The organism is Ruegeria sp. L11, from assembly GCF_056531755.1.
Genome location: NZ_JBQFMI010000005.1, coordinates 57,672 through 110,887, shown reverse-complemented (window position 1 = coordinate 110,887; position 53,216 = coordinate 57,672). Strand labels below are relative to the sequence as shown.

67 protein-coding genes and 1 tRNA gene (1 of these 68 only partly in view) are annotated in these 53,216 nt (G+C 58.2%); 39 read left to right on the top strand and 29 right to left on the bottom strand.

Annotation, left to right across the window (positions count from 1 at the left end):
• Window positions 1–567, top strand: the 3' portion of a protein-coding gene (locus ACR0CE_RS11870) for an FMN-dependent NADH-azoreductase (protein ID WP_480832577.1). 15 nt of this gene lie to the left of the window's left edge; 567 of the gene's 582 nt are visible here — the last part of the coding sequence; its start codon lies off the left edge, out of view; it ends in the stop codon at window positions 565–567.
• A gap of 72 nt (window positions 568–639) precedes the next feature.
• A complete protein-coding gene (locus ACR0CE_RS11865; protein WP_480538732.1) occupies window positions 640–1,377 on the top strand; it encodes an aspartate/glutamate racemase family protein in 738 nt (245 codons plus the stop codon).
• On the opposite strand, the gene ACR0CE_RS11860 is transcribed toward ACR0CE_RS11865, so the two are convergent.
• Window positions 1,378–1,908, bottom strand: coding sequence for a prolyl-tRNA synthetase associated domain-containing protein (locus ACR0CE_RS11860; RefSeq protein ID WP_480832575.1), 531 nt, complete (start codon window positions 1,906–1,908; stop codon window positions 1,378–1,380).
• An 87-nt stretch (window positions 1,909–1,995) separates the two neighbouring features.
• Here ACR0CE_RS11860 and ACR0CE_RS11855 point away from each other — a divergent pair, with 87 nt between their 5' ends.
• The gene (locus ACR0CE_RS11855; RefSeq protein WP_480832574.1) at window positions 1,996–2,511 is read left to right on the top strand and encodes a hypothetical protein; all 516 of its coding nucleotides are present in this window, start codon (window positions 1,996–1,998) and stop codon (window positions 2,509–2,511) included.
• Window positions 2,512–2,514: 3 nt separating this feature from the next.
• Here the strand turns inward: ACR0CE_RS11855 and ACR0CE_RS11850 are convergent, their stop codons facing one another.
• Complete coding sequence (locus ACR0CE_RS11850) at window positions 2,515–3,402, bottom strand: sulfotransferase domain-containing protein (RefSeq protein ID WP_480507339.1); 888 nt, start codon at window positions 3,400–3,402, stop codon at window positions 2,515–2,517.
• A 258-nt stretch (window positions 3,403–3,660) separates the two neighbouring features.
• On the opposite strand from ACR0CE_RS11850, the gene ffh reads away from it, so the two are divergent.
• From ffh to trmD, 10 genes are all read left to right on the top strand, one after another.
• A complete protein-coding gene (gene ffh, locus ACR0CE_RS11845; RefSeq protein WP_480774172.1) occupies window positions 3,661–5,169 on the top strand; it encodes a signal recognition particle protein in 1,509 nt (502 codons plus the stop codon).
• A complete protein-coding gene (locus ACR0CE_RS11840; RefSeq protein WP_480546184.1) occupies window positions 5,169–5,723 on the top strand; it encodes a GNAT family N-acetyltransferase in 555 nt (184 codons plus the stop codon). Before ffh ends, ACR0CE_RS11840 begins: the two co-directional genes overlap by 1 nt.
• Window positions 5,720–6,262: a GNAT family N-acetyltransferase gene (locus ACR0CE_RS11835; RefSeq protein ID WP_480832571.1), complete on the top strand. Its 543-nt coding sequence runs from the start codon at window positions 5,720–5,722 to the stop codon at window positions 6,260–6,262. The genes ACR0CE_RS11840 and ACR0CE_RS11835 overlap by 4 nt, the downstream gene beginning before the upstream one ends.
• Window positions 6,259–6,555, top strand: a complete 297-nt coding sequence (locus ACR0CE_RS11830; RefSeq protein WP_209506121.1) for a chorismate mutase — start codon at window positions 6,259–6,261, stop codon at window positions 6,553–6,555. The genes ACR0CE_RS11835 and ACR0CE_RS11830 overlap by 4 nt, the downstream gene beginning before the upstream one ends.
• A gap of 122 nt (window positions 6,556–6,677) precedes the next feature.
• Window positions 6,678–7,067, top strand: coding sequence for a 30S ribosomal protein S16 (rpsP, locus tag ACR0CE_RS11825; protein WP_209506119.1), 390 nt, complete (start codon window positions 6,678–6,680; stop codon window positions 7,065–7,067).
• A 12-nt stretch (window positions 7,068–7,079) separates the two neighbouring features.
• Window positions 7,080–7,715 (top strand): 5,6-dimethylbenzimidazole synthase, encoded by a 636-nt coding sequence (gene bluB, locus ACR0CE_RS11820; protein WP_480832569.1) that lies wholly within the window; start codon window positions 7,080–7,082, stop codon window positions 7,713–7,715.
• Between the two features lie 6 nt (window positions 7,716–7,721).
• Window positions 7,722–7,871, top strand: coding sequence for a hypothetical protein (locus tag ACR0CE_RS11815; RefSeq protein WP_209506115.1), 150 nt, complete (start codon window positions 7,722–7,724; stop codon window positions 7,869–7,871).
• The gene (gene rimM / locus ACR0CE_RS11810; RefSeq protein ID WP_480832567.1) at window positions 7,864–8,367 is read left to right on the top strand and encodes a ribosome maturation factor RimM; all 504 of its coding nucleotides are present in this window, start codon (window positions 7,864–7,866) and stop codon (window positions 8,365–8,367) included. Before ACR0CE_RS11815 ends, rimM begins: the two co-directional genes overlap by 8 nt.
• Entirely contained in the window at window positions 8,367–9,182 is an 816-nt protein-coding gene (locus ACR0CE_RS11805; protein WP_480832565.1) for a hypothetical protein, read from the top strand. The genes rimM and ACR0CE_RS11805 overlap by 1 nt, the downstream gene beginning before the upstream one ends.
• A complete protein-coding gene (gene trmD / locus ACR0CE_RS11800) occupies window positions 9,179–9,988 on the top strand; it encodes a tRNA (guanosine(37)-N1)-methyltransferase TrmD (protein ID WP_480832563.1) in 810 nt (269 codons plus the stop codon). The genes ACR0CE_RS11805 and trmD overlap by 4 nt, the downstream gene beginning before the upstream one ends.
• A gap of 125 nt (window positions 9,989–10,113) precedes the next feature.
• Here the strand turns inward: trmD and ACR0CE_RS11795 are convergent, their stop codons facing one another.
• The gene (locus ACR0CE_RS11795) at window positions 10,114–10,914 is read right to left on the bottom strand and encodes a glycoside hydrolase family 25 protein (protein ID WP_480832561.1); all 801 of its coding nucleotides are present in this window, start codon (window positions 10,912–10,914) and stop codon (window positions 10,114–10,116) included.
• A gap of 379 nt (window positions 10,915–11,293) precedes the next feature.
• On the opposite strand from ACR0CE_RS11795, the gene rplS reads away from it, so the two are divergent.
• Complete coding sequence (gene rplS / locus ACR0CE_RS11790; protein WP_267366771.1) at window positions 11,294–11,677, top strand: 50S ribosomal protein L19; 384 nt, start codon at window positions 11,294–11,296, stop codon at window positions 11,675–11,677.
• Between the two features lie 11 nt (window positions 11,678–11,688).
• Window positions 11,689–11,910 (top strand): 50S ribosomal protein L31, encoded by a 222-nt coding sequence (gene rpmE / locus ACR0CE_RS11785; protein WP_267366773.1) that lies wholly within the window; start codon window positions 11,689–11,691, stop codon window positions 11,908–11,910.
• 54 nt (window positions 11,911–11,964) lie between these two features.
• Here the strand turns inward: rpmE and ACR0CE_RS11780 are convergent, their stop codons facing one another.
• Complete coding sequence (locus ACR0CE_RS11780) at window positions 11,965–13,575, bottom strand: MFS transporter (RefSeq protein WP_480832559.1); 1,611 nt, start codon at window positions 13,573–13,575, stop codon at window positions 11,965–11,967.
• Between the two features lie 486 nt (window positions 13,576–14,061).
• Here ACR0CE_RS11780 and ACR0CE_RS11775 point away from each other — a divergent pair, with 486 nt between their 5' ends.
• Complete coding sequence (locus ACR0CE_RS11775; RefSeq protein ID WP_267367261.1) at window positions 14,062–14,871, top strand: division plane positioning ATPase MipZ; 810 nt, start codon at window positions 14,062–14,064, stop codon at window positions 14,869–14,871.
• 73 nt (window positions 14,872–14,944) lie between these two features.
• Here ACR0CE_RS11775 and ACR0CE_RS11770 read toward each other — a convergent pair whose 3' ends face one another.
• The 3 genes from ACR0CE_RS11770 to ACR0CE_RS11760 all read right to left on the bottom strand — a co-directional run bounded on the left by ACR0CE_RS11770 (window position 14,945) and on the right by ACR0CE_RS11760 (window position 17,551).
• A complete protein-coding gene (locus tag ACR0CE_RS11770) occupies window positions 14,945–15,559 on the bottom strand; it encodes a PIN domain-containing protein (protein ID WP_480492738.1) in 615 nt (204 codons plus the stop codon).
• 228 nt (window positions 15,560–15,787) lie between these two features.
• Window positions 15,788–17,038: an adenylate/guanylate cyclase domain-containing protein gene (locus ACR0CE_RS11765; RefSeq protein ID WP_480832558.1), complete on the bottom strand. Its 1,251-nt coding sequence runs from the start codon at window positions 17,036–17,038 to the stop codon at window positions 15,788–15,790.
• Between the two features lie 60 nt (window positions 17,039–17,098).
• The gene (locus tag ACR0CE_RS11760) at window positions 17,099–17,551 is read right to left on the bottom strand and encodes a MarR family winged helix-turn-helix transcriptional regulator (protein WP_480487209.1); all 453 of its coding nucleotides are present in this window, start codon (window positions 17,549–17,551) and stop codon (window positions 17,099–17,101) included.
• 57 nt (window positions 17,552–17,608) lie between these two features.
• Between ACR0CE_RS11760 and hmgA the strand changes: the two genes are divergently transcribed.
• From hmgA to ACR0CE_RS11720, 8 genes are all read left to right on the top strand, one after another.
• Window positions 17,609–18,964, top strand: a complete 1,356-nt coding sequence (hmgA, locus tag ACR0CE_RS11755; protein WP_480832556.1) for a homogentisate 1,2-dioxygenase — start codon at window positions 17,609–17,611, stop codon at window positions 18,962–18,964.
• Between the two features lie 42 nt (window positions 18,965–19,006).
• Window positions 19,007–19,135 (top strand): hypothetical protein, encoded by a 129-nt coding sequence (locus ACR0CE_RS11750; RefSeq protein ID WP_480492720.1) that lies wholly within the window; start codon window positions 19,007–19,009, stop codon window positions 19,133–19,135.
• A 44-nt stretch (window positions 19,136–19,179) separates the two neighbouring features.
• Window positions 19,180–20,436, top strand: coding sequence for a fumarylacetoacetase (fahA, locus tag ACR0CE_RS11745; protein WP_480483799.1), 1,257 nt, complete (start codon window positions 19,180–19,182; stop codon window positions 20,434–20,436).
• Between the two features lie 87 nt (window positions 20,437–20,523).
• Window positions 20,524–21,474 carry an MBL fold metallo-hydrolase gene (locus ACR0CE_RS11740; RefSeq protein WP_480507312.1) on the top strand — a complete coding sequence of 317 codons (951 nt, stop codon included), beginning with the start codon at window positions 20,524–20,526 and terminating at the stop codon, window positions 21,472–21,474.
• 134 nt (window positions 21,475–21,608) lie between these two features.
• On the top strand, window positions 21,609–23,219 hold the full coding sequence (locus tag ACR0CE_RS11735) for an FAD-dependent oxidoreductase (protein ID WP_480832553.1): 1,611 nt from the start codon (window positions 21,609–21,611) through the stop codon (window positions 23,217–23,219).
• A gap of 5 nt (window positions 23,220–23,224) precedes the next feature.
• Window positions 23,225–23,422: a DUF2783 domain-containing protein gene (locus tag ACR0CE_RS11730; protein ID WP_209506076.1), complete on the top strand. Its 198-nt coding sequence runs from the start codon at window positions 23,225–23,227 to the stop codon at window positions 23,420–23,422.
• 11 nt (window positions 23,423–23,433) lie between these two features.
• A complete protein-coding gene (gene maiA, locus ACR0CE_RS11725) occupies window positions 23,434–24,072 on the top strand; it encodes a maleylacetoacetate isomerase (RefSeq protein WP_480832551.1) in 639 nt (212 codons plus the stop codon).
• A gap of 86 nt (window positions 24,073–24,158) precedes the next feature.
• On the top strand, window positions 24,159–24,494 hold the full coding sequence (locus ACR0CE_RS11720; RefSeq protein ID WP_480832549.1) for a DOPA 4,5-dioxygenase family protein: 336 nt from the start codon (window positions 24,159–24,161) through the stop codon (window positions 24,492–24,494).
• On the opposite strand, the gene ACR0CE_RS11715 is transcribed toward ACR0CE_RS11720, so the two are convergent.
• Window positions 24,491–26,119 carry an acyl-CoA synthetase gene (locus tag ACR0CE_RS11715; RefSeq protein ID WP_480832547.1) on the bottom strand — a complete coding sequence of 543 codons (1,629 nt, stop codon included), beginning with the start codon at window positions 26,117–26,119 and terminating at the stop codon, window positions 24,491–24,493. The genes ACR0CE_RS11720 and ACR0CE_RS11715 overlap by 4 nt on opposite strands.
• Window positions 26,120–26,340: 221 nt before the next feature.
• Between ACR0CE_RS11715 and ACR0CE_RS11710 the strand changes: the two genes are divergently transcribed.
• Window positions 26,341–27,732, top strand: a complete 1,392-nt coding sequence (locus ACR0CE_RS11710) for an aminotransferase family protein (RefSeq protein WP_209598819.1) — start codon at window positions 26,341–26,343, stop codon at window positions 27,730–27,732.
• Window positions 27,733–27,823: 91 nt separating this feature from the next.
• Here the strand turns inward: ACR0CE_RS11710 and ACR0CE_RS11705 are convergent, their stop codons facing one another.
• The 6 genes from ACR0CE_RS11705 to ACR0CE_RS11680 all read right to left on the bottom strand — a co-directional run bounded on the left by ACR0CE_RS11705 (window position 27,824) and on the right by ACR0CE_RS11680 (window position 31,958).
• A complete protein-coding gene (locus tag ACR0CE_RS11705; RefSeq protein ID WP_209598820.1) occupies window positions 27,824–28,414 on the bottom strand; it encodes a YeeE/YedE thiosulfate transporter family protein in 591 nt (196 codons plus the stop codon).
• Window positions 28,415–28,418: 4 nt separating this feature from the next.
• A complete protein-coding gene (locus ACR0CE_RS11700) occupies window positions 28,419–28,967 on the bottom strand; it encodes a YeeE/YedE thiosulfate transporter family protein (protein ID WP_209506064.1) in 549 nt (182 codons plus the stop codon).
• A 224-nt stretch (window positions 28,968–29,191) separates the two neighbouring features.
• Window positions 29,192–29,557, bottom strand: a complete 366-nt coding sequence (gene rplT, locus ACR0CE_RS11695) for a 50S ribosomal protein L20 (RefSeq protein WP_039523695.1) — start codon at window positions 29,555–29,557, stop codon at window positions 29,192–29,194.
• Between the two features lie 15 nt (window positions 29,558–29,572).
• Window positions 29,573–29,773 (bottom strand): 50S ribosomal protein L35, encoded by a 201-nt coding sequence (gene rpmI / locus ACR0CE_RS11690; protein ID WP_010443552.1) that lies wholly within the window; start codon window positions 29,771–29,773, stop codon window positions 29,573–29,575.
• A 183-nt stretch (window positions 29,774–29,956) separates the two neighbouring features.
• Entirely contained in the window at window positions 29,957–31,507 is a 1,551-nt protein-coding gene (locus ACR0CE_RS11685) for an alanine/glycine:cation symporter family protein (RefSeq protein WP_480487220.1), read from the bottom strand.
• 13 nt (window positions 31,508–31,520) lie between these two features.
• The gene (locus ACR0CE_RS11680) at window positions 31,521–31,958 is read right to left on the bottom strand and encodes a universal stress protein (RefSeq protein ID WP_209506060.1); all 438 of its coding nucleotides are present in this window, start codon (window positions 31,956–31,958) and stop codon (window positions 31,521–31,523) included.
• Window positions 31,959–32,106: 148 nt separating this feature from the next.
• Between ACR0CE_RS11680 and ACR0CE_RS11675 the strand changes: the two genes are divergently transcribed.
• The gene (locus ACR0CE_RS11675) at window positions 32,107–32,601 is read left to right on the top strand and encodes a winged helix-turn-helix transcriptional regulator (RefSeq protein WP_324169989.1); all 495 of its coding nucleotides are present in this window, start codon (window positions 32,107–32,109) and stop codon (window positions 32,599–32,601) included.
• 32 nt (window positions 32,602–32,633) lie between these two features.
• Here the strand turns inward: ACR0CE_RS11675 and pyk are convergent, their stop codons facing one another.
• The gene (gene pyk / locus ACR0CE_RS11670) at window positions 32,634–34,079 is read right to left on the bottom strand and encodes a pyruvate kinase (protein ID WP_480832544.1); all 1,446 of its coding nucleotides are present in this window, start codon (window positions 34,077–34,079) and stop codon (window positions 32,634–32,636) included.
• A gap of 142 nt (window positions 34,080–34,221) precedes the next feature.
• On the opposite strand from pyk, the gene ACR0CE_RS11665 reads away from it, so the two are divergent.
• The 3 genes from ACR0CE_RS11665 (at window position 34,222) to ACR0CE_RS11655 (ending at window position 35,688) form a co-directional block, all read left to right on the top strand.
• Complete coding sequence (locus ACR0CE_RS11665) at window positions 34,222–34,959, top strand: N-formylglutamate amidohydrolase (protein WP_480832542.1); 738 nt, start codon at window positions 34,222–34,224, stop codon at window positions 34,957–34,959.
• Between the two features lie 86 nt (window positions 34,960–35,045).
• A complete protein-coding gene (locus ACR0CE_RS11660; RefSeq protein WP_480483809.1) occupies window positions 35,046–35,285 on the top strand; it encodes a DUF6868 family protein in 240 nt (79 codons plus the stop codon).
• 88 nt (window positions 35,286–35,373) lie between these two features.
• Window positions 35,374–35,688, top strand: a complete 315-nt coding sequence (locus tag ACR0CE_RS11655; RefSeq protein ID WP_267365127.1) for a DUF1244 domain-containing protein — start codon at window positions 35,374–35,376, stop codon at window positions 35,686–35,688.
• A gap of 43 nt (window positions 35,689–35,731) precedes the next feature.
• Here ACR0CE_RS11655 and ACR0CE_RS11650 read toward each other — a convergent pair whose 3' ends face one another.
• The 3 genes from ACR0CE_RS11650 to dgcN all read right to left on the bottom strand — a co-directional run bounded on the left by ACR0CE_RS11650 (window position 35,732) and on the right by dgcN (window position 38,645).
• Window positions 35,732–36,592, bottom strand: coding sequence for a D-amino-acid transaminase (locus ACR0CE_RS11650; protein WP_480487222.1), 861 nt, complete (start codon window positions 36,590–36,592; stop codon window positions 35,732–35,734).
• Between the two features lie 10 nt (window positions 36,593–36,602).
• Entirely contained in the window at window positions 36,603–37,568 is a 966-nt protein-coding gene (gene dgcA, locus ACR0CE_RS11645) for an N-acetyl-D-Glu racemase DgcA (RefSeq protein ID WP_480487224.1), read from the bottom strand.
• A gap of 75 nt (window positions 37,569–37,643) precedes the next feature.
• Window positions 37,644–38,645 carry an N-acetyltransferase DgcN gene (gene dgcN, locus ACR0CE_RS11640; RefSeq protein ID WP_480832539.1) on the bottom strand — a complete coding sequence of 334 codons (1,002 nt, stop codon included), beginning with the start codon at window positions 38,643–38,645 and terminating at the stop codon, window positions 37,644–37,646.
• 295 nt (window positions 38,646–38,940) lie between these two features.
• Here dgcN and ACR0CE_RS11635 point away from each other — a divergent pair, with 295 nt between their 5' ends.
• Window positions 38,941–39,903: an L-malyl-CoA/beta-methylmalyl-CoA lyase gene (locus tag ACR0CE_RS11635; protein WP_480832537.1), complete on the top strand. Its 963-nt coding sequence runs from the start codon at window positions 38,941–38,943 to the stop codon at window positions 39,901–39,903.
• A 50-nt stretch (window positions 39,904–39,953) separates the two neighbouring features.
• Here ACR0CE_RS11635 and ACR0CE_RS11630 read toward each other — a convergent pair whose 3' ends face one another.
• Both ACR0CE_RS11630 and ACR0CE_RS11625 read right to left on the bottom strand, forming a co-directional pair.
• Entirely contained in the window at window positions 39,954–40,532 is a 579-nt protein-coding gene (locus ACR0CE_RS11630; protein WP_480774194.1) for a PA14 domain-containing protein, read from the bottom strand.
• Window positions 40,533–40,651: 119 nt separating this feature from the next.
• Complete coding sequence (locus ACR0CE_RS11625; RefSeq protein WP_480774195.1) at window positions 40,652–41,104, bottom strand: Lrp/AsnC family transcriptional regulator; 453 nt, start codon at window positions 41,102–41,104, stop codon at window positions 40,652–40,654.
• Between the two features lie 73 nt (window positions 41,105–41,177).
• Here ACR0CE_RS11625 and ACR0CE_RS11620 point away from each other — a divergent pair, with 73 nt between their 5' ends.
• Window positions 41,178–41,774: a LysE family translocator gene (locus ACR0CE_RS11620; protein WP_480487232.1), complete on the top strand. Its 597-nt coding sequence runs from the start codon at window positions 41,178–41,180 to the stop codon at window positions 41,772–41,774.
• A 185-nt stretch (window positions 41,775–41,959) separates the two neighbouring features.
• Complete coding sequence (locus tag ACR0CE_RS11615; RefSeq protein WP_480832535.1) at window positions 41,960–42,922, top strand: acetyl-CoA carboxylase carboxyltransferase subunit alpha; 963 nt, start codon at window positions 41,960–41,962, stop codon at window positions 42,920–42,922.
• Window positions 42,923–42,925: 3 nt separating this feature from the next.
• Here the strand turns inward: ACR0CE_RS11615 and ACR0CE_RS11610 are convergent, their stop codons facing one another.
• The 3 genes from ACR0CE_RS11610 to ACR0CE_RS11600 form a co-directional block, all read right to left on the bottom strand.
• Window positions 42,926–44,056, bottom strand: coding sequence for a lytic murein transglycosylase (locus ACR0CE_RS11610; protein WP_480832533.1), 1,131 nt, complete (start codon window positions 44,054–44,056; stop codon window positions 42,926–42,928).
• Between the two features lie 113 nt (window positions 44,057–44,169).
• Window positions 44,170–44,817, bottom strand: coding sequence for a GntR family transcriptional regulator (locus ACR0CE_RS11605; RefSeq protein ID WP_480473964.1), 648 nt, complete (start codon window positions 44,815–44,817; stop codon window positions 44,170–44,172).
• Window positions 44,818–44,847: 30 nt separating this feature from the next.
• Window positions 44,848–45,543, bottom strand: coding sequence for a M48 family metallopeptidase (locus ACR0CE_RS11600; protein WP_480483820.1), 696 nt, complete (start codon window positions 45,541–45,543; stop codon window positions 44,848–44,850).
• Window positions 45,544–45,643: 100 nt separating this feature from the next.
• On the opposite strand from ACR0CE_RS11600, the gene ACR0CE_RS11595 reads away from it, so the two are divergent.
• The 7 genes from ACR0CE_RS11595 to ACR0CE_RS11565 all read left to right on the top strand — a co-directional run bounded on the left by ACR0CE_RS11595 (window position 45,644) and on the right by ACR0CE_RS11565 (window position 49,509).
• A complete protein-coding gene (locus ACR0CE_RS11595; protein ID WP_267366159.1) occupies window positions 45,644–45,970 on the top strand; it encodes a TIGR02300 family protein in 327 nt (108 codons plus the stop codon).
• Between the two features lie 143 nt (window positions 45,971–46,113).
• Window positions 46,114–46,189: transfer RNA gene (locus tag ACR0CE_RS11590), tRNA-Ala, on the top strand.
• Between the two features lie 880 nt (window positions 46,190–47,069).
• On the top strand, window positions 47,070–47,315 hold the full coding sequence (locus tag ACR0CE_RS11585) for a hypothetical protein (protein ID WP_480832530.1): 246 nt from the start codon (window positions 47,070–47,072) through the stop codon (window positions 47,313–47,315).
• 95 nt (window positions 47,316–47,410) lie between these two features.
• Window positions 47,411–47,842 (top strand): c-type cytochrome, encoded by a 432-nt coding sequence (locus ACR0CE_RS11580; protein WP_480832529.1) that lies wholly within the window; start codon window positions 47,411–47,413, stop codon window positions 47,840–47,842.
• Window positions 47,843–47,852: 10 nt separating this feature from the next.
• Window positions 47,853–48,194 (top strand): copper resistance CopC family protein, encoded by a 342-nt coding sequence (locus ACR0CE_RS11575; protein WP_480832527.1) that lies wholly within the window; start codon window positions 47,853–47,855, stop codon window positions 48,192–48,194.
• 2 nt (window positions 48,195–48,196) lie between these two features.
• Complete coding sequence (locus tag ACR0CE_RS11570) at window positions 48,197–49,063, top strand: copper resistance D family protein (RefSeq protein ID WP_480832525.1); 867 nt, start codon at window positions 48,197–48,199, stop codon at window positions 49,061–49,063.
• Between the two features lie 11 nt (window positions 49,064–49,074).
• Window positions 49,075–49,509 (top strand): c-type cytochrome, encoded by a 435-nt coding sequence (locus tag ACR0CE_RS11565; protein WP_480483825.1) that lies wholly within the window; start codon window positions 49,075–49,077, stop codon window positions 49,507–49,509.
• A 337-nt stretch (window positions 49,510–49,846) separates the two neighbouring features.
• Here ACR0CE_RS11565 and ACR0CE_RS11560 read toward each other — a convergent pair whose 3' ends face one another.
• From ACR0CE_RS11560 to ACR0CE_RS11535, 6 genes are all read right to left on the bottom strand, one after another.
• Complete coding sequence (locus tag ACR0CE_RS11560) at window positions 49,847–50,506, bottom strand: DUF2461 domain-containing protein (protein WP_480832523.1); 660 nt, start codon at window positions 50,504–50,506, stop codon at window positions 49,847–49,849.
• Window positions 50,507–50,518: 12 nt separating this feature from the next.
• A complete protein-coding gene (locus ACR0CE_RS11555; protein WP_480487243.1) occupies window positions 50,519–50,863 on the bottom strand; it encodes a TfoX/Sxy family protein in 345 nt (114 codons plus the stop codon).
• Entirely contained in the window at window positions 50,863–51,084 is a 222-nt protein-coding gene (locus ACR0CE_RS11550; RefSeq protein ID WP_480487245.1) for an MAPEG family protein, read from the bottom strand. Before ACR0CE_RS11550 ends, ACR0CE_RS11555 begins: the two co-directional genes overlap by 1 nt.
• 24 nt (window positions 51,085–51,108) lie before the next feature.
• Entirely contained in the window at window positions 51,109–51,495 is a 387-nt protein-coding gene (locus ACR0CE_RS11545) for a VOC family protein (protein WP_480483829.1), read from the bottom strand.
• A 68-nt stretch (window positions 51,496–51,563) separates the two neighbouring features.
• A complete protein-coding gene (locus tag ACR0CE_RS11540; protein ID WP_480832520.1) occupies window positions 51,564–52,799 on the bottom strand; it encodes an RNA polymerase sigma factor in 1,236 nt (411 codons plus the stop codon).
• Window positions 52,800–52,802: 3 nt separating this feature from the next.
• Complete coding sequence (locus ACR0CE_RS11535) at window positions 52,803–53,174, bottom strand: YciI family protein (RefSeq protein WP_480483831.1); 372 nt, start codon at window positions 53,172–53,174, stop codon at window positions 52,803–52,805.
• Window positions 53,175–53,216 lie beyond the last annotated feature (42 nt).

The following is a 53,216-nucleotide window of genomic DNA, read 5'->3' as shown; positions in this document are numbered from 1 at the left end:
CTACATATCGACGCCTCTGCCCGCCGCGTGGCTTCGACCACCCGCGACCTGTCTGACAGCATCGTCCGGCAGTTGGGTGCGGACCGCATCATCCGCCGCGACCTGGCTACCCCCCTGCCCCTGCTGACCGAAGACTGGATCGCCGCCAACTTTACCCCGGCCGAGCAGCGCGACGACCTGCAGCGCGACCGGCTGGCCCTTTCGGACGCGCTGGTGACCGAATTGCAAGAGGCCGATACCATCGTTATCGGCCTGCCGATCTACAACTTCTCGGTCCCCGCTGCATTCAAGGCCTGGATCGACCTGGTCGCCCGCGCGGGCCTGACCTTTTCCTATTCGGAGAACGGCCCAAAAGGGTTGCTGGAGGGGAAACGCGCCATTCTGGCAATCGCGTCGGGCGGTACTGCCGTCGGATCCGAGATCGACTTTGCCACCAACTATGTGCGTCACGTTCTGGGCTTTATCGGCATCCATGATGTAGCGGTCATCGCTGCGGATCAGATGGCGGTGAACCCCGAAGCCGCGTTGGAAAACGCCAAAAAGGCGGTGACAGAACTGGCGGCCTGATCGCCTCTGGTCATTGAGCCCTGAAACGTCCAGTCTGCTGGTCAGATGGAACTGGCGGACTGGATGGCGCGCATGAAAAAGATCGGAATTCTGGGCGGTGTGGGTTGGGCCTCGACCGTGGACTATTACCGTGCCATTGCCGAGGGTGCCGGGCGTCACTTTGCGGCGCGCGGCCACGGCGCGCCCCTGCCGATCCCTGCCATGACCATCGAGTCCGTCACACAGGCCAAGACCCGCGCCTTGCGGGGTGTCGCCGGGGACGAAGCCAGCTGGGCGGCGTTTGATGCGGTGTTTCGCGACGCGCTGCTGACGCTGGAGCGCGCAGGATGCGATTTTGGCATCATAGCGTCCAACACCCCGCACGCGCGGCTGCACGCGATCAGACAGGGTGTTTCCATGCCCATCCTCAGCATTTTCGATGCAACGGCAGAGGCCACGGCCAGCACAGGCGTGTCAAACGCATTGGTGCTGGGAACAACCGTGACAATGCAGGCCACCAACTATGCGGATCGTCTGGCGGCCGAGGGCATCACCGCAAATGCGCGGCTGCCCGACCCCGAGATTTCCGAGATGCAGGCGATGATCGACAGTGATTTCTACGGTGGTGCCTCTGATGCGGCGCGCGCAAGGCTGCTGGCCTTTTGCAACAAACACGCCCGTCCCGGAACCGCCATCCTGCTGGCCTGTACCGAACTGCCGCTTGCCTTTCCAAAGCATCTGGATGACCCGGTATTCGAGGCCGACGGGCACCTGTTCATCAACCCGTCCGCCGCGCATGTCGCCGCCGCGCTGAAACTGGCGCTAGAGTGATCAGGGCAGCCACGTAACGGTGCAACCGATGCGATCGAAGAACGCCATCACGTCGGATTGATTCATCAGAACGGTACGGTCATTGACCAACGGGTGCATATAAATCATCTCGGCCCCTTGGGCGGCGGCGTCCATGAAGAACTGCACATCGTTCTGCACACCGTTGATCATCGCCAGCGGGCTGACCGCGCCGGGGCGAATACCTAGGTTCTGCAACAGCCGGTCTGCCGACCCAAAGGACAGGGCGCCGACACCCAGTTCTGCGCCCAGCGCCTTGAGGTCAATCTCGCGGCTTTGTTCCAGCGTCACCAGGTAGTTGCGCTTTTTCTTGTCGCGCAGATACAGGTTCTTGACCCGCAACGCGTTCTCGCCCGGCACCATGAACTGGCCTTCTACGGCCTTGGAGTCCTCGACCGTGCGCAAGGGAACATGGGTATGCAGGCGGTAGGGCAGCCCCCAATCATCCAGCTGCGCCAACAGCACGTCAGAACTGAGCGGCAATGTATCCTGAAATGTGGATGATGCGTCCATGAGGCCCTCCTGTTTGTAGCGCTCATCGCGCAACATGGCAGCGAATTCAAGCTGGGGCAGAGCAGAAAACGGTGCTAGCGTGTTGCCATGAAAGTCACACGAAACACTCCGACCCAACTGATCCTTGCCGACACGCCCTGGTTCATCGGAATCATGCTGGTCTTTTTCATACTGGCCTTTGTCGGCGCAGGGCTGGTCATGGTCAGTGACGGCGGCGAGAATATCTGGTTCGGGCTGTTCTTTGCACTAATCGGCGGCGGGCTAGGTGTCGGGGCGTTCTGCGTTTTCGTGCGGCGGGTTCAGGTCATTCTGGACCGCACAAAGAACAGCATTCTGATACGAAGGCAGTCTGTCTTTGGCTATGAGGCGGTTGAGCATCAGCTGTCCAGCCTGTCCCATGCCGAAGTTGAAAGCTCGACTTTCCGCAGCGACAGCAGCAGTTCGACGCTGTATCGCCCGGTTCTGGTGCTGGACAAGGGAATGAGCAAAGGGCGTCATCCGATTGTCGATGCGTACTCGAACGGGCGCGGCGCGCATAAACTGGTGGACGCGGTCAATGCATGGCTGCCCGCGCAGCAGGAAGACGCGAAGGAACAGGCCTGACGATTACAGAACTTGTCCATGCTCCAGCCAGGCTCGGTCAGCCGGTGTCACCATTTCGGACAGGCGCGCGTCGTACCGGGCCATGTCATCGGCGGTCAGCTTTCCCTCCCATTTATTGCTGGTCCCGGACGCGAAGAACTGCGCGTAATCCTGAAACGCGCTTTTGAAACCGGGCTGCTGCGAAGCGCGCCGGGCGTTTTCCTTCATTGAACCAAAGCTTGCGGCTTCAGCGATATCGTCGATCATTTCTGGTGCGATCTCGGTCCCCAAGATGTTTGCGATCCGCGCCGCCTGCCCCGGCAAATCACGGCTGAGTTCCGCGTAATGCAGGAAATGAATGTTTGGCAGATGCCGGAACGCGCAGAATGAACGGTAATGGTGGACGTATGAGGCCAGCGTCAGATCGTCAGTGCCCTTTGACGAGGCGGGCCGGTCCAGAAACATCGCGAAGGCTTCGGAAAGATCATCGGGAAACAGGTAGTCCAGCCAGTCGTCTTTCATGTTTTCCACATGGCGGCGCAGCGAGAAATGCACGTCAACCGGATGGCGATGCACCACCAGATAGGTCGCATCCGGGGAATAGGTGATCCCGTCCAATGGCGTGTGGGTCTTGATGCACCGTCTGTGCGTCTGTGCGGCAAGTATTCTGTCCTGCTCCTCACGATCTCTGAACCCGCAATCCAGCCAGGGAGAGACCGCGTTGTTGTACACGACTGGATCCGCGGTTTTGGTGATCAGCATTCGTACCAGCGTCTGCGTCCACGTGGTGCCGCATTTGGGAGGCGTGCAGACAAAGATGTCGTCGGGACGGATTACGAAGTCGGACCAGATATCGGTATTCGTGACTTCACCGACATAATCCTTGGTGCGCTGCGGCAATGGTTGACTCATGACCAAACTCCAAAACTGACCCCGACCTTTGGACGCTACACCAAGTGGCCAGATGCTCAAAGCGTTTGCCTTGACTCGCAGCGCCCAGAGGCGTAGATGACCGCCAAACATCCGGAAGCGTCTTGATCTTCCGGTCCCTTGAGTCGTTCAGGGATCGCCCCCCACCAGCGAGTTTCGCCCGTGGGGGCGTTTGTGCATTTAACCGACGCATCCTATCTAGGACGCGCCATCAGATAACCGGCTAAGGAGGCCGAAGGCATGTTTGAAAATCTATCCGAACGCCTTTCCGGCGTCTTTGACCGGCTGACCAAACAGGGTGCCCTGTCCGAGGAAGACGTCAAGACCGCCCTGCGCGAGGTCCGTGTTGCCCTGCTTGAGGCCGACGTCTCGCTGCCGGTGGCGCGTGAATTCGTCAAGAAGGTGCAGGACCAGGCAACCGGTCAGGCGGTGACCAAGTCGATCACCCCCGGTCAGCAGGTCGTCAAGATCGTACATGACGCGCTGGTCGATACCCTGCGTGGCGAGGAAGACCCCGGCAAGCTGAAGATCGACAACCCGCCTGCCCCGATCCTGATGGTTGGTTTGCAGGGTTCGGGTAAGACCACCACCACCGGTAAGCTTGCCAAACGCCTGAAAGAGAAAGAGGGCAAGAAGGTCCTGATGGCCTCGCTCGACGTTTATCGCCCGGCGGCGATGGACCAGCTGGCGGTTCTGGGCGCGCAGGTCGGTGTTGATACGCTGCCGATTGTACCGGGCCAGAAACCCGTCGACATCGCCAAGCGCGCCAAGCAGCAAGCCACATTGGGCGGCTATGACGTCTATATGCTGGATACCGCCGGTCGCCTGCATATCGACGAAGTGCTGATGGACGAGGTCGAGCAGGTCCGCAATGCGGTTGACCCGCGCGAGACCCTGCTGGTGGTTGACGGCCTGACCGGTCAGGTCGCCGTTGAAGTGGCCGAAGAATTCGACGCCAAGGTCGGCATCTCGGGCGTGGTCCTGACCCGGATGGACGGGGACGGGCGCGGTGGTGCGGCGCTGTCGATGCGCGCAGTGACTGGCAAGCCTATTCGCTTTGTCGGTCTGGGCGAGAAGATGGACGCGCTGGAGACCTTTGAGCCGGACCGGATCGCCGGACGTATTCTGGGCATGGGCGACATCGTTGCCCTGGTCGAAAAGGCCCAGGAAACGATGGAGATGGAACAGACCGAGCGCATGATGAAGCGCATGGTCAAAGGTCAGTTCAACATGAACGACCTGAAGATGCAGCTGGAACAGATGATCCAGATGGGTGGCATGCAGGGCATGATGGGCATGATGCCGGGCATGGGCAAAATGGCCAAGCAGATGGATCAGGCGGGTCTGGACGACAAGATCCTGCGCCAGCAGATCGCCTTGATCCAGTCCATGACCAAACGCGAACGCGCCAACCCACAGCTGCTGCAAGCCAGCCGCAAGAAACGGATTGCAGCCGGTTCGGGAATGGAGGTCAGCGACCTCAACAAGCTGCTCAAGATGCACCGGCAGATGTCGGACATGATGAAAAAGATGGGCAAGATGGGCAAAGGCAAGATGCTGAAACAGGCCATGAAGGGCATGTTCGGCAAAGGCGGCCCCAGCCCCGAAGACATGGCAACCGGCATGGACCCCAAGGCACTGGAACAGGCGGCCAAGGCGATGGGCGGCAAAATGCCCGGCGGACTGCCCGGCCTGGGCGGAGGCATGGGGCTGCCTCAGGGCCTGAGCGGGTTTGGCAAGAAGAAGTAATGAACGCCATCGCCCAACATATCCCCCGGCTTGAAACCGAGCGCCTGATCCTGCGCGCGCCGTCCGAGGCTGATCTGGACGCCGATACCGCGTTTTTCGCCAGCGATGCGGCGAAATTCGTCGGCGGGCCACTGCGCCGGGATGAGGTCTGGCGACTGATCGCTTCGCTGCTGGGCCACTGGTCCCTGCGCGGTTACGGGTTCTGGAGCGCCGAAGAAAAAGCCTCGGGCACTTATGTCGGGCGGATCGGGCTTTGGTGCCCCGAAGGCTGGCCCGAACCCGAAATCGGCTGGACCCTGATGAACCATGCCACCGGCAAGGGATATGCGACCGAGGCGGCACTGGCCGCGCGGTCTTATGCGTATGATGTTCTGGGGTGGGAGACGGCGATCTCGCTGATTGATCTGGACAATCATGCCAGCAAGGCCGTGGCGAAACGGCTGGGCGCGCAGTTCGAGTATCACTATGACCATCCCAAATTCGGCAAGTCCGAGATTTGGCGGCACCCCGCGCCTGCCGATCTGGTGAATGGCGGGATGGAGGCCTACGCATGACCGCGTTCACCATCCCCACCGTTGAAACCGAACGTCTGATCCTGCGTGCCCCGCATCTGGATGATCTGCCTGCGCTGACCGCATTCTTTGCAACCGAGCGCAGCCATATGGTAGGCGGCCCCCGGGACGCGCTGGAAAGCTGGGGCATGTTGGCCAGACGCCTTGGGCACTGGGCGTTGAAAGGATTTGGCCTTTGGCACCTGACCGAGAAATCCAGCGGTCGGTTCGCAGGCAACGTCGGCCTGATTGACGCCCCCGGCTGGGACGAGCCTGAACTGGGCTGGACCGTGATGGAAGATTTCGAAGGCAAAGGCTTTGCCTACGAGGCGGCGCTTGCCGCCCGGTCCTATGCGGCGCGGCATCAGGGCCTGAACGGGGTGATTTCGTATATCGCCCACAAAAACGACCGTTCGCGCGCTTTGGCCGAGCGGTTGGGTGCAACGCTGGAGCGTGACAATGCCGAACTGCTGGGCCAGTCCTGCCAGGTGTGGCGGCACCCCAAGATTGACGTTTCGACAGCCGAAAGGACCGGCCAATGAACAACCCCGTGACACGCGCGGCTGCATTGCTGAAAGAGCATCGCGAAAGCATCGACCGGCTGGATGCGATCCTTGTCTATACGCTGGGCGAGCGGTTCAAACACACACAGGCCGTTGGCAAGCTCAAGGCCGAACACAACCTTCCCCCGTCCGATCCCTCGCGTGAGGCCACGCAGATCGCACGGCTTGAAGACCTGGCGAAAGAGGCCGATCTGGACCCCGATTTCGCCAAGGCTTTTCTGAATTTCATCATTCAGGAAGTCATCCGACACCACAGGAAACACCAAGGGTGAACCAGAGGTTCAGCAAGTTAGAAGTGAACCAGAGGTTCAACAAACACCAGAATTAACCGGAAAAGACACCGGCCAATCAAATACACGCCTCCGGCGTGATGCCATTCAAAGGAGATACCACCATGGCAATGAAAATTCGTCTCGCCCGCGCAGGCTCGAAAAAACGTCCGTTTTACCGCATCGTGGCGGCTGACAGCCGGATGCCGCGCGACGGCCGTTTCATCGAGAAACTGGGCACCTACAACCCGCTGCTGCCGAAAGACAGCGAAGAGCGTGTGAAAATGGACATGGAACGCGTTCAGCACTGGCTGGATCAGGGCGCCCAGCCCACCGACCGTATCGCGCGTATGCTGGAAGCTGCCGGCACCCGTGACAAGGCCGAGCGCAACAACCCCAACAAGGGTACCCCGGGCAAGAAAGCTCAGGAACGCGCGGAAGAGAAAGCTGCAAAGGCTGCGGAAGCTGCCGAAGCGGCTGCTGCACCGGCTGAAGAAGCGGCTGCAGAAGAATAAGCAGGCCGAAGCGTGCGGGATCAGACCTTTACTGACGCATTTCGCACGCAGTTCGATCTGTTGTTGCGGCTCCGGCGCGATGTGCGCCGGTTCCGCGGCGACGCGGTAGACGAGGCAGTGCTTGCGCGCTGCCTCGACGCGTTTCGGCTGGCCCCGTCCGTGGGGCTGAGCGAACCCTGGCGCGTGATCCGCGTCGAAAGCGCAGCGGCCCGGGCTGCGGCGCTAAGGAATTTCCAAACCGCCAATGATGACGCCCTGGCGGGATATTCCGGCGACAGGGCGCAGCTTTACAGCCGCCTGAAACTGTCAGGGATGCAGGAAGCGCCGGTGCAACTGGCCGTCTTCTGCGACGACAGCACCGACAAGGGATTGGGTCTTGGCGCGGGCTCGATGCCCGAGATGCGGCGTTATTCCGTGGTCTCTGCCATCACCCTGTTCTGGCTGGCCCTACGGGCAGAGGGGCTGGGGCTGGGCTGGGTATCCATTCTGGACCCCGAGCAGATGGCGCGCGATCTGGATGTGCCGGACAACTGGCGTCTGATCGGGTATTTTTGCGTCGGGTGGCCAGAACAGGTGTCCGACACCCCCGAACTTGAGCAGGTTGGCTGGGAAAACCGGGCCGACAGCCTGAAGATCGAAACAAGGTAGGGCAGCATGTTCGGATTGATACGCCTTCCCATTCTGCTGCTGATCGCCTTTATTGTGGGCGTGTTCTTTGAGCGCAACAATCAGCGCGAAGCCTGCGAAGGGCTAGGCGAATGGAGAAACGGGATCTGTTTGACGACGGGGGCTGCCAATGAATGATCTGATCTGCGTCGGCAGCGTCGCGGGGTCTTATGGTGTACGCGGTGAAGTGCGCCTGAAAAGCTTCTGCGCCGTTCCCGAAGATATCGAGACGTATTCGCCACTGACGGATGAAACCGGTAAGGAACGTTATCCGGTGGTTCTGACGCGTACGATCAAGAACGGTTTTGCCGCCCGTCTTGGCGGGGTTGAAACCAAGGAACAGGCGGATGCCCTGAACGGTTTGCGCCTGTTTGCGCGGCGCGATCAGTTGCCCTCGTTGCCCGATGACGAGTTCTACCACACAGACCTGATCGGGCTTGAGGTCTATGACACCGGCGGCACCCTGCTGGGCAAGGTCAAATCCGTGCAGAACCACGGGGCCACGGACCTGTTGGAACTACACGGGCCGGGCCTGAAGGCGACGGTTCTGCTGCCGTTCACGATGCTGGTGGTGCCAACCGTCGATCTGGAACAGGGCCGCATTGTGGCCGACCCGCCCGAAGGCCTGATCTGATGCGACGTGTTCTGCTGCATCTGGGTTTTCACAAGACCGGCATGACGGCAGCACAGTCCTTTCTGCATGAAAACCGCGAGCTGATCTGGCCTCATTTCGCTCTGGTCCTTCCGTATAAGACCCGCAAGGCCGGTTTAAGCGAAGCGGCCACGCGCCATTCGATCTATCGACTGGATGACACGCTGGCGGGTTTTGGCGGTCAGTTGCACACTTTTTTCGACGGTCTGGATTTCGGAGCACGCCGAGGATTGATCCTGAGCGAAGAGAATTTTCTGGGCCTGCGCCCCAGCAGGAACAAAATCGAAGGATACGGGGCCGCACCCGAACTGGCGGAAACGGTCGTCAGCGTGCTGCGCCGCCGTCTGGTGGGCGAAGAAACCGACATCACCGTCTACCTGTCGTTACGCAATCGCGATGTGTGGTTGCGCAGCCTTTGGGCCCACGATCTTCAACTGTCGCGCATGGTTCAGGACCTGGACGGATTTTGCGCCGATCTTGCGCATCTGCCATCGCCACAGGACACGGCAGACCGGATCAGAGACCGGTTGCCAACTGTCACGGTACGGACCGCGTGGATGGAAGCGCTGAAAGGCCACCACCTTGGATTGGGCGCACCATTTGCCGAATTTCTCGACCTGCCACCCGGGAAATCTGCGCAGCTTGTGAAGCCTGTGCATGAAAGCCCTCAGCTGTCCGACGACGTCCTGAGGGAACTGCTGGCCCTGAACCGATCATCGCTGGACGAAGCAGCGTTAATCACTCAGAAAAAGGCCCTGATTCGAACCGCCCAACATGAACTGGCCCGCCAGAAATGACTGACAAACCCGGCAAATCCCATGGTCGCAAGGCGATCCGGGCCACGCTGAAACCGCGTGAGCTGATGACACCCACCCCGGACCTGCACGGCGTCTGGAAGGCCAAGATCATCACCCTGTTTCCAACCGCCTTTCCGGGCGTTCTGGGAGAAAGCCTGACCGGCAAGGCGCTGCAGGAGGGGTTGTGGCAGCTGGAAACCGTGGACTTGCGGCAATTCGGCGTCGGCAGGCATCGCAACGTGGATGACACGCCTGCCGGGGGCGGCGCGGGTATGGTTTTGCGGCCCGATGTGTTGGGCGAAGCCATCGAGCACACCATGGCGGGCATTCAGGGCAACTGGCCACTGATTTACCTCAGCCCGCGCGGGCGGCGCATGGACCAGCGCATGATGCAGACCCTTGCGCGCTGCGATGGCATGACCCTGTTGTGTGGCCGGTTCGAAGGCGTGGATGAGCGCGTGCTGGAGCATTACGGTGTGCAGGAGGTCTCCTTAGGTGATTTCGTGATGACCGGTGGTGAGATTGCGGCACAGGCCCTGATCGATGCCACAGTGCGCCTGATCCCCGGCGTTCTGGGCAATCAGGCCTCGACCAAAGAGGAAAGCTTTTCCTCGGGCCTGCTGGAACATCCTCAATACACTCGCCCGGCGGATTGGAAAGGCCACCAGATACCCGAGGTTCTGGTGTCGGGCCACCATGGCCGCATCGCCGAATGGCGCCACAAGATGGCTGAGGACATTACCCGCGAGCGCCGCCCGGATATCTGGGCTGACTATGAAATATCCCGGTCGGATTCGTCTGAGTGATAGGCCGGATTGTTGCACACTTGCCGCAGGTCTAGTGTGCGCAACGCCTTTGGGGAAGAGCGGGAGCGCCGGTTGGACCATCAGGTTGGCGGCGGCACCATTGAAACCTACGGCGCACCAAAGACCTAACCTCCGGCCTTCCATCTGGCCCAGACGTCTGGCGTGCCGTTGAAGGTGTTGATGTCCACCCGGCCCTGAACGCCCGGAACCAGACCGGTGCCGGTATATTGCCAGAACCGCCAGACCGCGCGGGGATAGACATTGCGGGGATGGCCTGCAACCGACCTCAGCCAGAACTCGGTCTTGGGCAGGCGCCCGATATCGGTGTCTTCATAGAAATCCACCGTGGTATAGACGATCGGGCGGCGGCCATAGTGTCGTTCGAGAATGTCCAGAAAACGCTGCGCCTCGGCGCGGACGGTTCTGCCATCGGGGCGCAGCGTGCAGGTCTTGGAATGCGGTGTCCATTCCATATCCAGCACATGCGGCAGGTCTGCCCCTTTGGGCACGTTCTGGATGAACCAGCGGGCCTGTTCCCGGGCCGACCGGCAGAAATAATAATAGTGATAGGCGCCCCAGGGCACACCGGCCGACTGCGCGCCGCGGCGGTGATCGTCGAACAGGGGATCGGCCACGTCGCCGCCTTCGGTCGCTTTCAGAAACACAAAGCTGACACCTGATGCCCGGGCCGTGCGCCAGTCAATCGGCCCCTGCCAGCGTGACACGTCAAGGCCATGGATCGGGTATTGTCTGGGGTGACGCCCTTCCCAGTCATGGGGATCCGCGTCGCCAAAATCGGGGTAGATCACAAGCGGTGCTGTCCTGTCCACGCCCGGAACGGGTTCTACGGCCTGAGGTTTCGGGCCGCCCCGCCCGCAAGACATCAGCGCGACGGCCGTTATGGCCAGCATGAATGCCAATCGCATCATAGGGTCCTGTCTGAAATATCTGCTCATATTATTTGCCTCAGAATGCCTGATCTGGGCCGCTTGGCAACGCCTTACTTTCAGGCTGGCGGATTCCTACCGGCGCCTTGGGCAAGACAGGGCGTTTTTCCCTTGATCCCTGCCGGCAATACCCTTAAACGACCGCAATCCGGTGCCGCGTTCTGCGACTCCGGTGTTTTGGTTTGCACCATGGCGTGACGTCCCGCTTTCTTCGGCAGGGATGCGTCGGGTCAGGCCAGACCAAAGGAACATTCGATCTGACCTCTGGCGGGCTGTACGCAGGACCCGGTGAAGACCAAGAGCTCTCAGGCCGTGCCCAACTTCGTGGACCAACCACGAGCAGATAGGAGAAACTGCGATGGACCTGATCGCACAGCTTGAGGCGGAACAGATTGCCGCCCTGGGGAAAGACATCCCCGATTTCAAAGCCGGTGACACCATTCGTGTCGGCTATAAGGTGACCGAAGGGTCGCGCACCCGTGTGCAGAACTACGAAGGCGTCTGCATCGCGCGCAACAACGGCAGCGGCATTGCCGGTTCGTTCACCGTTCGCAAAATCTCGTTTGGCGAAGGCGTGGAGCGTGTGTTCCCGCTGTATTCGACCAATATCGACAGCATCACCGTTGTCCGCCGTGGTCGCGTTCGCCGCGCCAAACTGTACTATCTGCGCTCGCGTCGCGGTAAATCCGCACGTATCGCAGAGGTCACCAACTACAAGCCCAAAGCTGGCGCCGAAGCGTAAGGAGCGGAAAGATGAAAAAAGACATCCATCCCGATTATCACGTCATCGACGTCAAGATGACCGATGGCACCGTCGTTCAGATGAAATCCACCTGGGGCAGCGAAGGCGACCAGCTGGCACTGGAAATCGACCCTTCGGTACATCCTGCATGGACCGGTGGTTCGTCGCGCCTGTTGGACGCTGGCGGCCGCGTGTCGAAGTTCAAGAAGAAATACGAAGGCCTGGGTTTCTGAACCTTTGCCACAGTCTTTCAAAGGAAGGTCGCCAGCGGGCGGCCTTCTTTCGTTTCAGGCCCCTGCTTTCCCCGGTTTCTGATCCTTGGGTTTCGTGAGTTCGGCCGCGTCGTGCAATGGCGGAACCGGACCGCGCAGCAACAGCAGCGCGATCACCAGCCCGATACAGGCCGCGATAGCAGCCATGAGCATCGCCGCATCAAATGCATTATCCTGCAGGTCCCGTAATGCTTTGGCCAGTGTTGAGCCTGTTGACGGGTCAAGCCCGGCAATCAACTGTTCCACCTGTGTTGCCGTGCCATGCGTCAGGGCGCGCGCAAGGTCGCCGCGCTGTGCCGACCCGTCGGGCAGCGCCGCGATGACTTCGGACAGGCCGGAGCGGATGGTCAGGGATGCGGCCAGACCGCCGACAACCGATCCCATCGTGGCCCCGAAATACAGGAATGTGTTGATCACCCCGGACCCCTGTCCGACATGTTCGTCGGGTAGCAACCGAAGCCCGAGACGGGGCAGCAACGAAAAACAAATGCCGATGCCAACCCCCACAATGATCAGCTTCCACCAGATTTCAGCATAGCTGTCGATGTTCGAGGTTGTTGTCAAAAGCAGGAAGCCGCAGGCCATCAATCCCATTGCGACGGTCACCGGCCATTGAAAACTGTATGGCGCAAGCAGGCGCGGAGCGGTGACGGAAATGACAAACATGCTCAGGCTTAGCGGCAGTATCGCGACGCCTGCCTCAACCGGTGAATAGCCGAACGCGTCCGGGGATTGGACGAACACGTTGAAATAGATAAAGAAACAAAACAACGCAAATCCCACAAAGAACATCCCCGTTGCCGCCATAAGGTAGCGCGGGTGCCGGAAATATCGGAACTCGACCAGCGGATCGTCGCTGCGCCGCGAGGTATAAACCAGACCGACAGCCGCCAAAGCGGCGACCCCCAAAGGAACAATGGTCAGGGCATTGTCCCATCCGCGTGCTTCACCGTTGCTGAGTGCGAATGACAATGGACCCAGAAGCAAGACAATGGCTATCGCCCCTGCGGTATCGAATTTCGCACCCTGAAGGCGCGTATCCGGGACATAGTTTTTCCTGCTGACCTGCAGGCCGATCACAAACGCAATGGCAAGCAATACAAGGTCCGTGGCGAATACCCCGCGCCAGCTCAGGAAGTTGGCAAAACTTCCTCCGACTATGGGCCCGACGCCTATCGCAAGGCCCACGATTGCGCCCCAAACACCGGTCACGCTGGCCCGTTGTTCCTCGGGCGTTGCGGCGGTCAGCAGGGACAATGAGGTGCCGAACAGGGCCGCAGCCCCCGCCCCCTGCGCGCCACGCCCAATCAGCAGCATCGCCGCGTTCTGTGAAAACAACACAGAAGCAGAGCCGCAGGCAAACACGATCATACCAAAGAAAAAGATACCCATCTTGCCCGTGATGTCCCCAAGCCGACTTACAATCGTCACAAGGGTCGCGCTGGCCACCGTATAGATCGCCATCACCCATTGCAGGCCCGAAGGTGTCAGGTCGAACTCGGCCTTCAGATATGGAAGGATGGTCGCAACAGCGGTTGTGTTGAAGCCAACGACCATCATGCAAATGGCCGTCATTGCAAGAACAACGTGTGAACCGCCTGAACTTTCCGCAGCAGTGTCCGGCATGCCAATGCCCCTTTCACCTGCCTTGAAGATGAACCGAAGAGGACCCCTGCAAAACCTGCAAGACTGTTCGGTGTAAATCTGTTTGGTATTTAACCAAATTTTCCGTCCCCCGCATAGTTTTCCCGATCCGGCCCAACCGGCGCCACCGCGAAAGGACCCATTGGGCGGGCGATCCGTGCGTGTATGAATCAGGCAAAAGGCGCGATTGATTCCGACGCGGATCGTTGCAGGCAGCGGTTGGTGTATGCGTTCGGAAACAGGCGCTGACGCAGCGATTTCGCCGCCAAAACCGCGATCGGCTTGCCGATCAAGGCAGATCAACCGACAGGCGCCTTCGTGTAACCCGCGCACGGCGCTGTGTTTTCCAAAATAGAGTCCGATAATGCCCAAAAGCGCCGCTTGAGGTTCTTTTCATCGCAGGCGACACAACATATAGTGGGTGCCAACAACGTGTAGTCAAACACGGCAAGACTTGGGAATACAAGCATGGCACATATCATTGTGGTCGGGAACGAAAAAGGCGGCGCTGGCAAATCGACCGTGTCGATGCATGTGGCAACCGCATTGGCCCGACTGGGTCACAAGGTCAGCACGCTTGATCTGGACCTGCGGCAACGCAGCCTTGGACGGTATTTCGAGAACCGGAACAACTTTCTGAAAAGCGCGGGCCTGACGCTGCCCGGCCCCCGCCATCACGACCTGCCCGAGATCGATGCCAGCACGCTGAAGCCGGGCGAGAATATCTACGACCACCGCCTGTCTGCTGCCGTGTCGCAACTGGAAAGCGACAGTGACTTTATCCTGATCGACTGCCCCGGCTCCCATACTCGCCTGAGCCAAGTGGCCCATTCGCTGGCCGACACGCTGATCACCCCTTTGAACGACAGTTTCATCGATTTTGACCTGCTGGCGCGGATTGATTCAAAGGGTGAGAAAATCCTCGGCCCGTCCGTCTATTCCGAGATGGTCTGGAATGCCCGGCAATTGCGGGCGCAGGCCGGGCTGAAGCCCATCGACTGGGTCGTTGTGCGCAACCGCGTCGGTACCCAGCGCATGGTCAACAAGGAAAAGATGCAGCGCGCGATCGAAATGCTGTCGCAGCGCATCGGCTTCCGCGTCGCTTCGGGCTTTTCCGAACGGGTGATCTTTCGCGAACTGTTTCCGCGCGGCCTGACCCTGCTGGATCTCAAGGATATTGGCGTCAAACAGCTGAATATCTCGAACATCGCAGCACGGCAGGAACTGCGCGACATGATGCGAGAGCTGAACCTGCCGGGTGTCGAAATCGATTTCTGATCAGCTGTATTGGAGGCTGGTCTGCGCGGCAAACGGGCAATTCAAAACGCGAAATTCTCAGCCCCTAAGCCAGTCAGTGCTGGGTAATGTCGGGGCCATAACTGACTGATTGATCCGAAAAGACTACGTGACCACGTCTTTTCAACTCATCAACCAGCCTTTCCAGCTCTTCCTGCTCCAAGGTCTTTAAAAAAAGTGCGTTCATCGTTCCCTTAAGGGTTTTGATCTTCCTAGGACGCGAAGTTCCTCTAGACTTCAAGCTGTCAACAATCGCATCAATTTTTTGATCCAGCGAGCTTGCATTCGAGATTTTGACGAATGGGATCTCGGATAGGTCTGCATGACGGAAAGCGGGGAGCTTCCTTTGTCGCAGATGTGCAATCAATGGGTCGAAGCCTTTGTCACGAGAAATAACATGAAAACACGCATTGGCGTCTTTGGTAGAGAGTTCTCCTAAGTAGAACGCAATATGAAAGTCCAAGGCGTTCGAGCCATTCCCTGCTATCTTCTGATAAACAGCATTTTCTCCCAAGCTTTGCAGTGCTTGTGCAAAGTCATAGGGTATGCTTTTTTGATTGGCTCCTACGAAAACAATCAAGGTGCAAACATGTCCCCGAAGGAGTTCGAGGTTCTTGGGTTGAACATTTTCAAAGTCGATTAGTATGTAGTTGTTTTTCAAAGGCCGCACTCCAATTCGAGCTCAATGCAAATACAGGACGCCGGATCAGGTCAATATGAAGGTTTCCCTGATTACCCTGCTTAAAACCGCATTGTCGGCAATGGCCTCAAACCCGCCATTCGTACAAATCCTCACCATTCTCGAACATTCGCTCCAACCCGCCGCTCGTACCCAGCTAAACAAAGGTGTTCCTTCACGACTTTCAGTTTCGGAATCGCTGAAGGAATAGCCTCGGTTTCACTTGGAATCTGATGGCCCGCCGGGACTGTATACTGTGAACAGCTCTTTGGGTTCGTTCACCCCGCGCAGCATGTAGCGCCCGACCGAGATGAGGTCTTGTGCGCAGGGGCGTGCCGCGACCGCGACGTCGTCCGAGATCAGGATTTGCTGACCCAGCGACCGGTGCATACCCGCGATGCGGGCGGCCTGATTGACGGCGGGGCCGATCACCGTGAAATCCAGCCGCGTTTCAGACCCGATATTGCCATACAGGATTTCGCCGGAATGCAGGGCCAGCGTGAAATTCGCAACCGGCAACCCCTGCGCCTGACGTCTGGCGTTCAATTCATCCATACGGGCTTGCAGCAAGGGCACCGCGCTGAGCGCGGCACGGGCGTCCTCGTCGATTTCGCCGACATCGAACATGGCCATCAGCCCATCGCCCATGAATTTCAGGATATTCCCACCCTTGTCGTGCACAACGCCCACGGCCACGGCCAGGTAATCATTGAGCATGTCGATGATCTCGTGACCCGGCAGATCTTCAGACAGGTTGGTGAACCCTTCCAGATCGAAATTCCAGATCACCGCATCGATCTGCTGCAATGATCCGCGACGAATCTCACCCGACAGGACGCGGCGCCCGGCATCACGACCCAGATAGACCCGCATCAGGTCTTCGGTCAGGTTCTGGTTCTTGGCGGATTTGAGCGCCAGCCCCAGATGCGGCAATACCGCATGAATGTGCCTGAGATCGCTGTCATCAAACCCGGACGGCGCATCGCTGGCCCAGGACATCAGGACGCCATCACTGACTTTTTTGGTACCGTCGGGGCGCATCTTCCCCGACCCCTCATACGAGATGCCGGTGGCATAATAATCGGTCGCCCCAACCTCTCTCAGGTCGTTCAACAACGGAAATCGGCTGGGTTCATTATGGTCGACCAGTTTGACCCGGATTTCATCCAGATCCTCGTTCAGCAGCGCATAAAGCGGGCTTTGTTGCCACATTTCGCTGGGCGTATCCGTGTTTTCAAACTTCTCGGATTCACCGCCGGTGCTTTTGTACCAGCTATATCCGGTTCCGCCATAAACCGGGTGCAAGGTCGACTGCGCCGCATGAAACCGCATCAGCGGAATGCCCATATCGACCAGGCTGGTGCAGAAGCCTTCCAGCAACTCTTCCTGCCCGGCACCCTCAAGCCCCTTCTGGACCAACCAGTCGATCAGGGTGTGTGTGGACACCTTGGCAGGTTCGAATGACGTCATTTCAAATTCCGTATCAAGCATGACACATATCTGGGGACGGCAGGTGCCAATTACCAGTGGTCAGTCCACACCAGCCAACCGTCGCAACATCTGGCGCAGCAAGGCGGCCTCTTTTTCGCTGAACAGGTCCGACAGCCTGGCGTCATAGCTTGCCGCCACCCCGTACAAGTCGCGATACACGGCTTGCCCGGCGGGTGTCAGTGTCAGCCATTCCGCCCGCCGATCAGCCTCGTCCCGTGTGCGTTTCAGGTACCGGCGCTCCTCGAGCTTGGAGACTGCACGGCTGATCTTGGTCTTGTGCATTCTGGCCCGTTCACCAATTTCCTTGGCGGTCATTTCGCCAAACAGCCCCAGATGGAACAGCACCCGCCATTCGGTTCTGAGCATTCCGTACCGCCCCTTGTAGACAGCCTGAAATTCCAACGAGGCGCGCTCGGCCGCCTGGTTCAGCAGGAACGGCAGAAAATTCTGCAGGAAAAAGTCATCATTTTTTTCAGATTCGTCATGTGTCATGCTTGTTAGTTACAAAATCAACTATTAACCGACAAGCAGCAAACGGAGGAATACGTAATGAACCGTCCGACGGATCCGCATTCATTGACGCAAGCAGCAACGCCTGTTGGTACCCATGCCGGTTACATGCCCGGCTTTGGCAACGACTTTGAAACCGAGGCGCTGCCCGATGCGCTGCCGCAGGGGATGAACAGCCCGCAAAGGTGCAACTACGGGCTTTACGGTGAACAGCTGAGCGGCACGGCCTTTACCGCCAACCCGCCTGAACGCACCTGGTGCTATCGTATTCGCCCGTCGGTAAAGCATTCGCACCGTTACGAAAAAATCGACCTGCCCTATTGGAAATCGGCCCCCTGCATCGACCCGGATGTGATCAGCCTGGGCCAGTATCGCTGGGACCCGGTGCCGCATTCCGATGAAGGTCTGAACTGGATGACCGGGATGCGGACCATGACGACGGCGGGGGATGTGAACACCCAGGTTGGCATGGCCTGCCACATCTATCTGGTCACCGAATCCATGGTCGACGACTATTTCTTCTCGGCTGATTCCGAGTTGCTGGTGGTGCCACAGGAAGGGCGCCTGCGCTTTGCGACTGAACTGGGAATCATTGACCTTGAGCCCAAAGAAATCGCGATCATCCCGCGTGGACTGCTGTACCGGGTTGAAGTTCTGGAAGGCCCGGCACGCGGCTTTGTCTGCGAGAATTACGGCCAGAAATTCGAACTGCCGGGTCGCGGTCCGATCGGGGCCAACTGCATGGCCAACCCGCGCGATTTCAAAGCTCCGGTCGCTGCCTATGAGGATCGTGAAACCCCGTCGACCGTGACAATCAAATGGTGCGGCCTGTTTCATACCACTAAAATCGGACACAGCCCGTTGGATGTGGTGGCGTGGCACGGCAATTATGCACCCTACAAATACGATCTGCGCAACTATTGCCCGGTTGGCGCGATCCTGTTTGACCATCCCGACCCGTCGATCTTTACCGTTCTGACGGCACCCTCTGGCCAGCCCGGCACCGCAAATATCGACTTTGTCCTGTTCCGCGAACGCTGGATGGTGATGGAGGATACGTTCCGCCCGCCCTGGTATCACAAGAACATCATGTCCGAGCTGATGGGCAACATCTACGGTCAATACGATGCGAAACCGCAGGGCTTCGTTCCCGGTGGCACCAGCCTGCACAACATGATGATCCCGCATGGCCCCGACAGGGAAGCCTTTGACAAGGCGTCCTATTCCAATCTGGGGCCGGAAAAGCTGGACCAGACGATGTCGTTCATGTTCGAAACCCGGTTCCCCCAGCACCTGACACCGTTTGCCGCCAATGAGGCACCGCTGCAGGACGACTATATCGACTGCTGGACATCGCTTGAGAAGAAGTTCGACGGCACACCGGGCAAGAAATGACCCTCAGACCGGGTTCGCCAGACGGCACCCGTCCTGACGGCGATGAACATACCCATTCCGGTTGCAGACGTCTTGTCGCCGCAACCGGAAAACAAAGACGGGACCCTGGCAGTCGACATGCTGCAACTGCGCCCGCTGTGGGCTTTGGCGCCTGTCTATTCGGGGTTATGATCGTTTCGAACCACGTACCAAATATAGCAAAATAGGGGCAAAATATGCCTTTGATGAAGTCCTGGGTGGCCTCGGCCAATGACGCGGCGCATCCGTTTCCACTGAACAACCTGCCTTACGGTGTCTTCTCGACCGAAGGCAATGATCCGCGCTGCGGCGTGGCCATCGGTGACATGATCCTCGACGTTACCGCCGCCGAAGCCGAGGGGTTAATCACCCTAAGCGATGAGCCGCTGTTCGATCTGCCGTTCTGGAACCCTTTGATGGAGGAAGGCCCCGCCGTCTGGGCGGCCCTGCGTGAGCGGCTGATCAGCATTCTGGCCGAGGGCTCGGACGAGCAAAGCAAGATCGAACCGCTGCTTGTACCGCAGGCCGAAGCCCAGATGCACTTGCCCTTCGCGGTCAGCGAATACACCGATTTCTACGCCGGGCGAAACCATGCCTTCAACGTGGGCACCATGTTCCGTGGCCCGGAAAACGCGCTGCCGCCGAACTGGTTGCACATTCCGATTGGCTATAACGGACGGGCGTCCTCGGTCGTGGTGTCCGGCACGGATATCCGCCGCCCGTGGGGACAGCTGAAATCCCCCGATCAGGACCTGCCCGCCTTCCTGCCCTGCCGCCGCTTTGATATCGAGTTGGAGATGGGCGCCATCGTGGGCACGCCCTCGGATGGCCCGATAACCGTGCAGGAAGCTGACGACCATATCTTCGGCTACGTTCTGCTGAACGACTGGTCGGCACGTGATATACAAGCCTGGGAATACCAGCCGCTGGGCCCGTTTCAGGCCAAGGCAACCGCAACCTCGATCAGCCCCTGGATCGTGACCAAGGCTGCACTCGAGCCGTTCCGCTGTGACACGCCAGCCCGCGAGTTCGCGCTGCTGGACCACCTCAAGGATTGCGGCCCGATGCTGTATGACATCGATTTGGCCGTCTCCATGGCACCCGAAGGCCAAGACGCCACGACCATCGCGCGAACCAACTACAACCAGATGTACTATTCCGCCGCGCAACAACTGGCCCACCACACCACATCGGGATGCCCGATGAACACGGGCGACCTGCTGGGGTCAGGCACCATATCCGGCCCAACCAAGCCCGAACGCGGATCACTTCTGGAACTCAGCTGGGGCGGGAAAGAGCCGCTGACGCTGGACACAGGTGAAACCCGAAGCTTCATCGAAGACGGCGACACGATGACCCTGACCGGCGCTGCCAGGGGCGACGGCTATACTATCGGGTTCGGCGACTGTACCGGCACCGTTCTGCCTGCACTCAACTCCCCATTCGAACGATGACGCACTGAGCTTCATCTTTTTCCAAATACTCCCGCCGGAGGCATCCAACCCCTGCCTTCCGCGCAACCGCAAAAGGACAAAACCAAGATGGCCAAAGCATTCGCGTCCCAGGGGGACATGTCGGAAAAGAAAATCTCGTTCACCGAGGTGGGCGAAGGGCTTTATGCTTTCACCGCCGAGGGTGACCCGAACTCGGGCGTGATCATTGGCGATGACAGCGTGATGATCGTCGAGGCACAGGCGACCCCGCGCCTGGCCAATAAGGTAATCGAATGCGTGCGGTCTGTGACCGACAAGCCGATCACCCACGTGGCGCTGACCCATTACCACGCTGTGCGGGTTTTGGGTGCCAGCGCTTTTGGCGCACAACAGATTCTGATGTCCGACATGGCCCGCGCCATGGTGGTGGAACGCGGTCAGGAAGACTGGGACAGCGAATTCCAGCGCTTCCCGCGCCTGTTCGAAGGGCATGAAAGCATTCCTGGCCTGACCTGGCCCACCACCACATTCAGCGACACGATGACCGTTTATCTGGGCAATCGCCGGATCGACCTGATGCATCTGGGGCGCGCCCATACCGCCGGTGATATCGTCATCCACGTGCCAGACCAGAACGTGATGTTCACCGGCGACATCGTCGAATATCACTCGGCCTGCTATTGCGGTGACGGGCATTTCAACGACTGGGGCGACACGCTGGACGAGATCAAGTGGTTCGATGTCGACGCCATCGCACCGGGACGCGGCGATGCGCTGGTTGGCAAGGACATGGTCAATGCCGCCATCGAAAACACCCGCGATTTCGTCGAAAGCACCTACCGCCCGGCGGCCAGGGTTGCGGCGCGCGGTGGCAGCCTGAAAGAGGCATGGGATGCCGTCCGTGCCGAATGTGACCCGAAATTCGCCAATTACGCGATCTACGAACACTGCCTGCCGTTCAACGTCGCCCGCGCCTACGACGAAGCCCGTGGCATCGACACACCCCGCATCTGGACCGCCCAGCGCGATCTTGAGATGTGGGAGGCCCTGCAAGGGTAAGGAAAAACGGCCCAGTTTGATCCAGATCGTTTTAGGCGGCGGGATTCAATGAAACCATATGCCAAAGGCTTCGGCACATGTTGCCGGGGCACAGGACATGCAGCACTTTGGCCCATCTGCTTGGGGGGAAGCCCATGAACAAGATCTTTGAAACTCCGCTTTACGGCTATGAACGCAGTCCGGATCAGGACAGCCCGACGCCAGTTCGGCGCAAGGTTATCGTGATCGGCGCGGGCCCGGTTGGTCTGGCCGCCGCGATTGATCTGGCGCAGCAAGGGGTTGACGTCGTGGTTCTGGATGAGAATGACAAGGTCAGTTTCGGCAGCCGCGCCATCTGTTTCTCGCAACGCACGCTGGAAATTGCCGACCGGCTGGGATGCGGGCGCCGACTGGTCGACAAGGGCGTCCTGTGGGACCGGGGCAAGGTCTTCTTCGATGATCGGCAGGTCTATGACTTCAACCTGCAACCGGATGAAGGTTATGCCAACCCTGCCTTCATCAACCTTCAGCAATACCATTTTGAGAACTATTTCGTTGAACGGGTCCGCGAGTTGCAGGCAGAAGGCGCACCGATTGAGATACGCGGACGCAACAAGGTCGAGGCGATTGGCACGCATGACGATCACGTGCGGCTGGAGGTCGAGACACCAGAAGGACCTTACACAATCGAAGCCGATTGGCTGATTGCCTGTGATGGCGCGACATCCCCTGCCCGGCGGATGTTGGGCATTGATTTCGAAGGACGGATATTTGAAGACAACTTCCTGATTGCAGACGTGATCATGGATGCGGATTTTCCGTCTGAACGCTGGTTCTGGTTCGATCCGCCGTTCAATCGCGGGCAATCCGCCTTGCTGCACAAACAGCCCGACAATGTGTGGCGCATCGACCTGCAACTGGGTTGGGATATCGACAAGGAACGCGAAAAGCGCCCGGAGAACGTGATTCCCCGCCTCAAGGCGATGCTGGGCGATGATGTCGAGTTTCAGCTGGAATGGGTCTCGATCTATACGTTCCAGTGCCGCCGCATGGAAAGCTTCCGCAAGGGACGTGTCCTGTTTGCGGGCGACAGCGCGCATCAGGTCAGCCCCTTTGGCGCGCGTGGGGCCAATTCCGGCCTTCAGGACACCGACAACCTGTGCTGGAAACTGAAGCTGGTTCTGGATGGGAAAGCGCCTGAAACTCTGCTGGACAGCTACAACACCGAACGCGTGTACGGGGCCGACGAGAACATCCTGAATTCCAGCCGCTCGACCGATTTCATCACCCCAAAATCCGAAATGTCGCGGATCCTGCGCGATGCGGTTCTGGACCTGAGCGAACATTATGATTTCGCGCGCCCGCTGGTGAATTCGGGCCGCCTGAGCCAGCCCTGCACCTATGACGGATCCTCGCTGAATTCCGCGGACGCGCTGAACGGCCCGGCCGGAACGCGCCCGGGTTCGGCCTGTCCCGACGCTCCGCTTGGTGACGAGTTTCTGCTGCCCAAGCTTGCAGGCAAGTTCACGCTTTTGACCATTGATGCAGACGCCCCTGATACCCTGGAAGAAGATGGGATCGAGGTCACGCGACTGGCGTTGTCGGTCAAGGATGATATGACGCTGGCCCTCAAACGCCGCTATCTGGGTGACGCGACCAGCGCGGTCTACCTGATCCGCCCGGACCAGCATGTGGCGGCCCGGCGTGACAGTTACGAAGAAAACACCTTCCGGCACGCGATCCGCAGAGCCTGCGGTAAGGAGTAAGCCCCATGTCAGACCTGATCCTAACCCCGAACATCAAAAACGCCGATGACTTCTATGCCGAACTTCTGGCCGCGCATGAAGGCCTGGAAAAAGCAGACAGCGACGCGCTGAATGCGCGGCTGGTACTGGTGTTGGCCAACCACATCGGTGACAGTACGGTGCTGACGGACGCCCTTCGCGCTGCCGCTTTGACTGACAGTTGACAGGCCCGGACGTGAGCGACGTCGTCCTTTATGACTATTGGCGATCCTCGGCCAGTTACCGGGTGCGGATCGCCCTGAATCTGGCCGGGATCGCGTATCGCCCGGTTGTTGTCGATCTGGTGGGCGGCGCACAAAAGGGCGATGAACATATCGCGCGAAACCCGCAGGGCTTTGTGCCGGTTCTGGATATTGACGGGCTGCGGTTGACGCAATCGCTGGCCATCCTCGACTATCTGGACCGGACCCGGCAGTTGAACCTTCTGCCTGATGATCCGGCGGAACGCGCGCGTGTTCAGGCGCTGGCTTATGCGATCGCCGTCGACATCCACCCAGTCTGCAACCTGTCGGTTGCGCGCTATGCCACGACCCTGAGCCATAACGCCCCCGACATGCCCGGCGACTGGATGCGGCATTTCATCAAACCCGGGTTGCAGGCGTTCGAAACCATGTTGGGTGATTTCGAACAGGCCCCCTACTGTGTTGGGTCAAAGCCCGGTCTCGCCGACCTCTGCCTGATCCCGCAGATCTATAACGCGCGCCGGTGGCAGGTTGATTTGTCGGATATGCCCCGCCTGCTGCGGGTTGAAGAGGCCTGCGCCAATCACCCGGCCTTTGTCGCGGCACATCCCGACGCACATGCGCCGGGTTAACATTGCACAGACCCTGTGTGCATGCGCAGCTAGGTTTTTTTCCTTTTAGGCCTTAGCTTTGAGCCAACAAAGCAGACGAGGTTCCTATGCCCGAGATCACCGGCTATCACGCCCATGTCTATTTCGACGCCGACACGCAGGACACCGCGCGGCAGGTCTGTGAAGAGGCGGCCCGCCTGTTCCCTGTTCAAATGGGCCGGATGCACGCCCGAAACGTCGGCCCCCATTCGCGCTGGAGCTGCCAGCTGGGCTTTGCTGCCAGCGCATTCGACCAAGTCATCCCATGGCTGATGCTGAACCGGCAGGGCCTGACGGTCTTCACGCACCCGGAAACCGGTGAACACCTGGAGGATCACCGCGACCGCGCGATCTGGATGGGTAAGATGCTGGCGTTGGACCTGTCGATCTTCGACAATCTTTAACCCAGCGCCCGCGCCTGATCCCGCAGAACGAATTTCTGTACCTTGCCGGTTGATGTCTTGGGCAGAGTGCCGAATACAACCGTTTTGGGTGCCTTGAAATGGGCCATCCGGTCGCGACAGAAGGCGATAAGCTCTGCCTCGGTTACGGCCGCGCCGGGTTTCAACTCGACAAAGGCGCAGGGCGTTTCGCCCCATTTCTCATCGGGACGGGCCACCACAGCAGCCTCCATCACCGCCGGATGCTTGTAGAGGATGCCTTCGACCTCGACAGATGAAATATTCTCGCCGCCCGAGATGATGATGTCCTTTGAACGATCCTTGAGCGCGATATAGCCATCGGGGTGCATGACACCCAGATCACCGGACGCGAACCAGCCGCCGTGAAAGGCCTTGTTGGTGGCCTCGGGATTCTTGAGGTATCCTTTCATCACCACGTTGCCCTGCATGAATATCTCACCCATGGTTTCGCCATCCGCCGGAACCGGTTCCAGAGTTTCCGGGTCGGCCACCATCAGGCCGGACAACGCGGTATAGCGCACGCCTTGCCGCACCTTAAGCGCGGCGCGGTCTTCAGGCCCTTTGCTGTTCCATTCGTCTTTCCATGCGCAGACAACCGAAGGCCCATAGGTTTCGGTCAGGCCATAGACATGCGTGACCTCGACACCCATCGCCTCCATCGCTTCTATCACAGCCGCAGGCGGCGGGGCACCTGCCGTCATCACCTTGATCTGGTGGTCAAAGTCCTTCAGCTCATCCGGCGCATGGGCCAGCATATTCAGAACGATCGGCGCACCGCAGAAATGGGTCACTTTCTCGTCCCGGAAAGCAGCATAGATCGGTTCGGCCCGCACCGCGCGCAAGCAAACGGAAACACCTGCATTGGCTGCCATGGCCCACGGGAAGCACCAGCCGTTGCAGTGGAACATCGGCAGGGTCCACAAATAGACCGAATGCTTGGGCATATCCCAGTCCAGCAAATCGGACTGCGCATTCAGGGTCGCGCCGCGATGGTGGTAAACCACGCCCTTGGGGTTGCCCGTGGTGCCCGAGGTATAATTCAATGTGATCGCGTCCCATTCGTCCGCTGGCAGTGACCAGTCAAACGCTGGGTCGCCTTCGGCCAGCAGGGCATCATAGGTCAGGCGGCCCAGCTTTTCACCGCCGTCGAAGGTGGGGTCTTCGATATCGATGACCAGAATGTCATGATCGACCTGTTGCAGTGCATCTTTCACCACATCCGAAAACTCGGGGTCGACCAGCAGCGCCTTGGCTTCGGCATGGTTCAGGATGAATGCGACAATCGGTGCATCCAGCCGCGTGTTGATTGCGTTCAGAACAGCGCCCGTCATGGGCACGCCAAAATGCGCCTCGTACATTTCCGGGATGTTGGCCGCGATAATCGACACTGTGTCACCCCGTCCAATCCCACGCGCTGTCAACGCACTCGCCAGACGCCGGCAACGGGCATAGGTTTCAGCCCAGGAATACCGGCGATCCCCATAAACCACGGATGGATAATCCGGGTAGACCTGCGCCGTCCGTTCAATGAACGTAAGGGGCGACAGGGGTGTGTAATTTGCCCGGCATTTGTCCAAATGACGCTCGTAGATATGTGTCGCTGCCATCCGCTGTCCTCCCGAAACGCAGTTTGGGCGAATTGAGCACAAAGTTCGCGTTCTGACAAACCCGTAGAAATACGGCGGCAAAACTGACTGGCGATACGGGATGATACGATCTGGCCCTATCTACATCCGGGCTTTCGCGGTGATCTGAAGCATCTTAAACACATGCCGGGATGAGGCATTTCCATATCCCGTGCACCGCTTCCTCACTGAAAGGACATGTCATGGACGGCACGTTCAACGAAAACGATCTTTCCCGCGTGGTCGAGGCCGACCGCGCCCATATCTGGCACCATCTGATCCAGCATAAACCCTTTGAAACCAATGACCCACGCATCATTGTCGAGGGCAAGGGCATGCGTGTCTGGGACCAGAAAGGCAAAGAGCATCTGGATGCGGTTTCTGGCGGCGTCTGGACCGTCAATGTCGGCTATGGCCGCGAATCGATCTGCAAGGCGGTTTACGACCAACTGATGAAGCTGTGCTATTTCGCCAATTCGGCCGGTTCGATCCCGGGTGCGCTGTTTGCCGAGCAACTGATCGACAAGATGCCGGGCATGAGCCGCGTCTATTACACCAATTCAGGTTCCGAAGCGAACGAGAAGGCGTTCAAGATGGTGCGCCAGATCGCGCACAAAAAATACGGCGGCAAGAAAACCAAGATCCTGTACCGTGATCGGGACTATCACGGCTCGACGCTGGCAACCATGTCGGCAGGCGGTCAGGACGAGCGCACAGCGCAATACGGCCCCTTCGCACCTGATTTCGTCCGCGTGCCACATTGCATGGAATACCGCAAGCACGAGCTGGACGGCGCACCCGAAGAGAATTTCGGCGAATGGGCCGCAGATCAGATTGAAGCCGTCATCCTGCGCGAAGGCCCCGATACAGTAGGTGCGCTGTGCCTTGAGCCGGTGACAGCAGGCGGTGGTGTGATCGAAGCGCCTGAAGGATACTGGCAGCGCGTGCAGGAGATCTGCAAGAAATACGATGTGCTGCTGCATATCGACGAGGTTGTCTGTGGCGTGGGCCGCACCGGCACGTGGTTCGGGTACCAGCAATACGGTATCAAGCCCGATTTCGTGACCATGGCCAAGGGCGTTGCGTCAGGCTATGCCGCGATTGCCTGCATGGTCACCACCGAGGAAGTCTTTGACATGTTCAAAGACGATGCCGCGGACCCGATGAACTATTTCCGCGATATCTCGACCTTTGGTGGGTGCACCGCTGGTCCGGCAGCGGCCATCGAGAACATGCGCATCATTCAGGATGAAAACCTGTTGCAGAACTGCACGGATATGGGCGCGCGTATGACGAACAACCTTCTGGCGCTGATGGACAAGCACAAGGTCATCGGCGATGTGCGCGGCAAGGGCTTGTTCCTGGGGGCCGAACTGGTTGTGGATCGCGGCACCAAAGAGCCGGTGGACGAGAAACTGGCGCAGGCCGTTACTGCCGACTGTATGGCACAGGGCGTGATCATCGGCGTGACCAACCGCTCGATCCCCGGTCGCAACAACACGCTGTGCTTCTCGCCTGCGCTGATTGCTACGGCCGATGACATCGACCAGATCACCGACGCGGTTGACGGCGCGCTGGGGCGTGTGTTCGGGTAAGATCAACGATATCGGTAAAAAAGAAACCGGCGCGTGTTGCGCCGGTTTTTTTGTCGGGATGCTGGTCGTGAATGTGTACGTTCAGCCGTGATTATTCGGCCGCAACACCAACCTTTTCGCCGGTTGCGATCAGGCTGTCCGGAAGAACGAAAGCAACCAGAACAAAGACGGCACCCAGTGCGATACCGAGAATATCGCCGGACATTAACAAAACACCCTCGTAAGCGGATCCCGGAACTGTACCCAGGGTGACTTTGCCGCCAGCAATTCCATCGAGCAGACCCGTGGCCTTCCAGGCCGGATATGTCGCCATGTAGGCCGCAGCACCCAACAAACCACCGACGATGAAGAACAAGGCGTCACGGCGACCGGACGCAGCGGCGCAGACCCCTGTTCCCGGACAGTAGCCCGATGCAGCCCAGCCCGCACCCAGTAACAATCCGCCAATGAAGACACCGACATAGGCCGATTTTACCGACATATGGCCGACATCCACAAACCCCAGCATCTGCCCGCCAAACATGAGGATCGAACCGGTTCCGATTGCCAGGAGGATCGTTTTCATCAGGTGGAGTCGACGCAGTGTCAACATGCCCACAATCCAATTTGGATTCGCCGCGCCAATCCGGTCAAGTACGGCTCCGAAAGCGGCGCCAATGATGATCGCAAGAATGATTTCCATCGCCTTATCCTTTCCGGTAGATCAGCATTGCTGTAGGAATTGCCGCTGCAAATGCTCCGGCTGCAAAGATATAGCCTGACAGGGCTGTCTGCATCATACCGGACATCATGTGACCGGATGTGCACCCACCCGCCAACCTGGCCCCATAGAGGACGACAAAGCCGCCCAATAGCGCGACCAGGTTTCGGGCCCAGGGCGTGTCGCCATAGTTTTCGCGCCAGATCATGGGCAGCTTGCCCTCGCCGCGTTCCAGACCGCCGCGCGCCTTGACCGACAAGAACGCCCCTGCGGCCATAGCCAAAACGAAGACAAAGCTGTAATTCAACGGATTGGATACGTATTTGGCGTATTTGCCATTGGATTTCGCCATGTATGCGTTGCTTGAACTGTAACCGTCATCCGTCTGTGTTACGAATTCTGAATTGACGGTGTCCGCAATAATTCCGTCAAGGATGACGAATTGGGTCGAAACACCGATCGGCTTCACCAGAAGAACTGCCCCGAAGAACACGAGCCCTAGCAGAACACCTCCAACTTTCCAGTTTAGTGTCATGATTTCACCCTTCTCACTTATATTCATAAAATCATATATAATATGATCCGAGGGCTGTTACATGATCTAGATCAAACCGGTCATGCCTGAAACTGGTTGGCGTCATCCCAATGCATAAGGGGTGGATGTCCTGATCCAAGAAGCGCCTGGAATGCGCCGCATGTTGCAACAAAAAAGACCGCCCCAAGGGGACGGCCTTTCTTTCACTGTCTCTTTTCAGAGGTTCAGGCAGCCAGAGCAGCCTGAGCTTTGGCGACGATCGCGCCGAACGCTTCCGGTTCGTGCACGGCCAGGTCGGCCAGAACTTTGCGGTCCACTTCGATACCGGCCAGGTTCAGACCGTTGATGAAGCGGGAATATGTCAGAGCCTCGTCATGGCTGCGCACAGCAGCGTTGATCCGCTGGATCCACAGCGCGCGGAAGTTGCGCTTGCGGTTCTTGCGGTCGCGGGTCGCGTACTGGTTGGCCTTGTCGACGGCCTGAGTTGCGACTTTGAAGTTGCTCTTGCGACGACCATAATAGCCTTTTGCGGCCTTGATGATCTTCTTGTGACGGGCGTGAGTTACGGTTCCACCTTTAACGCGGGACATCTCTTACATCTCCTCTTAGCGGTCGTAGGGCATGTAGCCCTTGACGATCTTTGCGTCGGGGGCGGACAGGGTGGTGTTGCCACGGGCGTCGCGGATGAATTTCTTGGTTCGCTTGATCATGCCGTGCCGTTTGCCGGCCTGGCCAGCAAGGACCTTACCGGTCGCAGTCACCTTGAAGCGCTTCTTGGCGCTTGATTTGGTCTTCATCTTAGGCATTTCCGTCTCCTTTTTCGGGTTCGGTTTCAGACGCGACTCGGCATGCCATCTCGGCCGGTCACGCGATCAGAAGCGCCGTTTACGCAAGTTCGGTCATACTGGCAAGGGGGTTTGGACCAGAATCTGTGCTTTTTGCAGCCTGGTCAGGCACCGGGGCGACACAGGCCGCCCCGGTGATTGGATTTAGTGTTCGAATTTGCGGATTTCACCGCTTTTCAGCCTTGCGGAGTAGGACGCCAGTTCCTGCCGCACCACTTTCATCAGGAAGTAGAGGGCAAAGACGTTCACAACCGCCATCGCAAAGATCGCCGCATCCGAGAAGTCGATAACCGGGCCGAGGTTGGCCGCAGCGCCGATCACCACGAAGACGCAGAAGATGACCTTGAAGATCAGCTCTTTTGTGTGTCCTTCTCCGAACAGGTAGGTCCAGGCCTTGAGGCCATAATAGGACCAGCTGATCATAGTCGAGAAGGCAAACAGGATCACCGCGATCGCAAGGATGTACGGGAACCAGCTGAACGCGCTGCCAAACGCGGCAGAGGTCAGGCTGACGCCGGAATTGCCATCCACTGTTGCGATGGCGGAACCCGCCTCGTTCAGCATGTAGTTTCCGGTTTCGGGATCGATGATCAGCTGTTGCGTGATGATGATCACCAGTGCCGTCATGGTACAGATCACGACGGTATCGATGAACGGTTCAAGCAGCGATACAAAACCCTCGGTGATCGGTTCCTTGGTCCGAACCGCCGAGTGCGCAATCGCCGCCGAACCCACGCCCGCCTCGTTCGAGAATGCCGCGCGCTTGAAGCCCTGGATCAGCGCGCCGACCATGCCCCCTGCAACGCCCAGCCCCGTGAAGGCACCGGCAAAGATTTGACCAAAGGCCCAGCCGATCATGTCCGCATTCATCGCGATGATGACCAGTGCAGTGGCAACATACAGCACACCCATGAACGGCACGACCTTTTCGGTCACCCGTGCAATGGATTTCAGACCGCCAACAATGACCATGAACACGACCGCAGCAAAAACAATACCGGTAATCCAGCCTGGATAGTCGCCAACGATACCCGCGATCTGCTGATGCGCCTGGTTAGCCTGGAACATGTTCCCGCCGCCCAATGCGCCCAGAATACAGAAGATCGAGAACAGCACCGCCAGGATCTTACCGCCCGGCAGGCCCAGCTCGTCAAAGCCCTTGGACATGTAATACATCGGGCCACCTGAAACGGTGCCATCTTCGTATTCGTTGCGGTATTTCACGCCCAGCGTACATTCGGTGAACTTTGATGCCATACCCAGAAGGCCCGCAAGGATCATCCAGAAGGTTGCACCCGGCCCACCGATGCCAATGGCAACGGCCACACCTGCGATATTCCCCAAGCCCACAGTGCCGGACAGCGCCGTGGCCAATGCCTGAAAGTGGCTGACCTCGCCCGCGTCGTTGGGATCGGAATAGTCACCTTTGACAAGGCTGATCGCGTGACCAAAGAACCGCAACTGCACAAGCGCGAAATACAGTGTGAAAACCGATGCAGCAATCACCAGCCACATGACGATCCACGGAAAGCTGGTTCCGGGCAGCGGTGCAAAGATGAAGCTGACAAACGGTCCGGTCAGGTTTGCAAAGGCCTGATTGATTTTTTCATCCAGTCCCGGCGCCTCTTGTGCAAGGGCAGGGCTGGCGGCAATGGTGGCGGCCGTTACGGCGCCAAGTGTTTTTAGCGTTCTCATTTTAGCCCTCCCCTCAGTTCACGACCGTAACCGGAACGTCGGCATGCATTACCAGATATTGCGTCGAACTGCCGAACAGGCGTTTCTTGATCCCGTCCGCAGATGCCCGACCCACGACGATTTGCGAGCCTCCGTTTTCGACCGTGATGGCGTTCAGCGTTTCCGCAACATCGCCATGGCGCACAATGCCCTGCGCTTCGAATCCCGCAGCCCTGAGGGCCTCAACAGCAGGTGTCACGACACGCGACATTGCCAGATCAACCTCTTCTTCGCGGCGCTTGTGGCGCTGGGCGTTTTCTTCAGGTGTCTGGAATGTGTAAGGTGACCATTCGATCACATAAGCGACCAGCAAATCGCACGTTCCGATCAGCTTTGCCAAATCCTTGGCAAAGGCAATCGCACGCTCGCCGGTTTCAGTCCCGTCGAGTCCTATGACAATCTTTGTTGTCATTTCGTTCCTCCGTTTTTGTTGTTAAGGCCGGGGCCCACGCCCCCGGCAGGGCGGCCGGAACTTGGAACTTTTCAACAAGACCGCCCTTTGGTAAGTATTAGGAAATTTCACTAGGAATTGGAGATTTTTTTGGGCCAATTTCAGTGTAATTTATCGTATTACGCCAAAAATACAGGGAATTTTACTGATTAGCAGAGATTTAGACAATATCGATCAACGCATCCTGCACGAGCTGGAGGCCAATGGCAGGCTCTCGATAGTTGAGTTGGCGGCGCGCGTGAACCTGACCAATACACCCTGTTCCGAGCGTGTAAAACGACTTGAGAAGAATGGCTATATCAAAGGGTACAGAGCCGTTGTCGACAAGGAAAGAATGGGGCTGGCACTGCTGACCGTGGTGCAGGTATCCCTGGTCGCAACTGCGGAACAATCCCTTGTGAAATTCAATGAAGCCGTTCGGAGTGTTCAGGAAATCGAAAGCTGCCTGATGGTGGCGGGCTCGTTTGATTATCTTCTGACCGTTCGAACGCGCGATATTGCGCATTTCCGGCTGGTGCTGGGCGAGAAGATCAACAAGCTGCCGGGGATACACCAGACCAGCTCTTTTACAGTTATGGAGATTGTAAAAGAGCCGGTTGGCTGACACGACACTCGGGCCCGAGTGTCGGCCTTCCGTTATTCCGGATCCGTGCTGTAGATCAGCCGTTCATCACACGGGGCCACGCGCAGAATGTTAGTCGTGCCCGGTACGTTGAAGGGGACACCGGCCGTAACCACGATCTGATCGGTTTCGGTTGCAAACCCCCCTGCCCGCGCCGCGCGGGCTGCGTTGACAACGGCGCTTTTGAACCGCTGGAGTTCGGGCGTCATGACGCAATTGCAGCCCCAGCTCAGGCAAAGCCTGCGCGCAGTTCCCATCAGCGATGTCATCGCAATGATCGGAACACCGGGACGTTCACGGGCTGTCAATGAGGCGGTCGTGCCGCTTTGCGTAAAGCAGCAGATGGCCTTGATATCGGTCTTTTCAGCAATCTCTCGGGCGGCCGCGACGATGGCATCGGCCACAGTGCTTCCTTTTGCCGTGCGGGACGCGGCGATAATCTGGGAATAGGTCGGGTCGGCCTCGACCTCGATGGCGACCTTATTCATGGTCTGCACAGCCTCAACCGGATAAGCACCTGCCGCCGATTCCGCGCTGAGCATAATGGCGTCCGTGCCCTCATAGATCGCGGTGGCCACATCCGACACTTCGGCGCGGGTGGGCATCGGGCTTTCGATCATGCTTTCCAGCATCTGGGTGGCGACAATGACCGGCTTGGCGGCACTACGGCACTTGCGGACCAGCCGCTTCTGAATGGGCGGCACCGCAGATACCGGCAGTTCCACCCCCAGATCGCCCCGCGCCACCATGATCCCGTCCGACGCATCTAGGATGTCGTCGAACGCCTCGACCGCCGCCGGCTTTTCGATCTTCGACAGAATCGCAGCGCGTCCATCAGCCAGCGCCCTGGCCTCGAACACATCCTTGGCGCGTTGCACGAAACTCAGCGCCAGCCAGTCAACGCCCAACTGGCAGACAAACTCAAGATCACCACGGTCCTTCTCCGACAAGGCCGCCAGCGGCAGTACCACATCCGGGACGTTCACACCCTTGCGGTTTGAGATCGTACCGCCGACCTCAACTGTGCAATTGGCAAAGTCCTGACCACAATCTTGAACGATCAGACGGATCTTGCCGTCATTGACCAGAAGGCGCGCGCCCGGTTCAAGGGCCGCGAAAATCTCGGGGTGCGGCAGGCACACGCGGGCGGTGTCGCCGGGAGCCGGATCAAGGTCCAGACGGAACGCCGCGCCCTCTTCCAGTTCCTCCGCATCATTTGCAAAAACACCAACCCGCAGCTTGGGACCCTGAAGGTCAGCCAGAATGGCAATCGGGCTGTCCAGATCCTTTTCAACCTGCCGAATGATCCTGTGGCGTTCGCGAATCTCATCATGGCTGCCGTGGCTCATGTTCAGACGGAACACATCCGCCCCGGCTTCGTGCAGGGCGCGAATGGTGTCATAATCACTGGACGCCGGTCCCAGCGTCGCCACGATTTTTACATTTCTCAGGCGTCGCATTGGTCTTGACCTCCTCATGCCGGTTCAGGTTCGCAGATCAGCTTTTGCAAAATGTTACCGCAAACACTGCTGTGGCGCTTATTGCGCAATTCCCTTTTTAAAGCAACTGCCCTACACCTGCGACAAACTAGATGACAGGCTTATGACTTACACCCCGTTTTTTGTTCACGGCGCGGATCGCCCGTCCCGATGGCTGATCACATGCGACCACGCAACCAACATCGTCCCCCCCGAGGTCAATGACGGAGACCTTGGCCTGCCGCGCGAGGATATGGAGCGCCATATCGCCTATGATGTCGGCGCGTATGAGGTATCAAAACATCTGGGCGAGATTCTGAACGCGCCGGTGATTGCTGCCAATTTCTCGCGCCTCGTAATTGACCCGAACCGAGGGGAAGATGACCCCACGCTGTTGATGAAACTGTATGACGGGTCGATCATTCCCGGCAACCGCCATGCCGATGCCGCCGAGCGCGAACACCGCCTGAACATGTGTTATCGCCCCTACCACACAGCATTGTCCGAGATGGCGGCACTGCCACATGCGGTAATTGTGTCGATGCATTCCTTCACGCGTCAGCTGCGCGGACGTGATCCGCGTCCGTGGCACATTGGTGTGCTGCACACGCCGGACGAGCGGTTTTCGCGCCCTTTGATCGACCGGCTGCAACAGGAAGATGACCTGTGCGTTGGTGTCAATGAACCCTATACCGGTGTTTTGCCTGGTGATGCGATTGACAAGCACTGCACCGCTTTTGGCCGTCCCAATGCATTGATCGAGCTGCGCAACGACCTGATCGCCGACCATGCCGGGCAACGTCATTGGGCCGAGCGGCTGGCGATAATCCTGCAAGAAGCGTTGGACACTAGCGACCTTTGACCGCAAGGTTTGCAGGGACGTTCCACCCCTCACACCATTGTGTGCAATGCCTCTGATCCCCATATATTGCGGGAAAGGGGATCGTCATGACACATGAGTTTCTGACAACGTTTTTCGGTTGGGTGGCCGCGCTTAATATCGCGGTTTTGCTGTTCACCACCGTCATGATTCTGCTTTTGCAGGACTGGATCGCTGGCATTCACGGCAGGATGTTTCAGATGGATCGCGCCGACGTGAAACGTGCCTATTTCAGATACCTTGCCAACTACAAGATCCTGACACTGATCTTTTGCATCGTGCCCTGGCTAGCCTTGAAACTGATGTAGGTAGCGCTGACCACGAGCGCCGTTGTTGTAACGACACGGCAGGATTGTTAGGTCAAACGCAACACACACTGCCTTCCGGAGCCACATGATGGACAAGCAAACCGAAATCGAACTTCAGGCTGCCGCCTTTCGTCGGCTGCAAAAGCACCTGATGGAAGACCGCACCGATGTGCAGAACATCGACATGATGAATCTGGCCGGGTTCTGCCGAAACTGCCTGTCACGGTGGTATCAGGAAGCGGCCAATGAAAAGGGGATCGAGATGGGCAAGGACGAGGCCCGAGAACTTTTCTACGGCATGACCATGGATGAATGGAAAGCCAATTATCAAACCGAGGCCAGCGCTGAAAAACAGGCCGCTTTCAAGGTCGCGTTTGAAGAGAATGTAACGAAAAAGGGCTAGGCCCAATACGAAAAAGGCCCGCCAGATTGGCGGGCCTTTTTCTTTAGATCGCCGCCTTGCGGCTTTCGTCCAGATAAATCTCGCGCAAGCGTTTTGCAATCGGCCCCGGCGTACCGTCACCCAGCGCAACTCCGTCGATTTCAACCACCGGCATCACAAAGGCACTGGCCGAGGTGGTGAATGCTTCGTCCGCCTCTTTGGCTTCGTCGATGGTGAACAGACGCTCTTCGATTTCCATCTGCGCCTCAGCCGCCATGCGCAGCACGGCCTTTCGGGTGATGCCGTGCAGGATGTCGTTGGACAGCGGGCGGGTGACAATCTTGCCGTTTTTGACGAAATAGGCGTTGTTGCTGGTGCCCTCGGTCACAAAGCCGTCCTCGACCAGCCATGCGTCGTCGCAACCTGCCTTCTTGGCCATCATCTTGCCCATCGACGGGTAGAGCAATTGCACCGTTTTGATGTCGCGGCGGCCCCAGCGGATGTCTTCGATCGAGATGATCTTGGCGCCTTTCCTTGCCGCCGGGCTGTCAGCCAGCCCCGGCTTGTTCTGCGTGAACAGAACGAGGCTGGGCTGGGTATCTGCCGACGGAAACACAAAATCCCGGTCGCCATCGCTGCCGCGCGAAACCTGCAGATAGACCAAACCTTCCTCGATACCGTTCAGCTCAATCAGCTTACGGTGGATTTCCAACAGTTCATCCTTGGTGCAGGGCTCGGCCATCTCCAGCTCGTCCAGCGAGCGCTTCAGACGGACTGAGTGACCTTCGAAGTCGATCAGCTTGCCGTCCAGCACACTGGTGACTTCGTAGACCGCGTCCGCAAACAGGAAGCCACGGTCAAAAATGGAAACCTTGGCCTCGGTCTCCGGCAGATATTCGCCATTTACGTAAACAGTGCGGATCATGTTCGTCTCCTCAACCCCAAAGTGCGGCCGCAGGCGGGTGCACTCCGGCGTCGTCAAAATCCAGCGGGGTGTCGCGGTCTTCGGCCAACAGAAGCGGGCCGTCAAGGTCCGTTACCATCGCACCCTGCGCCAGCAATGTCGCAGGTGCCATGGCAAGCGAGCTGCCGACCATACATCCCACCATAATGTCATAGCCTTCGGCTATCGCCGCTTTGCGCAACTCCAGCGCCTCGGTCAGGCCCCCGGTCTTGTCGAGCTTGATGTTGATGACATCATATTTGCCCTTCAACTTGGGCAGGCTGGCGCGGTCATGGCAGGACTCGTCAGCACAGACTGGCACCGGGCGCTTCATCCCGATCAATGCGTCGTCATCTCCTGCGGGCAAGGGCTGTTCCACCAACGCCACGCCCAGCCGCACCAGATGCGGCGCGAGGTCGGCGTAAACCTCGGCCGACCAGCCTTCGTTTGCATCCACAATGATCTTGGAGTTCGGAGCCCCTGCTCGCACTGCCTCAAGCCGGGGCATATCATCGGGCGTGCCCAGCTTGATCTTCAGAAGCGGGCGATGCGCGTTCCCGGCGGCCTGCGCCTGCATTGCCTCAGGGGTGTCCAGCGACAATGTATAGGCGGTGATCTCGGGGCCGGGCTTGGGCAGACCTGCCAGGTCCCAGGCGCGTTTGCCGTTTCGTTTGCACTCCAGATCCCACAGGGCGCAATCCACGGCGTTCCGCGCGGCACCTGCTGGCAGCAGATCCATCAGCGTCTGGCGGGTGAAATCCGCGGGCAGACCGGCAATCTCGGCCTCTACGGACTCCAGCGTTTCGTCATAACGCGCATAAGGAACGCATTCGCCCCAGCCCTGATGAGTTCCGTCCGACACCCGAACCGTCAGCACCTTTGCTTCGGTCCGCGACCCGCGCGAGATGGTGAAGACCTGCGCCAGCCGGAACACATCGCGAGAAACCTCAATCTGCACGCACCCGTTCCTTCATCTTTTCCCAAATACTCACGCCGGAGGCGAAACAGCCCCGCCACCGGCGCATTGTTCAGATCACATTGCGGCCAGCGCGTCCACCAGCTTGCCCGAACCAAAGCGGAACGGGTCGGTCGCTGGCAGGCCCATATCCGCTTCGATCTTGGCCAGGTAGGCGGTCGCGTCAGCCTCGGACATGTGCTGCGTGTTGACCGAAACGCCAACAACCTGACAATCCGGGTTTGCCACTTTGGCCAGCGCCAGCGCGGTGTCGCGCAGGGCTTCCAATGCCGGCAGTTGATAGGTTGGCAAGCCGCGCATATGCGCACGGGTCGGTTCATGGCTCAGGATCAGGGCGTCCGGCTGGCCGCCATGGATCAGCGCCATGGTCACGCCGGAATAGGATACGTGGAACAATGATCCCTGCCCTTCGATCAGATCCCAGTGCTCCTCGTCATTGTCCGGTGTCAGCCATTCGACCGAACCAGCCATGAAATCGGCAATGACTGCGTCCAGCGGCACACCGTCACCGGTGATCAGGATGCCGGTCTGGCCGGTCGCGCGGAAGGTCGATTTCATCCCGCGCTCACGCATCTCGGCGTCCATCGCCAGCGCGGTGTACATCTTGCCAACCGAACAGTCTGTTCCGACGGCCAGACACCGCTTGCCCTTGCGCTTGATCCCGTTTGCGATCGGATAATCGATCTCGGGCACCCGTACATCATGCAGTTTTCGCCCGGTTGCTTCGGCAACGGCTACCAGGTCGGGCTCATCCCGCAGCAGGTTATGCAACCCCGAGGCCAGGTCGAACCCTTCCTCAAGCGCCATAACCAGAACCTTTTTCCAGTCCTGGCTGATCACACCGCCGCGGTTTGCCACGCCGATCACCAGCGTCTTGGCTCCGGCTTCTTTCGCTTCGGTCAGGGTCATGTCAGTCAGGCCCAGATCGGCCTTGCAGCCATCCATTCGATACTGGCCCACGGCGTTCTCCGGACGCCAGTCCTTGATCCCAACAGCCACTTTGGCCGCCAATTGGTCGGGCGCATCGCCCAGGAACAGCAGGTACGGTGTCTCGATCATTGCGGTCACTCCTTTGATTCCGGGGCAGGCTAGAGAAGCGGCAAAACGAGCGCTTCGCGTTTTGGCCCGTCAACCACGGCCCATGCGCGAGTTTCTTGTGCAATATTCGCAATGCGCGCAAAAATCTTCGAAGTTTTCAAAATGATTAAACTTTAATCACCCCAGTCGGGCAGTTTTGAAGCCGCTTTCTGCAACCGCATTGCCGCAGATGCACAATCGCTCTTGCGCCGCACCACGCAATTTAATACCTCATTGAGCAGAAAAATCGTAATTTCATTACTCAGACGAGGTCCAGATGAGCTTTCGCATCCAACCTGCCGCACCGGCGCGCCCCAATCGCTGTCAGCTGTTTGGCCCGGGATCGAACACCAAACTGTTCCAGAAGATGGCAGCATCCGCCGCAGATGTGATCAACCTCGATCTTGAGGACTCGGTTGCGCCTTCAGACAAGGATGCGGCCCGCGCCAATGTCATCGAAGCACTGAACACCGTGGATTGGGGCAACAAATACATGTCCGTTCGCATCAACGGATTGGACACCCCGTACTGGTATCGCGACGTTGTCGATGTACTGGAACAGGCGGGCGACCGTCTGGATCAGATCATGATCCCCAAAGTCGGCTGCGCGGCGGATGTCTATGCGGTGGACGCACTGGTCACTGCCATTGAACGCGCCAAAGGTCGTGCCAAACCGATCAGCTTCGAGGTTATCATCGAATCCGCAGCTGGCATCGCCCATGCCGAAGAAATCGCGGCCTCCTCGCCCCGTTTGCAGGCTATGAGCCTGGGAGCTGCGGATTTTGCTGCCTCGATGGGGATGCAGACAACCGGCATCGGCGGCACGCAGGAAAATTATTACATGCTGCACGAGGGTGCGAAACACTGGTCCGATCCATGGCACTGGGCACAGGCCGCCATCGTTGCCGCGTGCCGCACCCATGGCGTGCTGCCAGTCGACGGGCCCTTCGGTGATTTCAGCGATGACGAGGGGTACATTGCGCAGGCCAAACGCTCGGCCACGCTGGGCATGGTCGGTAAATGGGCGATCCACCCCAAGCAGATCGCGCTGGCCAATCAGGTGTTCACCCCATCAGAAGAAGCCGTGTCAGAGGCCCGAGAGATTCTCGCCGCGATGGAACAGGCCAAAGCCAATGGCGAAGGTGCGACAGTTTACAAAGGACGTCTGGTCGACATCGCGTCGATCAAGCAGGCCGAGGTGATCGTGGCACAGGCCGAACTGATCGCGGCCAACGGCTGAGAAACAAAAAAGGCGCCTGACCCGGCGCCTTTTTCAGGTGTTTTCTGGCGTCACCGCCCAAAGACAGCATTCGGCGTCCAGGTGAACCTTTCGCCTTTTTTACCCGACTTCATCATCAGGCAGGATGTTCCAAGCTTCTGGAAATAGATGATCTTGAGCGGGTACCACCCGGCCTTGGGCACTTCGACTTCGGTCCGCTGGTTGGCCTCGCAGCCCTGAATACCCGTGACATAGCCGATATTCTGGCCTCCGACGAATGCTTCTATCCCGTCATTCGACCAGGTTTCCAACTCGTAAACCCCAGGCGAGTCGAACCGCATATATCCCGTAATCTCGGCGGCAACATTGTAAGCTCCGTCGAATGTCATGACATTGTCACCCTGATTGGTGTCCCTGTAATCCAATCCCTGCAACGGTTGCCCAGGCTGTGCTTTGGACAGCATGCTTTTTGCCTGACTCAGATCGCGGATCTTCTTGTGTTGATTACCTGTACCAACATATTTCACATTCAGCCCCGCCTTCGGAGAAGGCTGCGGGTTGGCAGGTTGCAGTTTCAGCGGGGCAGACAAGGCGGCCCCGGCAACCACTGACAAGGCAACTGCGGCCGCCACTGTTCGAACGCGTTTCATCGTAATCTCCCTGTTTGCGTGCCGTTATGGCTGTGCATATCCACTGGCAACGTCATTTCCACGACATTAGGCCGTGAGTTTTCGCCCTGCAAGTGAGTGTGCCTTCACAAATCAAGACGTCACGCCCGTAAATTCTTGGGCGAACCCATAACCACATAGGATGTGATCGAGGTGACATGCGGCAGCGTTCCCAACACCTCGGTATGGAAGGTCTTGTAAGACGGCAGGTCTGCACATTCGACCCGCAGCAAGTATTCGATTGTTCCCGTGATGTTGTGGCACTCGACAACTTCCGGCGCTTGTTGGAGCGCGCGTTCAAACCCCTCCTGCGCGGCCTTTGTATGCTCGCCCAGCCCTACACCGATGTAGGCGACAAAGCCGATACCCATCGCCGCCGGGTCCAGAACTGCGCGATACCCCGTGATCACCCCGGTCTTTTCAAGCTCTTGCACGCGGCGCAGACAAGCAGAAGGGGAAAGGCCCACACGCTCAGCCAGATCCAGATTGCTGATCCGTCCGTCGCGAGATAGCTCTTGCAATATCTGGCGGTTTATCCGGTCATTTTTCATCATTGATTGCACAATTACAGGAAACACGCACAAAAAAGCAATTTCATTTGCCGCAGCGCGGACAATACTTCGCTCCATGACTTATGACATCCTGATGGCCCTGATTGCTTTTGCCTTCGTAACCTCGATCACACCGGGGCCGAACAACCTGATGCTGATGGCTTCGGGGGCGAATTTCGGCTTCCGACGCTCGATCCCGCATATGTTGGGCATTGGGCTTGGCTTTACCTTCATGGTGCTGCTTGTCGGGGCCGGTCTGGTGCAGGTCTTTGACCGGTATCCCGTCAGCTATACGGTGTTGAAAGTCCTGTCGGTGATCTATCTGCTCTATCTGGCCTGGAAGATCGCGCATGCCGCGCCGGCAAACAGCGCCGAAGCCACCGGCGTGCCCATGACATTTCTGCAAGCCGCAGCGTTTCAATGGGTAAACCCAAAAGCCTGGGCCATGGCCCTGACCGCCACCACGGCCTATACGCCAGATCGGACGATGTATGCGATTGCCATCGTTGCGTTTGTCTTCGGAGCCGTCAACTTACCGTCCGTCAGCACATGGACCGTTCTGGGACAGCAGATGGCCCGGATGCTGACGAACCCGCGCAGATTGGTCCTATTCAACTGGACAATGGCTGTGCTGCTTGTGGTTTCGCTCTATCCCGTGCTTTGGCCGGGGTGAGTTTCCTCAATGGTCGATTTCAGCGATTGTTTTGCTGGGCATGTCGGGAATGTACTGGCAAGCAAACGAATCTCTTAATCTGATCAACGGCTTTTGACATGAAAGATGCCGCTTCCGTGTCATCTAGTTGCATCTGAGGCCAGCCAGCGGCATATAGCTAGGAAATTTCACGCAGATGAGGCGTCATGACCCAGTATCTGGATTTCGAAAAACCGCTGGCCGAGATCGAAGGCAAAGCTGAAGAGCTGCGCGCGCTGGCCCGTGCCAACGAAGAAATGGATGTGGCCGAAGAAGCCGCCGCGCTGGATGCCAAAGCCTCCAAGCTGCTGGATGAACTCTATCGCGACCTGACACCCTGGCGGAAGTGCCAGGTAGCGCGTCACCCGGAACGCCCGCATTGCAAGGATTACGTGGACGCATTGTTCACCGAGTTCACACCGCTGGCTGGTGACCGGAACTTTGCCGACGATCTGGCCGTTATCGGTGGTCTTGCGCGCTTTGACGATCAGCCGGTAATGGTGATCGGCCACGAAAAGGGCAGCGATACCAAGTCGCGGATCGAACGCAATTTCGGGATGGCCCGCCCCGAGGGGTATCGCAAGGCCGTGCGCCTGATGGAGATGGCGGGGCGTTTTGGCCTGCCCGTCATTACCCTGATCGACACCGCTGGTGCCTATCCTGGCAAAGGAGCCGAGGAGCGCGGTCAATCCGAGGCGATTGCCCGGTCGACCGAGATGTGCCTGAAAATCGGCGTGCCGCTGGTTTCGGTCATCATCGGCGAAGGCGGCTCGGGCGGCGCTGTGGCGTTTGCGACCGCTAACCGTGTGGCGATGCTGGAGCATTCGGTCTATTCGGTGATCTCGCCAGAAGGCTGCGCATCGATCCTGTGGAAAGATGCCGAAAAGATGCGTGAAGCGGCCGAGGCGCTGCGTTTAACCGCTCAGGATTTGCACAAACTGGGTGTGTGTGACCGGATCATCCCGGAGCCCAAGGGTGGCGCACATCGCGATCGTCCGTCAACGGTTGAGTCGGTGCGCGCGGCCATCACCGCCATGTTGGCGGAACTGGACGGCAAGGATGGGGCGGCCCTGATAAAAGACCGCCGTCAGAAATTCCTTGATATCGGGTCGAAAGGGCTGGCGGCGTAACCGTCAGCCACCCAACCTGCGCAACAACGCAACCGAAGGCTCACCTGTCACGGGCAGACCATTGGCGCTTTGATAAGCGCTGATGGCTGTGGTGGTGTTGTTTCCGATCACGCCATCTGCGCCCTGCGTGTCATACCCCGCAGATGTCAGGCGGCGCTGCAATTCCTTGCGGTCGTCCAGTGTCAGCCCGTTTGCATCCGGCCCGAACGAGGCCTGAAACGGCGCGCCGCCCGCGATCCTGTCCGCCAGATGACCGACACCAATCGCGTAGCTGTCCGAGTTGTTGTAGCGTTTGATCACCTGGAAATTGCGGAACACGGCGATGCGGGGGCCAGGTTTTTGCGGCTGCAATACGGCCACCGAAGTACCGGAAACGGTTCCGGCCTCTCCGCCCCAGGGTTGGCCCCGCACCCAACCTGCACGCGAAAGATAAGCAGCGGTCGAAGCCAGCGAATCTGTCGGGTCGTCTGACCAGATGTCGCGCCGCCCGTCGCCGGTGAAATCCACGGCATAGGCAAGATACGAGGTCGGAATGAACTGCGTGTGCCCCATCGCCCCGGCCCAACTGCCAGTCATCTTAGCGGGCGTGGTATCGCCGTTCTGAAGGATTTTCATCGCCGCGATCAGCTGGCTTTCAAAGAACTGCCCGCGTCGGCCATCATAAGCCAGCGTAGACAGCGCCGATACAACGGGCACATCACCGCGGCGCGCGCCATAGCGGCTTTCCAGCCCCCAGACGGCCACGACGATTTCCTTATCCACGCCATATTGCGCCTCGATCCGCGACAGGGTGCCGTTATGTTGCCGAAGCATCTGCTGGCCGGTGCTGATCCGCTCGTCCGACGCCGCGATGGCTAGGTAGTCTTCGAGGCTGCGCTTGAATTCGACCTGATTTCGGTCGCGTTCGATTACGTCGGGCAAATACCCAGCCCCCTGAAAGGCGCGGTCAACGGTTGTCCGAGATATTCCCTGCGACACTGCCCTGCCCTTGAAACCGGCAACCCAGGCATCCCACCCGGCATTGGGAACTGCCCGCATCCGGGTTGCAGGCGTGCCGGACGGAGCGGCACCGCCCGTGCAGGCGGCCAAAAGCGTTGATCCGAGGCAAATGGAAAAGGTCCGGCGAGTGATCATGGTTTGGGTCTGCTCTTGTTTGTGATTTGCCGCAAGAGTAACCCAGCCGGGTTGCACAGGCCAGAACAGTGACACCTTGGAAGGGCGCTTTGACGATGTCGGCAGGAAGCCGCTCAGCTGACCAGCAAACGCAGCCCTTGTGTCACATCCGAGCGCACTGCCAGCCGCAATCCCGGCTCGTCCCCGGCCTTAAGCGCGGCGATGATCAGCTTGTGGTAATGTGGCGGCTCTGCGCGTCTGAGGCGTCCGTAAAGAGCCCGCATCGTCGGCCCAAGCTGCAGCCAGACAGTTTCGGCAATGGCCAGCATCGCAGGAGCCTGAGCGCGCAGATACAGGGTTCTGTGAAATTCCAGGTTCGAACGGATATAGCCAACCGCATCCCGTTTGGTCACCATCTCGGCAACTGTCATGTTGATGCTCTGCAACCTATCGATCAGGGCCATGTGTGCCCTGGGCAAGGCCCGGCTTGCCAGTTCGACCTCAAGCAAGGCGCGCAAGGCAGCCAGTTCCTCAATCCGGTCATTCGTCAGCTCCGGGGTCGATACCCGGCCCGATGTAGACAGGAACAATGCCCCTTCTGCGGCCAGGCGGCGCACCGCCTCTCGCGCCGGGGTCATTGAGACGCCGAACTCCTTGCCGATGCCCCGCAGGGTCAGGGCCTGCCCCGGTGCCATCTCACCATGCATGATCCGGGATCGCAGTGCCCGGTACACCCGGTCATGTGTTGCGGTCTGGGTTTCGGAAGGGCGCGCGGTCAACATATGCTCATGTGATCACAAAAAGGCGCCACGTCAACTCGGCTCGGTATCAAATCTGTAGCGATGCAACTCGGCCCCGTTGTCGCGCAACCAGCGGCGGGGCGGCTTATACGGGCCAAATATCTTTTCGACCTGCGCCCAGAAGGCAGGTGAGTGGTTCATCTCGGCAAGATGTGCCACCTCATGCGCCGCAACATAGTGCAACACATCAGGAGGCGCCAGAATAAGGCGCCACGAAAACATCAATCCGCCATGCGAGCTGCACGACCCCCAACGCGACCGCGTGTCACGCAGGCTGAGTGTCGTGTACGAACGCCCCAGCATGGCTGCATAATCATCACAGGCTCCGGTCAACCGGTCCCGCGCCAGTTCCTTCAGGAACCGGCCCAACCTGCGGGCCTCGGCTCCTGTGGGCACGGCAACCTCATCTGCATTCAGCAGAACCCGCCGCCCGGTTGCAGGAACGATTCGGCGCGCTTTCCCTTCGATCGGGATCACTTGCCCAAACTGCACGGTGGTCATATCGGGCCGACCCTGAAGATGCTGCCGGATCCACCCTTCTTTGGTGCGCGCAAAACTCAAGGCCTCAGATTCCGGCACGCCATTCGGGTAAGTCAACGTGACGCGCCCATCCAGCTGGGAGATTCGCAGGCTGATACGCCGCGCCCGAGCCGATTTGCGCAATCTCAGTGGCACCGGCGGTGTCCCTGGCAATGCGTGCTCTCCCATATCGCGACCTCTCTTGCGCAAAGACTTTGACAGTGCCCTCTGCCTGTGGCAGGTGAGCTGAATCATTTAGACGACTCACCTGATATCAAGGGGATTTGACATGCCCAAGGAAGAATGGGGCGTAAAGCGTGTTTGCCCGACAACCGGTAAGCGGTTTTACGACCTGAACAAGGACCCGATCATCAGCCCCTACACTGGCGAGATCGTGGAGCTTGAAACATCCAAAAGCCGTATGATCTCGGCGGATGCAGAAGACGCAGCTTCGGTCAAAGCACGTGAAAACACGGCGGATGACGATCTGGTTCTGGACGATGATGACAACGTCGACGTGGATTTGGATGACGATCTGCTGGACGATGATGATGACGACAATGATGATGTTTCTCTGGACGACATCACCGACATGTCATCAGACGACGACAACTGACCAAGTAAAAGGCGATCCCCAGGGTCGCCTTTTTCACCTGAGGAGCAGCCCGGGTGAAAATTCGCGCCCGATTCAAACTTTGGACTTGCACTCGCTGCCGCTGTCTCCTAAACGTCCGTCCACCGTACCGATGGTACAATGATGGGGCCTTAGCTCAGTTGGGAGAGCGCTTGCATGGCATGCAAGAGGTCAGGGGTTCGACTCCCCTAGGCTCCACCAAAACCTAACAATACAACCAGATAGCAAGCATTAGAGCGGTGTGACACACAGGTGTGACACAAAATGAAGCTGTATGCATATCTCTCTCTGTCCCGACACGGCATCTACTACTTCCGTTGGCCCTTGCCCGACACAAGACCAAGCACCAAACGTCGGGCAGTGCATTGATCTGTCGCCCACCAGCCCCGGAAAACATCATTCCAACGGATCAGAGGCCGACGATGCACTAACAATCAAACTGGACCAGTCAGATGAGGCTGTTCACTATCAACAGCGGCCTCGTGATCACCAAACATAAACTGGCTAGACTGGTTGTTTGCGAGTGCGCCTTTGCTAAGTAGCTTACTCAAACGCCCCACAACGAGCTTCGCCGATAGCGTCATGGTGGGGTGCATAGCAACCCTCTACACCATGGCCGTGCCAGTCACCGTGGTGATGCCTGCCCGTACATCCGGCAATAGCTATTAGTACGGCCAAAAGCGTCACCGCTATCCGGGATGTATTTATGCTATGGCTCTCATCCATGTGCGAAGCACCTTTCTAACAATTTGGCAATCGACGCTATGACACAGGTCATCGCACATCCACAGCGTCGTCCACATCACTGCAGTTAGGGGGTTATTAAGACGGTCCTTCTCGTATTGCTGTCTAGGAAAAAGGGGAAACTTCAATCAATTGTCCGAACAAAAGCTGGTCGTGATCCGAGAAACCAAAGGGCTGGCGTTGTCATACTTATTCTCATGCGGTAGCGTCTCGAACCATGGTCATCCGACGATACTCACTTTTGCTACTCGCTGGCATTCTGGTCATCCTGTCCGGGCTTGGTGGCGTGGCTCATGCGCGATCGGATGGCTGCGTCGGTCTTGGCTGTGAAAGCCACATGCAATCAACGGAACACGCTTCCGTGGCGAATAATAGCATCGATAAATCGACCCTACACAGCCACCATGACCCGGACAGTTCAGGAACCAGCGAGTGTAATCCCTCAATCTGCCAAGCAGTTATTTTGCTTGCCCAGAACAAAGAAGCCGCGCAGGACCAACGTGAAATTGATCCAGAGTTCCAGATTGGAGCCCAAGCCAAGCCGATTGAACCAGATAACCCATACAAGCCCCCTGACCTTTGAAGCAGCGTAGATCCTTGCGAACATCTGCGACCTGCGCGTGCCGCTGTTCGCAATGAACCGCAGCACTATCAGCTTCAAAAAGTCAGGATTACTCCATGAAAAAAAGTTACTTACTCATCGGCGTTTGCACTGTCGCTGCCGTCGCCGCTTTCATAACGCTTCAGCCCGGTTTAATCGAAGAGACCGCGCCGCAGGAGGCACTTGAAGGCGATGCTATGGTCGCAATTCAAATGCCGCCAATCGAGGGCAATGCCGTAATCGGTCAGCGTGTCTTTGATGCCTCCTGCGCTACTTGCCACGGCGTCAACGCGGTCGGAGTAGATGGCGCAGGACCGCCTCTGATCCACAAGATATACGAGCCCAGCCACCACGCTGACGAAGCCTTTCAGAGGGCGGTTTCACAAGGTGTAAGAAGCCATCATTGGCAGTTTGGTGACATGCCGCCGGTCGAGGGATTGACGCGAGGTGACGTTGCCATGGTGATCGCGTACATTCGTGAAATTCAACGTGCCAACGGAATAAATTGAGGACAGGACCATGAAAAAGATCATAACGCTCGTAATCATGGCTGCTATTCCCAGCGGGGTGCTGGCGCATTCCAAGGCCGAAGAAACGACACCTGCCAACGGGGCTACTGTAACCTCTGTGCCCGCCGAAATCGGCCTCAGCTTCACCAAGGACATTCGGTTGACACGGATTGAGATGGCCCATGAAGAGCACGCGGCGGTACTCTTAGATTTGGGGGACCAGACAAGTTTCCGTCAGGTGTTCACGATCCCACTGCCGGGCAATGGAACCGGCACCTATGTCATCGAGTGGCGTGGTTTAGGTAAAGACGGCCATGCGATGCAGGGCGAATTTTCCTTTTCCGTGGAATGAGCATGCCAGACATTTGGGGAGTTGTCGCAATCCTCGCAAAGCTGGTGCTCTACATCGGCTTTGCTGGGTCCACCGGGCTTGTCGTCGTTAAGTGCCTCTATTCCGAACTAGTCGCGCCGGTAAGCCTTGCGATGAAGCGCCAAGCCTTGGTCTTGGCGTGGCTTTCCCTCGCAGCAACGGTATTTGGTTTCATGCTCCGAGGAGCCGCCTTAACGGGCGGAGTTGACGGCATGGTCGATCCAGAGATGCTTGGCTTGCTTTGGCAGACCTCCGTAGGCGACGTACTTGCTTATCGCCTTTCAGGCGCAGTTTTGATCCTTGTGGGACTGTCTGTTCCTCGCTTTGGTCTATGGATCGCGCTGTTGGGTGGCACATTGGCCATGTGGTCCTTTGCACAGATCGGACATGTACCGGAACTGGAGAGTGTTGGCGTCCAATTGTTGCTGCTGTTGCACCTGCTGTGTGTGGCCTTTTGGGTGGGTATATTTGGCCCGCTGCGGAGTATGGCTCTCATGCCTGAACACCTGACAGATGCAGCAGTGTTAGGGCACAGGTTTGGACAGGCTGCTGCACTTATTGTGCCAACGCTAGTCGCGGCGGGTCTGTGGATGGCTTGGTTGCTTGTCGGCAATCTCCAAGGGCTCTTGTTCACCGGCTACGGGCAGACGCTTTTGATCAAGGTGTTTCTTGTGGCACTGCTGTTGATCCTCGCCGCTGCCAACAAGCTCCGATTTGTTCCGGCCATGCAAAGTGGAGAGGCAATAGCAGCGCAACGCCTCGCCCGATCCATCGAGGTTGAGGCAATAATCGTATTAGTGGTGCTGGCGACAACGGCGACACTCACGAGCGTACTAACGCTTCCGAGTTAAGGTAGGTAGAGATGAACAATCACCTTTGCGCACTGGCTATATGCAGCATTGGTACGAGCCTTGCTGCAGATCATGAGTTGATAGATAGAGACCTAGCGAATGGGCAGGAACTCTACGCAGTGCACTGTGCCTCATGCCATGGAGTGAATCTGGAAGGACAACCTGACTGGCAAACACCCAACGATGACGGGGTGTTGCCCGCGCCACCACATGACGTGACAGGGCACACTTGGCACCACGACAACCAGCTACTGTTCGAGTACACCAGACTAGGTGGGGCAGACGCATTGGCAGCACGCGGCATTAAAGACTTCAACAGTGGTATGCCGGGTTTCGAGGGCACGCTGACTAACGAAGATATTTTGGACGTGTTGGGTTACATACGCTCCACATGGCCCGACGATGTTCAGCAAATGCAGGCCAGCCGCAACCTTCCCCACCAGTAAAAGACAGCTGGCCTCGTAAAGGTTTGGACGTACACAGTACACCGTAGCGGGTTGTGCAACATCAAGTGTGACTTAAAGAGAAGCCACAGTGCAAACAAGAAATCTACAATAGTATTTACGATCAGTGTATCAGGCGTTCGGCGGCGTTTCCCGCAGGCTCCACCATATCCAAACAAAAAAACAGAGGGCAAACACTGGAGCGGCGTGGCACACAGGTGCGACCCAAAATGAAGCTGCATACTTATCTCTCACTTTTCAGACACAGCGTTGAACGATTAAGGTCGGCACCTTGGCGATATCCATCGAGCCTATGTTCCCGGCATATGGAAAGATGGGGTTACTCGACCCGAGAAAGCAGCAGAAAAACAGGTAAGAGGTCGTCGAACAATTCTATAGTTCTTTCAATGAGGTTTGGTTCGATTGCAAAGGCGGGATTTCCCAGATCCATCCAGACGGTAAAGCCTTTGCGGCGCAATGCTTCATCATTTGGATGATCTTTGTCAAAAGCGGAGGGAACACGTTTCAATTCAGGATCCCCGACCCGGAATCCACGCTTTCGCATCTCAGCGGCAAGCTGTATCACCACTGCCCCCTTGGGGCCTGCCATCTCTGCTCGAAAGGCATCCAACGCTTCCTTTTCGTACTGAAACACCCCGCAGCCAAGCGCCAGATCGTCAGGTGAGAGCCCAAAGAACCACATCGGTGGCTGATCCGCATTCCCGTCAGGGATAAACGCAATATGCAGGTGTGCGTTGTAAGGTGTTTTGTCCTTGGAAAATCGGACATCCCGATGAACACGAAAAATCTTGCTGCTGTGGGTCTGGCCAGTCAGATCACGCAAGGCATCCGCCATGTTATCCGCGAAGTGCCTGCTGGCCTCCTTCAAATGGGTCTCGTAAATTGCTTTGTTGGCTGCAAACCATTCCTTCGTGTTATTGGCCCGCAAGTGCCTGAGAAAACCAAGCGCTGCGGGTGAGAAACTGTCAAATTTGGCCATTGATTTCTCCGTTCAGTCTTTCGCGGGAAGGGCTGCGGCGTGTTCGAGACAAAGGTGTAACCAGCGCAGCAAAGCGGCGTCATCGCAATCACTCTCATCCACGCGGATAAAACCACCCAGTTTGCGTGCGCCGTGAATCACTTCCTGAGCCTCAGGGTCCGCCAGCGCAATGCTTTCGTTGTCCTTGCCCACCCGGAACATGAAACGGCCCAGCCCGTCGTTATGCCGCCGCGCCCCGCACAGCATGTTGCCGTTCAAGAAAAAGCAATTGCCACCCATCATGCGCTTTTCTGAAATGCCCACATGCGCGGCCAAAGCGTCACGAATGCGTGCGTTGAGGGTTTCATCCACCGGCATCAGCTGGATGCCTCAGGCTGCCGGTGGATCGACGGCGTGAACGAAACATATTCGACGAAGTTTCCATGTGACCGCATTACGCGCAAGAGCCTGTTGCCCCCATCCCATAACGGATGGATACCCGCCCTGGACCGACGCAGGCCAAAAGCAGTCGCCAGTGGAACGGTTACCCAGACAAATACCGCCGCAATAACCTGCACGATGTGCGAATATTGTTCCATCTGCGCCCTCCTTTCAGGCAGTTCTCAGGGTCTCATGCTTTCATAAGTGATCAATGCAAAGCGGGCACCTTGCGGGTCGTTCAGCGTGGCCATGCGCCCGACACCCGGCATATCCATCGCGGGTTGAAGAACTGTGGCGCCTTTGGCTTCGGCCTTTGCAACACTCGCATCCACGTCGGCCACTGTGAAGAAGATCGTCCAGCTTCCACGCTCTTCCGGCATTGGTGAAAAGCCTCCGATAGCGGTCTCGCCCACAACTGCGGCCGAATAACTTGACCCATCCTGCATCGGCATATCGCTGATCGTCCAGCCCAGCACATCCTGATAAAAGGATTTGGCCTTGCTCTGATCCGGCCCGGAATGCCCGATCCATCCTGAATTTCCGACAGCCGTCATCTCAAGTATACTCATGGGTACCTCCGTTGGTTACGCCCGCCACATACGGGTCTGACCCAAGGACGTATGAGGAGTGTGTGTTCCTACAGGCCCTCCAATTCTTTTTGACTGATTTTGATTTTTTCGTTGATCACGTCGCATTCCAACGTGGTGGGGGAAAGCGCCAATACGGTTTCAAAGGCGGAAATGGCGGCTTTATGATCCCCCGCTTCTTGCAAAAGGCCACCTCGCATCGCGTGAAACCAACGATAGTTGGACAGCTCCTGTGACAGAGGATCCATTGCCTTCAAAGCATATTGTGCGCCGTGTAGCTTGGCCTGTGCGGCAATCTGGTTGAGCCGGATCACAGGTGTCGGCTGCAATGCGTAAAGGGCGGCGTAGTGGCTTTCGATTAACGCCCAGTTGGTTTCTTCGGACGAGGTTGAACAGGCATGTGCCTGGGCGATTGCAGCCTGGATGACATAGACCCCGCGGTGGCCAATCCGCTGGGCTTTTTGCAACAGGGATGTAGCCTCAGCGATATTCGAGCGATCCCAAAGATCGCGGTTCTGATCGTCGAGTGCGACGAGCTTGCCTTCCGCGTCAATCCGGGCCCGGCGCCGGGCGTGTTGAAACAACAACAGCGCCAGCAATGCGGCCTGCTCGCCCATTGCAGGGAACAATGCGGCAAGAAGGCGGGCAAGCCGGATCGCTTCTTTGCACAGCGTGAGCTTGATTTGCTGCGGCCCGGCCGAGGTCGACCACCCTTCGCTGAACATCAGGTAAACCATTGTCGAGACTTCACCCAACCGGGCTTGCCTTTCAGCCGGGCTTGGCGTTTCAAAGGCGACCGGGTTATTTGCTATCTTCTTTTTGGCGCGAGTAATACGCTGCTCCATGGTCTTGGATTTGACCAGAAATCCGCTGGCAATCTCATCGACGCTCAGCCCCGCGACCACCCGCAAGGCGATGGCGATCTGATCCCGCCGATCCAGTTCCGGGTGACAACAGATGAACAGCAAGCGCAGGACATCGTCCCGCATCTCGTCAGGATCGGGTGTTTCCGCCGGCATCGGTTGAAACTCCTCTGCGTGGCGCGACAGGATTGCCGCGCGCCGCCGGGATTTGCGTATATCGTCCAGACCCGCATTCCGGGCCGTGGCCAGAAGCCATGCCAATGGATCACGAGGTGCCCCGTCCTGGGGCCAAACCGCCAAGGCTTTCAGGCAGGCGTCGGCAAAGGCCTCCTCTGCGGTGTCCAAATCCCGAAAAACCCGCGTCAGAGCAGCAATGGCGCGCGGGCGTTGTTCAGCAAATGTGGCCTCCAGCCAGTCTGACATGATCTATTCCGACGATATGGCTCCCCCAGCCCAAGCCACAGGCCGAACTTCCAGCCGCGCGACCGGTGAAGAGATCAGTTTTGCATGTTCCAATGCTTCTTCAAGGTCTTTGAAATCAGCGGCGTAAAACCCAAGGAAATTTTCCTTGGTCTCGGAAAACGGGCCATCGGTGATCAGGGGTGCAGCGCCCTCAGACGCGGCTGGTTCGACCATTACCGCTGACGTTGGCGGCATCAGTTTTATCGACACGAACTCTCCGCGTTCCGACAAAACCGCTTGCAGGGCGCGATGGCCTGACATCACTTCGTCCTGGCGATCTTTCGGCAATGCCTCGAACACGCCCGGTTCCCCATAAATTGTGATTGCGTAGATCATTTTCGCCTCCATGCGTTGGTCGCATTGTGCAAGGACGCGCGA

Coding starts and splice junctions, on each gene's coding strand:
- ACR0CE_RS11865 (WP_480538732.1), top strand. CDS start 640: ATGAAAAAGATCGGAATTCTGGGCGGTGTGGGTTGGGCCTCGACCGTG.
- ACR0CE_RS11860 (WP_480832575.1), bottom strand. CDS start 1,908: ATGGACGCATCATCCACATTTCAGGATACATTGCCGCTCAGTTCTGAC.
- ACR0CE_RS11855 (WP_480832574.1), top strand. CDS start 1,996: ATGAAAGTCACACGAAACACTCCGACCCAACTGATCCTTGCCGACACG.
- ACR0CE_RS11850 (WP_480507339.1), bottom strand. CDS start 3,402: ATGAGTCAACCATTGCCGCAGCGCACCAAGGATTATGTCGGTGAAGTC.
- ffh (WP_480774172.1), top strand. CDS start 3,661: ATGTTTGAAAATCTATCCGAACGCCTTTCCGGCGTCTTTGACCGGCTG.
- ACR0CE_RS11840 (WP_480546184.1), top strand. CDS start 5,169: ATGAACGCCATCGCCCAACATATCCCCCGGCTTGAAACCGAGCGCCTG.
- ACR0CE_RS11835 (WP_480832571.1), top strand. CDS start 5,720: ATGACCGCGTTCACCATCCCCACCGTTGAAACCGAACGTCTGATCCTG.
- ACR0CE_RS11830 (WP_209506121.1), top strand. CDS start 6,259: ATGAACAACCCCGTGACACGCGCGGCTGCATTGCTGAAAGAGCATCGC.
- rpsP (WP_209506119.1), top strand. CDS start 6,678: ATGGCAATGAAAATTCGTCTCGCCCGCGCAGGCTCGAAAAAACGTCCG.
- ACR0CE_RS11815 (WP_209506115.1), top strand. CDS start 7,722: ATGTTCGGATTGATACGCCTTCCCATTCTGCTGCTGATCGCCTTTATT.
- rimM (WP_480832567.1), top strand. CDS start 7,864: ATGAATGATCTGATCTGCGTCGGCAGCGTCGCGGGGTCTTATGGTGTA.
- ACR0CE_RS11805 (WP_480832565.1), top strand. CDS start 8,367: ATGCGACGTGTTCTGCTGCATCTGGGTTTTCACAAGACCGGCATGACG.
- trmD (WP_480832563.1), top strand. CDS start 9,179: ATGACTGACAAACCCGGCAAATCCCATGGTCGCAAGGCGATCCGGGCC.
- ACR0CE_RS11795 (WP_480832561.1), bottom strand. CDS start 10,914: ATGCGATTGGCATTCATGCTGGCCATAACGGCCGTCGCGCTGATGTCT.
- rplS (WP_267366771.1), top strand. CDS start 11,294: ATGGACCTGATCGCACAGCTTGAGGCGGAACAGATTGCCGCCCTGGGG.
- rpmE (WP_267366773.1), top strand. CDS start 11,689: ATGAAAAAAGACATCCATCCCGATTATCACGTCATCGACGTCAAGATG.
- ACR0CE_RS11780 (WP_480832559.1), bottom strand. CDS start 13,575: ATGCCGGACACTGCTGCGGAAAGTTCAGGCGGTTCACACGTTGTTCTT.
- ACR0CE_RS11775 (WP_267367261.1), top strand. CDS start 14,062: ATGGCACATATCATTGTGGTCGGGAACGAAAAAGGCGGCGCTGGCAAA.
- ACR0CE_RS11765 (WP_480832558.1), bottom strand. CDS start 17,038: ATGACGTCATTCGAACCTGCCAAGGTGTCCACACACACCCTGATCGAC.
- ACR0CE_RS11760 (WP_480487209.1), bottom strand. CDS start 17,551: ATGACACATGACGAATCTGAAAAAAATGATGACTTTTTCCTGCAGAAT.
- hmgA (WP_480832556.1), top strand. CDS start 17,609: ATGAACCGTCCGACGGATCCGCATTCATTGACGCAAGCAGCAACGCCT.
- ACR0CE_RS11750 (WP_480492720.1), top strand. CDS start 19,007: ATGAACATACCCATTCCGGTTGCAGACGTCTTGTCGCCGCAACCGGAA.
- fahA (WP_480483799.1), top strand. CDS start 19,180: ATGCCTTTGATGAAGTCCTGGGTGGCCTCGGCCAATGACGCGGCGCAT.
- ACR0CE_RS11740 (WP_480507312.1), top strand. CDS start 20,524: ATGGCCAAAGCATTCGCGTCCCAGGGGGACATGTCGGAAAAGAAAATC.
- ACR0CE_RS11735 (WP_480832553.1), top strand. CDS start 21,609: ATGAACAAGATCTTTGAAACTCCGCTTTACGGCTATGAACGCAGTCCG.
- ACR0CE_RS11730 (WP_209506076.1), top strand. CDS start 23,225: ATGTCAGACCTGATCCTAACCCCGAACATCAAAAACGCCGATGACTTC.
- ACR0CE_RS11720 (WP_480832549.1), top strand. CDS start 24,159: ATGCCCGAGATCACCGGCTATCACGCCCATGTCTATTTCGACGCCGAC.
- ACR0CE_RS11715 (WP_480832547.1), bottom strand. CDS start 26,119: ATGGCAGCGACACATATCTACGAGCGTCATTTGGACAAATGCCGGGCA.
- ACR0CE_RS11710 (WP_209598819.1), top strand. CDS start 26,341: ATGGACGGCACGTTCAACGAAAACGATCTTTCCCGCGTGGTCGAGGCC.
- ACR0CE_RS11705 (WP_209598820.1), bottom strand. CDS start 28,414: ATGGAAATCATTCTTGCGATCATCATTGGCGCCGCTTTCGGAGCCGTA.
- ACR0CE_RS11700 (WP_209506064.1), bottom strand. CDS start 28,967: ATGACACTAAACTGGAAAGTTGGAGGTGTTCTGCTAGGGCTCGTGTTC.
- rplT (WP_039523695.1), bottom strand. CDS start 29,557: ATGTCCCGCGTTAAAGGTGGAACCGTAACTCACGCCCGTCACAAGAAG.
- rpmI (WP_010443552.1), bottom strand. CDS start 29,773: ATGCCTAAGATGAAGACCAAATCAAGCGCCAAGAAGCGCTTCAAGGTG.
- ACR0CE_RS11685 (WP_480487220.1), bottom strand. CDS start 31,507: ATGAGAACGCTAAAAACACTTGGCGCCGTAACGGCCGCCACCATTGCC.
- ACR0CE_RS11680 (WP_209506060.1), bottom strand. CDS start 31,958: ATGACAACAAAGATTGTCATAGGACTCGACGGGACTGAAACCGGCGAG.
- pyk (WP_480832544.1), bottom strand. CDS start 34,079: ATGCGACGCCTGAGAAATGTAAAAATCGTGGCGACGCTGGGACCGGCG.
- ACR0CE_RS11665 (WP_480832542.1), top strand. CDS start 34,222: ATGACTTACACCCCGTTTTTTGTTCACGGCGCGGATCGCCCGTCCCGA.
- ACR0CE_RS11660 (WP_480483809.1), top strand. CDS start 35,046: ATGACACATGAGTTTCTGACAACGTTTTTCGGTTGGGTGGCCGCGCTT.
- ACR0CE_RS11655 (WP_267365127.1), top strand. CDS start 35,374: ATGGACAAGCAAACCGAAATCGAACTTCAGGCTGCCGCCTTTCGTCGG.
- ACR0CE_RS11650 (WP_480487222.1), bottom strand. CDS start 36,592: ATGATCCGCACTGTTTACGTAAATGGCGAATATCTGCCGGAGACCGAG.
- dgcN (WP_480832539.1), bottom strand. CDS start 38,645: ATGATCGAGACACCGTACCTGCTGTTCCTGGGCGATGCGCCCGACCAA.
- ACR0CE_RS11635 (WP_480832537.1), top strand. CDS start 38,941: ATGAGCTTTCGCATCCAACCTGCCGCACCGGCGCGCCCCAATCGCTGT.
- ACR0CE_RS11630 (WP_480774194.1), bottom strand. CDS start 40,532: ATGAAACGCGTTCGAACAGTGGCGGCCGCAGTTGCCTTGTCAGTGGTT.
- ACR0CE_RS11625 (WP_480774195.1), bottom strand. CDS start 41,104: ATGATGAAAAATGACCGGATAAACCGCCAGATATTGCAAGAGCTATCT.
- ACR0CE_RS11620 (WP_480487232.1), top strand. CDS start 41,178: ATGACTTATGACATCCTGATGGCCCTGATTGCTTTTGCCTTCGTAACC.
- ACR0CE_RS11615 (WP_480832535.1), top strand. CDS start 41,960: ATGACCCAGTATCTGGATTTCGAAAAACCGCTGGCCGAGATCGAAGGC.
- ACR0CE_RS11610 (WP_480832533.1), bottom strand. CDS start 44,056: ATGATCACTCGCCGGACCTTTTCCATTTGCCTCGGATCAACGCTTTTG.
- ACR0CE_RS11605 (WP_480473964.1), bottom strand. CDS start 44,817: ATGTTGACCGCGCGCCCTTCCGAAACCCAGACCGCAACACATGACCGG.
- ACR0CE_RS11600 (WP_480483820.1), bottom strand. CDS start 45,543: ATGGGAGAGCACGCATTGCCAGGGACACCGCCGGTGCCACTGAGATTG.
- ACR0CE_RS11595 (WP_267366159.1), top strand. CDS start 45,644: ATGCCCAAGGAAGAATGGGGCGTAAAGCGTGTTTGCCCGACAACCGGT.
- ACR0CE_RS11585 (WP_480832530.1), top strand. CDS start 47,070: ATGCAATCAACGGAACACGCTTCCGTGGCGAATAATAGCATCGATAAA.
- ACR0CE_RS11580 (WP_480832529.1), top strand. CDS start 47,411: ATGAAAAAAAGTTACTTACTCATCGGCGTTTGCACTGTCGCTGCCGTC.
- ACR0CE_RS11575 (WP_480832527.1), top strand. CDS start 47,853: ATGAAAAAGATCATAACGCTCGTAATCATGGCTGCTATTCCCAGCGGG.
- ACR0CE_RS11570 (WP_480832525.1), top strand. CDS start 48,197: ATGCCAGACATTTGGGGAGTTGTCGCAATCCTCGCAAAGCTGGTGCTC.
- ACR0CE_RS11565 (WP_480483825.1), top strand. CDS start 49,075: ATGAACAATCACCTTTGCGCACTGGCTATATGCAGCATTGGTACGAGC.
- ACR0CE_RS11560 (WP_480832523.1), bottom strand. CDS start 50,506: ATGGCCAAATTTGACAGTTTCTCACCCGCAGCGCTTGGTTTTCTCAGG.
- ACR0CE_RS11555 (WP_480487243.1), bottom strand. CDS start 50,863: ATGCCGGTGGATGAAACCCTCAACGCACGCATTCGTGACGCTTTGGCC.
- ACR0CE_RS11550 (WP_480487245.1), bottom strand. CDS start 51,084: ATGGAACAATATTCGCACATCGTGCAGGTTATTGCGGCGGTATTTGTC.
- ACR0CE_RS11545 (WP_480483829.1), bottom strand. CDS start 51,495: ATGAGTATACTTGAGATGACGGCTGTCGGAAATTCAGGATGGATCGGG.
- ACR0CE_RS11540 (WP_480832520.1), bottom strand. CDS start 52,799: ATGTCAGACTGGCTGGAGGCCACATTTGCTGAACAACGCCCGCGCGCC.
- ACR0CE_RS11535 (WP_480483831.1), bottom strand. CDS start 53,174: ATGATCTACGCAATCACAATTTATGGGGAACCGGGCGTGTTCGAGGCA.